We start from the raw sequence: 56,796 nt of genomic DNA on the forward strand, positions 1-56,796 counted from the left end.
GATGAACCGTGCGTACAGGAGATGGAGGATCGCGTGCTCCACACCGCCGATGTAGGCGTCCACGGGTGCCCAACGATCGGCCTGCTGCGGTGCGAAGGCCTGCGTGGCGTCGTTCGGCGACAGGAACCGTAGGAAGTACCACGAGCTGTCCACGAAGGTGTCCATCGTGTCGGGGTCGCGGCGCGCAGGACGGCCGGTTTCGGGATCGGTGGTGTGGATCCACTGCTCGGCACCGCCCAGCGGAGACGTGCCACGCGGCGCAAGGTCGAGCCCCTGCGCGTCGGGAAGTCGCAGCGGCAGCTCCGATTCGGGCACCGGCACGATGCGTCCGTCGTCGGTGTGGATCATGGGGATGGGCGTCCCCCAGAAACGCTGGCGCGAGATCAGCCAGTCCCGCAGCCGGTAGGACTTCGCCGCTCGTCCCGTTCCTGCGGCCTCGAGTTCCTCGATGATGCGTGCGATGGCGGTGCGCTTCGACAGACCATCCAGGCTCCCGGAATGGATCATCCGCCCCTCACCGGTGAGCGCGATACCCGTCTGTGCGGGGTCGATGTCGGCCAGGCTCGGCCCCGTGTCCTCCGGCATGATCGGCTCGCCGTCGTCATCGAGCTCGATGACGGGGATCGCCCCCGTGATGGGGGCGGTGGTGTCGACGACGACCTTGATCGGCAGGTCGAAGGCACGGGCGAAGTCGAGGTCGCGCTGGTCATGGGCGGGAACGGCCATCACCGCACCGTGTCCGTAGTCGGCCAGCACGTAATCGGCTGCCCAGATCGGCAGTCGCTCGCCGTTGATGGGGTTGACCGCATACCGCTCCAGGAAGACACCCGTCTTCGGACGCTCGGTGTTCTGACGATCGATCTCGCTCTCGCGAGCGACGGTGTCGACATAGTCCTGGAAGCGCATGCGCACCTCCGCGGATGCGCCCGCGGCGAGCTCGGCGGCGAGGTCGCTGTCGGGTGCCACGACCATGAAGGTCGCCCCGTGCAGCGTGTCAGGACGCGTCGAGAAGACGGTGACCTTCTCGGTGCGACCCTCGATCTCGAAGTCGATGTCGGCGCCGACGGACCGGCCGATCCAGTTCCGCTGCATGCGGATGACCTTCTGCGGCCAGAACCCCTCGAGCTGATTCAGATCATCGAGGAGTCGATCGGCGTAGGCGGTGATCTTGAAGTACCACTGCGTCAGCTTCTTCTTGATGACCTCTGCGCCGCAGCGCTCGCAGTGTCCGTCGACGACCTGCTCGTTGGCGAGGACGGTCTGATCGTTGGGGCACCAATTGACCGGGCTCTCCTTGCGGTAGGCCAGGTCGCGCTCGTACAGCCGCTGGAACAGCCACTGGTTCCAGTGGTAGTACTCGGGATCGCTGGTGTGCAGGATGCGACTCCAGTCGTAGGACGAGCCGTACTCGCGGAAGCTCTTCTTGTGCTGCGCGATGTTGGCGTAGGTCCACTCCCGGGGGTCGGCGCCCCGCTGGATGGCGGCGTTCTCAGCCGGAAGGCCGAAGGAGTCCCATCCGATCGGGTTCAGCACGTTGTATCCGCGGTGCCTCCAGAAGCGCGCGACGATGTCGACGTAGGCGTAGCTCTCGGCGTGTCCCATGTGCAGGTCGCCCGAGGGGTAGGGGAACATGCCGAGTACGTACTTGCGGGGCCGGGTGTCGCCCTCGTCGCCGGCGCGGAACGGATCTGCCGACTCCCATCGCTGCTGCCACTTCTGCTGGATGGCGTAGGGGTCGTATCCGCTGCCGTCGGTGGGCGCGGTGGTGTCGCTGGGGGAAGTCTGACTCACGGAGAGATGCCAATCGTGGTGCTCGAACGGGACATCGAGCGCGCGGAGCGCGAGATTCCCAGGGTAGCCGAGCCGCAGGGTCAGGCGGGGACGGGTGTCGTCACCAGCCCTCGGGCAGGGCGGCGCCGAGCGCTGAGAGCGGGCCGCGGGCTTTCAGCGCAACCTCGGCGACCTCCGCCGATGGCACCGACCTCCACGTGATGCCACCGCCGGCGCCGACGTACGCACCGCTGGGGTGCGCCACGATCGATCGGATGATCATCGCCAGGTCCAGTCCGCCGTCCTCGCCGATCCACCCGAGGCATCCGGAGAACACCCCGCGCGGCGCACCCTCCAGCCGATGCAGGATCGTCATCGCCGACAGCTTCGGCGCTCCCGTCATGCTTCCGGCCGGGAACGTCGCCGCGAGGAGGTCGGAGACCCGGATGCCGGGGCGAAGCGTCCCCGACACGGTGCTGACCAGCTGGTGGACCTGTCGATAGGAATGGACGGCGAACAACTCGTCGACGGCGATGGATCCCGGCTCGCACACCCGCGAGAGATCGTTGCGCATCAGATCGACGATCATGAGGTTCTCTGCGCGCTCCTTCTCGTCGCCGATGAGCTCGCCAGCCAGGATGGCGTCCTCCGCCGGATCGGGCGACCGACGCCGCGTGCCCTTGATGGGGCTCGTCCGCACCCGTGCCCCCTCGACGTCGAGGAAGCGTTCCGGGCTGGCGCTGAGGAGGGCGACGTCCCCCGAGCGGATGAGTGCACCGAACGGGGCCGGCGAGCCGGCGCGCAGCCGCAGATAGACCTCGAGCGGATCGACAGGCGGGCCGGCGACGGTGAATCGAGTGGTGAGACAGAGCTGGTAGGCGTCGCCTTCGCGGATGTGCGCGCGGCATCTCTCGATGAGCGCGGCGTACTCATCCGCCCCGTGGCGTGCCACGGCCGTCGCAGGCGTGGCGACGTCTCGCGGTCGGGCTTCCCCCGCGGGAAGGAGGGCGTCGGGCACGACACGGCGTTCGGCGATGTCTTCGTGGTGCACGAAGAACACCCGCTGCCGCGAGTGATCGAAGGCGTACCACTGCGACGCGCGGAGCCACAGCGATGACGGCGCGTCGGCGGCATCCGGGTGCACCGGCGCTCCCGCAGCGGCGGCGCCCACCTCGTAGCCGAACCACCCGACCCAGCCGCCCCGGAACCGGCCGGCCGGCCACCGCTGCGCAGACGTCGTGGCCGCGCCGATCGGCGCTGCGGTGACGACCTCGGAAGCGGCGGGGGTGCCGATCCCCACCCAGCTCCAACCGCCGGACTCGGTGGCCTCGCCATCGAGCCAGAAGCAGTGATCGTGGCGCCCTGCCCACCGGGCGAATGCCTGGCTCGGGTCGATCCACGCCTCGAGCTCGACGGCCACGGGGTGCACCGACATGTTCTCAGGCTAGAGGACACGCCGGACCCGTAGGCTCAAGGGGTGAACGAGATCCTCTCCGGGATCCTCGACGCCGTCCAGAGTGTGGACCCCGTCGTGCGGACGGTGCTGGCGGGGATCGCCATCATGCTCGAGACGAGCGTCCTCGTGGGTCTGGTCGTTCCGGGCGACACGATCGTCATCGTCGCAGCCACCGCTGTCTCGTCCCCCTGGGAGGGGGTGATCCTCGCGATCGTCGTCGTCCTCGGCGCCCTCGCCGGCGAGACGGTCGGGTTCTACCTCGGGCGCTTCCTCGGTCCCTGGATCCGGCGCTCCCGGCTGGGTCGGTGGATCGGTGAAGACAAGTGGGCGCGATCCGAGCGCTACCTGCAGCGACGCGGCGGGCCGGCGATCTTCCTCTCCCGCTTCCTCCCCGTCCTGCATTCCCTCGTCCCGCTGACAGTGGGGATGAGCGGGTTCGCCTACCGACGATTCCTCGCCTGGACGGCGCCAGCCTGCATCCTGTGGGCCGCCCTCTACGTCAGCGTGGCGTCAGCGGCGGCGGGCACCTATCGCGAGCTGGCCGATCGACTCCACTTCGCGGGGTACCTGTTCGTCGGGGCCATCGTCGTCTTCCTTCTGCTCGTCTTCGCCGCGAAGAAGATCATCGAACGTCTCGAGCGCCGCCACTTCGACCCCGATCCGGTGGCGGAGTCGACGGGTGAGGTCGACACCGTGAAAGACTGAGGTGATGTCTGAGACCACTCCGTCGCCCGGCGCGAAGGTGTTGTGGCTCGCTCGCCTGGAGTACCGCTTCCACGCGTGGCGGGAACGACGCGCCCGTCGCCGTGGTCAGCGACCCACCGTGGCGCCGTTCCCCGGCTACGGGGGTGTCGACTGGGTGCGTGTGCTCGGCCGCGTGCTGATCGTCCCTCCCGCTCGCACGACCGAATCCGGCGAGTACGCCGGGGTTCGGGGCTGGCGCAGCTTCGCCTCCGTTCCCGTGGGCTACGCGCAGGTGCGGGTGACGATCTCCGGCACCGAGCACGAGGTCGTCGCCGATCGTGGCGGCGTGATCGACACCGTCCTCCCCGCGGCTCTCGAACCCGGATGGCAGACGGTGACGATGTCTGTCGAGGGCGGGGAGCCGATCGAGACGCGCCTGTTCATCGTCGCCCCCGAGGTGCGTTTCGGCGTGATCTCCGATGTCGACGACACCGTCATGGTGACCGCGCTCCCCCGGCCGCTGCTGGCGGCGTGGAACTCCTTCGTGGTGGATGAGCACGCCCGTCAGCCTGTCCCCGGAATGGCGGTGCTCGCCGAGCGACTGGTGCGCGACAACCCCGGCTCCCCCTTCGTGTACCTGTCCACCGGCGCGTGGAACATCGCCCCGACCCTCATGCGCTTCCTCCGCCGGCATGTCTACCCCACGGGCGCGATCCTCCTGACCGACTGGGGCCCCACGCACGACCGCTGGTTCCGAAGCGGCAAGGATCACAAGCTCGAGAACCTCCGGCGCCTGGGCCGCGAGTTCCCCGACGTCAAGTGGCTCCTCATCGGCGACGACGGTCAGCACGACGATGAGATCTACACCACCTTCACCAGCGAGAACCCCGACAACGTGATCGCCGTCGCCATCCGACGCCTCTCCCCTGCCGAGGCGGTCCTGGCCGGTGGGCGCACCGCGGTGAACGACCACTCCGCGGCGGCTGTGCCCTGGGTCACCGGCCGAGACGGCGCGGAGCTGCTGGACAGGCTGCAGGCGGTCGGCGTGGTCGTCTCCTGACGGCGGCACACCGCGGGGGTCGGAGGCCGGTCGTAGGCTGATCGCATGTGCGGACGCTTCGTGGTGGCAAACGTCGGCTCCGAGCTCGTCGGCGTGCTGCGTGTGGACGTCGAGAGCGACGATCTGCCTGCGCCGTCGTACAACATCGCGCCGACCTCGACCGTGGCGATCGTCCTCGACTCCCCGAAGACCGAGCCCCCCACCCGTCGTCTCGAACCGGCGCGCTGGGGTCTCGTGCCGGGGTGGGCGAAGGACGTCAAGGTCGGCGCTCGCGCGTTCAACGCCCGTTCCGAGGAGCTCGAGGACAAGCCGATGTTCCGCCAGGCGCTCGCCAAGCGCCGAGCCGTCGTCCCGGCGACCGGCTACTACGAGTGGAAGCAGGTGGACGGCGCCAAGATCCCCCACTACATCCATCCCGCCGGCGGCGAGCCGCTCTTCTTCGGCGGGCTCTATGAGTGGTGGAAGGATCCGTCGAAGCAGGACGATGACCCGGCGCGCTGGTTGCTGAGCTTCACGATCCTGACGAGGGATTCGATCGGCAGACTCGGATCGATCCACGACCGAATGCCCCTCTTCATGGATCCCGACCACGCCGACGCGTGGCTGGACCCGACGACCGAGAACGTCCGCGACGTGTTGGACGCAGCGATCGATGCGGCTCCCGCGGTCGCCGAGACGCTCGATGACCACGTCGTCGACCGGGCGGTGGGCAACGTCCGGAACAATGGTCCTCATCTCATCGAACCCGCCGACGGCGCGGCACCGACCGACGATGCGTCTTGAACGCGCGGAGTGGACAGCGCGCGAGCGCATCCACCGGGAGAGGGCAGACAGCCTGACGGCCGATCACCGGGCGCGCGCGCGGCGTGGTGAGAAGCATCCCGTCGAAGACTTCCTGTTCACCTACTACTCGTACAAGCCGGCGCTGCTGTCGCGGTGGCACCCCGGTGCGGGTGTCGACCTCGTCGATGCCGCCGGCGAGGCGCGTGCGGGCTGGCGCTGGTACGAACCGGGAGCGCACGCGGCGACCCTGCGGGTGGACGACGTCGGGTTCCGACGGTCGCGGGCCGGGCTGCTTCGCGGGATCGAGGGCCTCCTGCGCGCCACGCAGGGGCGTGCGCCGGTGTTCGGCTGCTTCGGCCTGCACGAGTGGGCCATGCTCTACCGCTCGTCTGAGCGGCGCCATGCGCTTCCGCTGCGTCTGGGATCGCGGGGAACGGACGAGGTGGTCGAGTCGCACGAGCTGCGCTGCACCCACTTCGATGCCTTCCGCTTCTTCACGCCGGACGCGGTCCCTCGAAATCGCGATCGGCTCGAACGGGCGAGTCAGAGCGAGTTCGAGCAACCCGGATGCCTCCATGGCGGCATGGATCTGTACAAATGGGCGATGAAGGCCGGCCCCCTGGTGCCGGGCGAGCTGCTCCTGGACTGCTTCGCGCTCGCCCGCGACACCAGAGCCCTCGACATGGCCGCCTCGCCCTACGACCTGCGTGACTGGGGATACGAGGCGGTCGAGGTAGAGACGCCGTCAGGCAAGGCGGCGTATGTCGGCCGGCAGCGCGACCTCAGCGACAGAGCGCAACAGCTGAGGTCGCGGCTGCGAGACGCCCTGCGGGCGGGAGATCACGAGACCGGCTCGCACGACGGACATGGAGACATGCCCCTGCCCTCCGCGGCGAGCAGCAGTCGCGCTTCGGCCACGCGTGTCGCCGCCTCGCTGAGACGCGCCTCGGAGAGCTGACCGGACGCGACGGCGGCCACGATGCCGTTCACGACGGCGGGAGCGGTGTCCGCCGTGGAGGAGACCACCGTGAGCACCATGTCGTTGCCCGCGGCCAGGGCCGTGACGGCATTCGTGACGGGGTCGAGGTAGGCGGGCTCCCCCGCCGCCTGCAGCATGCCGAGATCATCCGTGATCGCGATGCCGTCGAAGCCCAGTTCCTCCCGGGCGATCCGGTGCCACTCCGCCGACAGCGACGCCGGCAGCGGGTCGACGGCGGTATAGGACAGGTGACCGAACATGAGGAACTGCGCGCCGGCGTCGATCCCCGCAGCGAACGGGCGAGCGTCAGAGGCGGCCCATTCCGTTTTGGACATATCCGTGCGCGGAATCGTCGCGTGCGAATCGCCGGGCGCTGCTCCGTGCCCGGGGAAATGCTTGATGGTCGACAGGGCGGCCCCCGCCTCCCCGGCGACCGCCGCTCCCACGCGCTCCGCCGCACCACCGGGATCCGTCCCGAGCGCCCGGCGGAAGATGAACTCGCCCGGTGCCGGCGAGACGTCAGCGACGATGCCGAAGTTCACGCCGATCCCCACCCGCTGCAGAAGGGCAGCGCGGGCGGCGAAGGCCGCCGCGGTGTCGGCGGCGGGGGCGTTCTTCAGCGTCAGTGCTGCGGGCAGACTGTCCCACGGCAGCCGCGACACATCCCCGCCCTCCTGATCCACGGCGATCAACGCCGGAAAAGCGGGGTCCGCCGTCAACGCGGCGGTCACCTGCGCGAGCGACGCCTCGTCTGCGGGGATGTTCGCCCCCATGAGGATGAACCCGCCGATGCCGGTCTGCTCCATATATGTCCCGAGTTCACCCGGGTCGGTTCCCGGCACGTGACCCATGACGACGCTCGCCGCCTTCTCAGGGAGGGTCATCGCCTCGACCCGATCCGTGGCGAGACGAGCGAGGGTGTCAGAGGGTGCCGGCTCGATCGACACGCCGGCGGCGCCCACGGACCCGGCGGTTGAATCGTCCTCGGTGTCATCGGCGCCGGCCGGCCCGCCCGCAGCGACGGTGAGTCCCACAGCCAGCGCGAGTGCGGGCAGCGCACGTTCCCCCCGCACTCTGCGCCGACCTGTCACGCGGTCCAGCCTACGGCGCGGTGCCGCGGCGCGGCGGTCAGCCCGCCGGCCCCAACGGCACCCGCAGCAGCACATCGTCCCCTTCCCGGGGATCACCTCGCCCGTCGGTGTTGTTCGTCAGCACCCACAGGCTCCCGTCTCCGGTCGCGACCGCGTCGCGCAGGCGTCCGTATCCGTCGAGCACCACGATCGGCTCTCCCTCGGCACCCGCTCCCGACACATCGATCGCCCAGAGACGTTCGCCGCGGAGTCCGGTCATGAAGACGGTCTCGCCGACCGCCGCGATCCCACTCGGACTCGCCTCCGCCGTCGCCCACACCGCAACCGGATCGATGAACCTCTCATCCCCGGCCCGCCCCTCGACCTCCGGCCACCCGTAGTTGCCGCCCGCCTCGATGCGATTGAGCTCGTCCCAGGTGTTCTGGCCGAATTCGCTCGCCCACATCGCACCGTCGCCCGACCAGGTGATCCCCTGCACGTTCCGGTGCCCGAGGGAGTACACCGCCGTGCCGAACGGGTTGCCTCCCGCCGGGTCCCCGTCGGCCGTCAGCCGGAGGATCTTGCCGCCCAGCTGCGCCGGATCCTGGGCGGCGCGGACGTTCTGTGCGTCACCGGTGGTGACGTACAGCAGCCCGTCGGGGCCGAAGGCGATGCGCCCGCCGTTGTGCGTGTTCGCTCTCGGAATACCCGCGAAGACCGTCTCCACCGAGCCGAGCCGCCAGCCGTCCGCGGTGAAGGTCAGCGGTGCCCGGACGACCCGGTTGTCATCCGCGGCGCCGTGATAGGCGTACAGCCAGTGTCGCTCGCCGTCGACGAGCACGGCCAGGCCGTGCAAGCCCGACTCGCCGCCGGACACCACGCCCTCGATCCGTCCGAGCTCACCCACGCGGCCGTCGGGGCTGACGACTCGGATGACGCCGCTGTCGCGCTCGGACACCGCCAACGCACCGTCGGGCAGCGCGGCCACGGCCCACGGCGCGGTCAGCCCGCTCGCGACCGTGACGACCCCCTCCGCGACCCGCCAGTGGCCGGTGAAGGCGGGCGGTGACGGAGAGGGATCCGTGCGCGGCGCGACAGGTTCCACGGTGCCCGGATCGCTCGTGGGGGCATTCGCCGGGCTCTGCGCGCACCCCGCGAGGCCCAGCACCAGAGTCAGAACGCCGACGACGCACACCCCTGACCAACGACGGGACGTGCGCCCCGCCCTCAGCGGAGGGCACCGGTCGATCGACGTCATCCGGCAGTCTCCGTCCTAGCCGCCGCCGATGCCGCCGGACCCTCCGTCGCGGCGCTGGTCGATCGGAGATGCGTTGATGACGCCCGGGTCAGCCCCTCCCGGCCGTGCACGACGGGTTTCGTAGGTCTCCGGCTCCGGCCGGAACGTGCGCACCAGTCGCTGCCAGAGAGATCGCTTCGCTGCCGTCATCATCACTCCGTCCGTCGCGACCCGGGAACTCCACCCACCTCGGAGTCTAAGCGGCTCCTGCGCGTCGTGGCCGGACCGCAGCAGAAGGTCACGGTACCGTCGAAGGGGCGAGAGGGGGCCGAATGGGCGAGCGGAGACAGCGCACGAAGCCGATGGTGCGGGTGCCACGGCATGGGTACGCGTTCGTGACGATCACGGCGCGCGATGCCAACGGATTCGTCCACCACTTCGACGAGATCGAGACACCGTTGGCCTCGCTCCGCGAGGCGGTCGCGGTCATGCAACTGCAATCGACGGCGACCGAGGCTGCTCACGACGCCGTGCGCGGCGCCTGATCGTTCAGCGCTCTCGCGGCGACGACCGCATCCACGGCGTCGACGAGGTCGGGATGGGAGAACTCGTATCCCGCGCCGGTGAGAACACCTGGCAACACCCACCGGCTCTTCAGGATCAGCTCCGGCTCGGTCCGCAACAGCCACATGGCGGGCTCCAGCATCCATCTCCACGATGCAAGCCCCAGCGGCATGCCGACGGCGCGACGGAGGGTGCGCATGAGTTCGGCGTTGTCGCTCGGGTGCGGACTGGACAGATTCACCGGACCCTCGAGGTCGTCGCGATCGATGAGGAATCGGATGGCACCGATGACGTCGTCGAGGTGGATCCAGCTGAACTTCTGTCGACCTCGCGTGCGGTACACCGGCGGCCCGACGTCAGGACCGGACGGGTCGGCGCCGATCCCGCGATACCGTCTGTGCGGGAACCAGGGCCCGTCGTGCTGGGGACCGCCGAGGCCGACGCGAGCGAGGGTGAGCAGCAGTCCCGTCGCGGGTCCGTCGCCGAGCACGATGGCCATCCGAAGCGCGATACGGCGGGTCGTGGGGAGATCGCCCGCGAAGAACTCCCGTTCCCAGTCCCGGGCGACGTCCACGGAGAACCCTTCGCCGAACCGGCCGTCCTCCTCGGTGTGGGGCCGATCCATCGCGTGGGCGTAGATCGTCGCGGTCGACGAGTTGAGCCAGACCCGCGGCGGGCGTGAGGCCGCCGCGATCGCGTCCCGCAGCGCCGCGGTCGTGTGTACACGGGACCGGAGGATCTCGTCGCGATTGGCATCGGTGTACCGGCAGTTGACGCTCTTCCCTGCCATGTTCACGACGACGTCGGCCCCGTCCACCGCGGCGGCGATGCGGGCCGGGTCGTGCCAGGAGACCGCTTCGCGTCGGCCGATGCGGACCACGTCGTAGCCGTCTGCCGCGAGAGCCTCGGACACGGCAGCACCGAGGAAGCCGCTCGCGCCGGCGACGACTGCCCGGGGCATCCGATCTCCCCTCGCGGTCATGATGACACCGTCCTACGACGAAGCCCCCGATCTCTCGGGGGCTTGTTCGGTGGACCTGAGGGGACTCGAACCCCTGACCCCCTGCATGCCATGCAGGTGCGCTACCAGCTGCGCCACAGGCCCGGATGTCGCCTCACGAGGCAACCCCACAAGATTACTACATCGTCAGGCGTGCCTCGAACCACTCGCGGCGTCCGTCTCCCCGGCGTGTGCGGGGAGCTCGATCGGGACGACCGGGCAGTCCTTCCACAGCCGCTCGAGCCCGTAGAAGACCCGCTCCTCTTCGTGGAAGACGTGGACCACGAGGTCTCCGAAGTCCAGCAGCACCCAGCGCGCCTCCTGGCGCCCTTCGCGGCGGAGCCGCTTGTGCCCCGCCTCGAGCAGCTTCTGCTCGACCTCGTCGGCGATGGCGGCGACATTGCGCTCGCTGCGTCCCGTTGCGAGGAGGAAGACGTCGACGAGAGGCAACGGCTCCGAGACGTCGAGGGCGACGAGATCTTCGGCCCCCTTCGCATCCGCGGCGGCGGCGGCGATCTGCAGCATCTCTCGAGACGATTCCGTAGCCGTCATGCGAAAACCCCGCTGACGAAGGCGAGGATGAGCACCGCCGCCAGCGCAAGCGCGAGGGCACCGGCGGTGATGGCCAGGGCGATCATCAGGCGACTGCCCTTCTCGGGTGCCGGCGGCTGGATGATCTCGCCCGGAAGCTTCACCGTGCTGATCGCGGCGCTGGCGGCGATCGGAGTCGGGGACGAATGCGCGGGGAGCTCGCCGTCCACGAGCACGGCGTCGACGTCTTTTCCGTCGGCGGCACCCGGCGCATGTCCGGTGGAGCCGAGCCCGTCGGGCAGATTCAGCATGCCCGTGATGATGACCTCGCCGGTGGCGTTCACCGGTGCCATGATCTGCGGAGACGGCGTCTGCGAGACGATCAGGGCGTGCGGCGTGCTCGACGTCGACGCCGGTGCCCGGGTGAGGAGCTGATCGAACGACGGCGGGAGATCGACCTGCACCGCCTCGGCTTCGAGGAGTTCGGCACCGAGCTTCGGGCTGACCGTGGCGCGCTCGGCGGCGGCGTCGCCGTCGCCGGAGTCCCGGGCGGAACGGTCGTCATGCGCCGCCGGCTCGGACACGTCGTCCTCGACCGTCGCACTCGCCTCGGACGTCGCAGCCGGGCGCGGCGGCGCCTCGAGCAGGTCGGGCGTGATCACGGGTACCGACGCCGTACGGATCCGCTCCTGCTGCCGCGCCTGTCGGCGCGTGAGAGGTGAGACGCCGAGATCGACGGCGGAGTCGGCGACGGGCCGGGCGCCGATCACGGCGGGTTCCGCGGCTCGCGCCAGGGGCGCGGCGGCGACGTCGGCCCTCTCAGGCGCAGTGTCGGTGGGCGCCGCGGTGTCTTGACGTGCCGCCTCGATCGCTTCCCGGCTGACGACCGGAGTCGCACCGGTGTTGCGGATCTCACGCAGTTGCTTGCGGGTCAGCGGGGGGTTCGCTGGGTTATCCGTCATTCCTTGCTCCGGTAGAGGTGATGCTTGGCAATGTATTGCACAACGCCGTCCGGCACGAGGTACCACACCGGGTGGCCTCGGCGAACGCGTTCTCGGCAATCGGTCGACGAGATGGCGAGCGCGGGGATCTGCAGCTGACTCACATCTTCGGTCGGCAAGCCCGCGGTGTCGAGGACGTGACCGGGACGAGAGACGGCGACGAAGTGGGCGAGATCCCACAGTTCATCATGGTCCCTCCAACTGAGAATTTGCGCTATGGCGTCGGCTCCGGTGATGAAGAACAGCTCGGCATCGGGCCGCTGGTGCTTGAGATCGCGGAGAGTATCGATCGTGTAGGTCGGACCGGAGCGGTTGATATCCACCCGACTCACGGTGAACCGGGGATTGGAGGCGGTGGCGATCACCGTCATCAGGTAGCGATGCTCGCTGTCGCTGACGCGGGTCTTCTGCCAGGGGTTCCCCGTGGGCACGAAGACGACCTCATCGAGATCGAACGACTGCGCCACTTCGCTGGCCGCGACGAGGTGGCCGTGGTGGATGGGATCGAACGTCCCACCCATCACCCCGATCCTCGGGGGACGCGCCGGGCTCATGCGCTCGGCCTAGTGGCCGTGCCCCGCCTTCACGATGTCGTTCGCGTGGGCCTGCGAGTAGGCCTCCGCCTTGTGCGCGTGCCGGTTGGCCACGTTGCGGTACGAGGCGGTGACGAGGGCGAGGGCGGCGAAGACGACGATGGCGACGATGCCGTACCACACGGTCTCCAGCGCCACGTTCCCGTGGGACTCGGCCTCTTCGGCGGCGAGGCTGACAAGCGTCGCGAAGGTCGTCATTCGGGCTCCGTTCGTTTTCCCGGGTGCAGGCGTTCCCAGTCTAGGCGGTCAGCCGCGCACCTGCCCGGCACCCCGCGCGATCCACTTCGCGCTGGTGAGCTCGGCCAGACCCATCGGACCGCGGGCATGGAGCTTCTGCGTGGAGATGCCGACCTCCGCCCCGAAGCCGAACTCGCCGCCGTCGGTGAAGCGCGTCGAGGCATTGACCATCACCACCGCGGAGTCGACCTCCGCGATGAATCGTTCGGCGCTTGCGTCATCCATCGTGATGATCGATTCGGTGTGCTGCGTGGAGTAGCGGCGGATGTGATCCAGCGCGTCGTCCAGATCGTCGACGACCCGCATCGCGACATCCAGGCTGAGGTATTCCGCCGCCCAGTCCTCGTCGGTCGCAGGAACACCCCGGCCCGCCAACTCCAGGACGGTCTCGTCCCCGTGGACGGTGACGCCCCGGGCGACGAGGGCATCGACCACGGCGGGCACCAGCCGTTCCGCGGCCGCGCGGTGGATCAGCACCGTCTCGACGGCGTTGCAGACACTGGGTCGCTGCACTTTGGCGTTGACGACGATGTCGCGCGCCCACTCGAGGGGGGCCGTCTCGTCCAGCACGATGTGGACGACCCCGGCGCCGGTCTCGATCACCGGGACGGTGGACTCGGTCACGACCGTGTGGATGAGATCTGCGTTCCCCCGCGGCACGAGGACGTCGATCATCCCCCGCGCCGTCATGAGCGCCCGAGCGCCGTCGCGTCCGAAGGGGTCGACCGTCTGGATCGCCTCGGGATCGATGCCGACGGCTGCGAGAGCACGCCGCATCGCCGAGACGATCGCGGCATTGCTCGACAGCGCCGCACTCCCTCCGCGGAGGACCACGGAGTTGCCGGAACGCAACGCCAAGGCGGTGATGTCGACGGTGACGTTCGGCCGGGCCTCGTAGATGGCTCCCACCACGCCGAAGGGCACAGACACCTTGGTCAATGCCACCCCATTGGCAAGCGTCCGTCGGTCGAGGATGCGCCCGACGGGGTCGGGAAGGACGCTGATCTCCCGCACTGCGTCGGCAAGGGCCGCCACACGCGCCTGATCCAGCGAGAGTCGGTCCTGCAGCGCCTCGGAAAGACCGGCCTCGCGTCCGCGCTGGAGATCCTCCGCATTCGCCGCGATGATCTCGTCGGCAGCGCGGGCGATCTCGTCGGCGATCGCCCGGAGGGCCTCCCGCTTCTGGGTATCGGTGAGCAGACCGATCGAACGGGCGGCATCCTTGGCCTTCCGCATCCGGGATGCGGCGCTGTCGTCGGAGACGGCGTCGTCGGCTGTGTCGGAAGCCGGTGAGGCGGAGAGCGTCGACATACCTCCAGGGTATCGAGCCGGCGCGTGCGCGTCGGTCACGCGGTGGTGCGGATGGCGCCCGTCGGCACAGGGGTCTGGACGGGACGGGGCACGAAGAAGGTGCCGACCTGCGCGCCGGCGAGGGCGGGCTCTACGAGATCGGCGCTGGTGACGAGCGTGGCGATTCCCGACGCCGCAGCGAGCTTGGCCGCAGAGGCCTTGGTCGCCGCTCCCCCGGTTCCGACGCTGTTCACCACGACGGAGCCGAACTCGTATCCCGACAGGTCATCACCCGGCGCGACATCGACGATGGGGCGCGCTCCTGGCTGGTCGGGCGGCCGGGTGTAGAGGGCGGCGATGTCGCTGAGCAGGATGAGCGCATCCGCGCCCACAAGCTGTGCGACCATCGCCGCGAGCCGGTCGTTGTCACCGAAGCGGATCTCGTGCGTGGCGACGGTGTCGTTCTCGTTCACGATCGGCAGGATCCGCAGCCCCAGCAGTCGTTCCATCGCGCGTCGGGCATTGGAGCGGTGGGTGACGTTCTCGAGGTCGCCGGCCGTGAGGAGCACCTGGCCGGCCACGATCCGGAAGGGCCGGAGAGCCTCCTGATACCGGTAGATGAGCACGTTCTGTCCGACGGCGGCAGCGGCCTGCTGCGTGGCGAGATCGCTCGGTCGCTCATCGAGGGCCAGAAACGGCATGCCAGTGGCGATCGCGCCGGAGGACACCAGCACCACCTCGATGCCGGTGGCATGCGCGCGCGCGAGCGCTTCCACCAGCGGCTGGATCTTCGCCGCGTTGTCTCCGCTGATCGAGGAGGAACCGACCTTCACCACGACACGCCGGGCACCGGGGATGCCGGCGCGGTCCATCAGCGTCACTCGGACTCCTCGGGAGCCTGCCGTTCTGCCCGGCGTTCGGCCTCGAGGTCTGCGCGCGCCTGCGCTTTCGCGTCCATCCGCTCGTGGTAGCGATCGCGGCGCTGCGACGTGGTGCGACGCGTGCTCTGGTCGAATCGCGGATCGGTGCCGCGCGGGGCCGCGATGAGCTCCGCCGCAGAGCTGAGCGACGGCTGCCAGTCGAACACCACGCTCTCTCCCTCACCGATGACCACCGTGGCGCCGGCTGTCGCGCCGACGCGGTACAGCTCGTCCTCGACCCCGAGCCGGTCGAGGCGATCCGCGAGGAAGCCGACGGCCTCCTCGTTCTGGAAGTCCGTCTGCTGCACCCATCGCACCGGCTTCTCACCGAGGATGCGGTAGACCGGTCCGTACGATCCGCCTTCGACCCGTACCGTGAAGTCGGCCTCCGCCCCCTTCGGACGGATGACGACGCGCTCGACCGGAGGCTGCGACGCCTGCGCCACGCGGTGCGCGGAGATGAGGTCGCCCAGGGCGAACGTCAGCGGGCGGAGTCCTTCGCGCGACACCGTGGAGATCTCGAAGACGCGGAATCCGCGCGCTTCGAGCTCGGGGCGCACGAGGTCGGCGAGATCCTTCGCCTCGGGCACATCGATCTTGTTCAGGGCGACGAGCTGTGGTCGTTCCAGGAGCGGAACCTGGTCGTCGGGCACCGGATAGGCCGCGAGCTCGGCGAGGATGACGTCGAGGTCGGTCAGCGGATCGCGCCCCGGATCCAGGGTGGCGCAGTCGAGGACGTGCACGAGAGCCGTGCACCGCTCGACGTGGCGGAGGAATTCCAGGCCCAGTCCCCGACCCTCACTGGCGCCCTCGATGAGACCGGGAACGTCGGCGACGGTGTAGCGGACGTCACCGGCCTGGACCACGCCCAGGTTCGGATGCAACGTGGTGAACGGGTACTCGGCGATCTTCGGACGGGCGGCCGAGATCGCCGCGATGAGGCTGGACTTGCCGGCTGAGGGGAAGCCGACCAGCGCGACGTCGGCGACGGTCTTCAGTTCGAGGACGACGTCGCCCTCCCACCCGGGTGTGCCGAGCAGGGCGAAGCCGGGCGCCTTTCGCTTCGGGGATGCGAGGGCGGCGTTGCCGAGTCCGCCGCGGCCGCCGGGGGCGACGACGAATCGCATGCCCGGCTCGATCATGTCGACGAGGGTCTCGCCGGACGGATCCTTGACCACCGTGCCGACCGGCACGGTGAGCTCGAGGGACTCGCCGGCAGCGCCGGAGCGGTGATCGCCCATCCCGAACCCGCCGTTGCCGGCACTGCGGTGAGGAGAGTGGTGGTACGACAGCAGAGTCGTGACCTGGGGGTCGGCCACCAGGACGATGTCGCCACCGTGACCACCGTTGCCGCCATCCGGTCCGGCGAGCGGCTTGAACTTCTCACGTCGCACGGAGACGCAGCCGTTGCCGCCCTTCCCGGCCCGCAGGTGCAGCGTCACCTGGTCGACGAAGGTGACCATCATGCTCCCTGCGGTCAGGCGACGAATCGCCGGTGGAGTGGGAAAGGGGGCGAGCATCCGCCCGCCCCCTCCCGGAGAACTGTTCGAGGGGCCGTTACTCGGCCGCGACGATGTTGACGACCTTACGGCCGCCCTTGGTGCCGAACTCGACAGCACCAGCCGACAGCGCGAAGAGCGTGTCGTCGCCACCGCGGCCGACATTGGCGCCGGGGTGGAAGTGGGTGCCGCGCTGGCGGACGATGATCTCGCCGGCCAGGACCTGCTGGCCGCCGAATCGCTTCACGCCCAGGCGCTGTGCGTTGGAGTCACGACCGTTCCGGGTGGAGCTTGCGCCCTTTTTGTGTGCCATCTCTACGTCTCCCTGGGCTTACTTGATGCCGGTGATCTTGACGCGCGTGAGGTCCTGACGGTGTCCTTGGCGCTTCTTGTAACCGGTCTTGTTCTTGAACTTCTGGATCACGATCTTGGGGCCGCGCTCCTCGCCGAGGACCTCGGCGGTCACGGTGACCTTCGCGAGCTTGTCGGCATCGGTCGTCACGGCGTCGCCGTCGACGAGCAGAACCGCGGGGAGCTCGAGCTTGTCGCCCACCTTCGCCTGCTGACGGTCGAGGACGACGATGGTGCCGACCTCCACCTTCTCCTGCCGGCCGCCGGCGCGCACAACTGCGTAAACCACTTCACACCTGTTTTTCTTCTGGGAGCGCACGCGCTCGGGATGTCACACAAGACGTGGTGCGGATTTCTCGACGCACCAAAGGAATACTTTACCGGATGCCGGGACCACAGGCAAAAGCCCGTGCCCGCGTGTCCGGAGCGGGCCATAAGATCAGCGGATGGCGATCCTGATCGATGAGCCCCGCTGGCCCGCCCACGGGCGGCTGTGGTCGCACCTGATCAGCGACTGCGACCTGGATGAACTCCACGCCTTCGCCGCCGCGGCAGGCATCCCTCGCCGGGGATTCGATCTGGACCACTACGACGTCCCTGAGGAGTCGTACGACCGCCTGGTCGGCGCCGGCGCCCGCCCGGTCGACGGCCACGAACTCGTCCGGGCGCTGCTGGCGTCAGGGCTGCGCGTCACCGCGCGCGAGCGTCGGAACCGCATCTCTCACTGAGGCGGGTCGACCGGCGCGTGGCTGATCGGCGTCCCGGTCAGTGCGGCGGTGGTGACCCGTCGGCGCGCGCGACCCTGGCCGGGGGCCTTCGGTTCGGGGAGAGCATCCAGAACGGAGTCGAGCAACAGCTCCGCTTCGGACTTCGGTCCCTTCCCCGCATCCGGGCGCTTCTTGCGAGGCTTCTTGGGACGCTCCCGGTCGGCCGCGCGCTCGACGCCGTCCTCCACGATGGCCTCGGCGACCGCCTCGACCACCGCGGGCGGGATCTCCGGGCGCTCGTCCTCCGCATGCGGCTGGATCGTCGACGCGGCGATCTGGGCGAGCGCCGACTTGACGCCCTCGGTGATCACATGCGTGCCCTGCGAACCGCCGTTGGAGGACGATCCGTTGCGCGGTCGACGACCGCTCGAGCTCGTGCCTGCCGCGCGATGCTTGGAGACCGGATCGTGGTGGACGATGATCCCGCGACCCGCGCACACCTCGCACGCCTCGCTGAAGGTCTCCAGCAGGCCGAGGCCGAGCTTCTTCCGCGTCATCTGGACGAGCCCGAGCGACGTCACCTCCGCCACCTGATGCTTCGTGCGGTCGCGGCTGAGGCATTCGACCATGCGTCGGAGGACGAGGTCGCGGTTGGATTCCAGCACCATGTCGATGAAGTCGACCACGATGATGCCGCCGATGTCGCGCAGGCGGAGCTGGCGGACGATCTCCTCGGCCGCTTCGAGGTTGTTCTTCGTCACGGTCTCCTCGAGGTTGCCCCCGGAACCGACGAACTTCCCGGTGTTGACGTCGATGACGGTCATCGCCTCGGTGCGGTCGATCACGAGCGATCCGCCGGAGGGCAGCCAGACCTTGCGGTCGAGGGCCTTCTCGATCTGCTCGGTGATGCGGAACTCGTCGAACGGGTCGGCATCGCCCTCGAAACGGGTCACCCGTTCGAGCAGATCGGGCGCGACGCTCTGCAGGTACGACGTGATCGTCTGGAACGCGTCGTCGCCCTGGATCAGCATCTTCGAGAAGTCCTCGTTGAAGACGTCGCGGACGATCTTCACGAGCAGGTCGGGCTCTGCGTGCAGCAGCGCCGGAGCCGGCATCGATTCGACCTGCCGGCTGATGTGCTCCCACTGGGTGGTGAGGCGCTGGACGTCATGCGTCAACTGGTCCTCGGTGGCGCCTTCGGCCGCGGTGCGGACGATCACACCCGACGACTCGGGGAGCACCTCCTTGAGGATGCGCTTGAGCCGGGCGCGCTCGGTGTCGGGGAGCTTCCTGGAGATCCCGTTCATCGCGCCACCGGGGACGTAGACCAGGTAGCGGCCGGGGAGGGAGATCTGGCTGGTGAGACGAGCACCCTTGTGCCCGACCGGATCCTTCGTGACCTGCACGAGCACCTTGTCGCCGGACTTCAGCGCCAGCTCGATCCGGCGCGGCTGGTTGCCGGTCTCGACCGCATCCCAGTCGACCTCGCCCGAGTAGAGCACGGCGTTACGACCGCGACCGATGTCGACGAAGGCCGCCTCCATGCTGGGCAGGACGTTCTGCACGCGGCCGAGGTACACGTTGCCGATGAGGGAGGCGTCCTGGTGGCGGGCCACATAGTGCTCGACGAGGACGTTGTCTTCGAGGACGGCGATCTGGATGCGCCCCGCCTTGGACCGGACGATCATGACCCGATCCACGGCCTCGCGACGCGCGAGGAACTCCGCCTCCGTCACGACGGCACGGCGTCGCCCGGCCTCGCGGCCGTCGCGGCGACGCTGCTTCTTCGCCTCCAGCCGGGTCGACCCCTTGATGCGCTGGGGCTCGGTCACGAGCTCGACGGCACGCTGGCGCGGCTGCTCGTCGCGGTCTCGACCCTGGTCGCCGTCGTCGTCGCGACCGTCGGATCCACCACGGCGGCGACGGCGCTTCGACGTCGTCGGCGCCGGCGTGCTCTGCTCGGAGCGAGGAGGGCGGGAGGGAAGTGCGGGAAGGGGTGGGAGATCCGGGGCGTAGAAATGCAGCGTGGTCGACACCGACGAAACGAACACCTCCGGCAGCAGTCCGAGACTCACGGCGGTGGGCGGCCCCTGGGGTGTCTCCTCGCCCTGAGGGTCGGAGGACGACGACTCGACGGTCTCCTCGGCTGCGGGGGCATCTTCGCCGTCGCCGGGCTCCGCGGCCTGCGTATCGACCGACTCGGGATCCGCGGACTCCGTCGGTGACGGCTCGACCGGTGCGTCGCCCTCGGGCGCCCTCTCGGCGGAGTCGGCCTCGGGCGCCGGTGCGCCGTCCTCGTAGACCGCGATCGACTCGATCAGGGCCGCGGTCTCGTCCTCGGCCGCATCCGGCGTCGGAGAGGACGGGCCCTCTGCGGAAGGTTCGACATGCTGTTCGTTCTCATCGGCCATCACTGGCTTACTCCTTGCGGGGCGACACCGCGCGTCGTCCGGCGAAATCTCGGGCGGCGCCGCACCTGCGGTGCCGCGAACTCACTGCGGTCTGCAGCCGGCCCGAGGCTCGGGCTGCGCGGGCGGTCATCGCCCGAAGTCTTCGCGATGCGGTGAGGCGGCGCGGCCGCCACGCATCAACGATCATTATCGCACACGGCGCAGATCGGGCAGGGGTGACCCGCCTCGGGGATTCGACGACGCCTCGTGGCACCTGCGGCACGCACTCAGGCTGCCGGTGTCAGAATCGACCAATGCCCGCTGCGTCTTCGCGTTCCCAACCCCGTGCTCTGGCGATCTGGCTCCTCATCGCCGGCGTCATCGGGTGGTGGGCGGCCTTCTCCCTGACGATGGAGCGGTTCCACCTGCTCGAGAACCCGGGATCCAGCGCCTCCTGCGACTTCAGTCCCCTGGTGCAGTGCGGCAAGAATCTCGAATCCGCCCAGGGTGCGGTGTTCGGTTTCCCCAATCCGATCCTGGGTCTCGCGGGCTGGATCGCGCCGATCGTCGTGGGGGCGGCGATCCTCTCGGGCGCTCGCTTCGCCCGTTGGTTCTGGCTTCTGTTCGAGCTCGGGATGACCCTCGCGTTCGCTTTCGTGGTGTGGCTGATCACCCAGAGCATCTTCGTGCTCGGCACTCTGTGCCCGTGGTGCATGGTGACGTGGGTCGTGGCGATCCCGTCGTTCTACGCCGTCACCCTGCACGTGATCCGAACCGGGATCCTTCCCGCTCCCAAGGCGATGCGTCGCGCGGCCGACCGGCTCATGGGCTGGGTTCCGCTTCTGGCGGTCCTCAGCTACGCGGTCGTGGCGATCCTCGCCCAGGTGCGACTGGACGTCCTCGGCTCGCTCTTCTGATCAGAACCAGATCGACAGTTCGCGCGCGGCGGACTCGGGGCTGTCCGAGCCGTGCACGAGGTTCTGCTGAACCTTCAGTCCCCAGTCGCGTCCGAAGTCGCCCCGGATGGTTCCCGGTGCTGCAGCCGTCGGGTCGGTCGCCCCGGCCAGGGAGCGGAAGCCCTCGATGACGCGGTTTCCGGCGACACGGATCGCCACCGACGGCCCCGACATCATGAACTCCAGAAGCGGCTCGTAGAAGGGCTTGCCCTCGTGCTCGGCGTAGTGCGCTTCGAGGCGCTCGCGGTCGGGTTCCACCAGACGGATGTCGACCAGGGCGTAGCCCTTCGCCTCGATGCGGGCGAGGATCGCCCCCGTCAGACCCCGCGCGACGCCATCGGGTTTCACCAGGACGAGGGTCTCTTGCGTAGCCATGTCAGTCAGTCTCCGTTTCGTTCCCGAATTCCGCCGCCCGTCGCGCATTGCGCGCATCGAGGGAGGCACCCTTGATGGTGGCATACCCCCACATCCCGCCGAAAATGAGCGCGACGAACAGCAGCGCCGGCACGAGGATCGCCCCGAGCGCGACGACGACCTGCAGCGCCCACCCGACGATGATCGCCCACCGATGTCGCAGCAGTCCCGCGGTGACGATCATGAGGAGCGCGACGACCGTGCCCGCGACGATCCCCCACCATGCCGGGATCGGCTCGGGAAGGGCCCGCAGTCCGTACACGACCAGCCCGCCCAGGAAGGCGATGAGCGACTCGAACCCGAGCACGATCGACCCCAGCGCCTCCTCGGCGCCCCGCTGCCGGCGGGGACGACGAGGGCGGTCCGAGGGGCCGGCGGCGGCCGCGGTCATGCCCGCCACCCGCCACGCCAATCCTCGTCCTCGGCGAGAAGGATCGCCTCGCCGGCGAGCACGACGGAGCCGGTGACGACGACCGCACGGCGGGGTGCTGCCGCGGCCCACTCCCTGGCGGCGTCGGCGGCGTCCTGCAGATCGCGGTGCACGGTGACACGTCGCCCGGAGGCTTCGACGAGGTCGGCCAGCCCGTCGGCGTCGCGGGCACGTTCGGAGTCGGGGACGGTGGCGAACACCGGTCCCTCCACCGTCGAGAGGGCGTCGAGGATCCCCGCGGCATCCTTGTCGTCGAGAACGCCGAGTACCAGACCCCATTCATCGAAGTCGAAGGATGCCGCGAGGGCGGCGACCAGCGCGCGGGCGCCGTGGGGGTTGTGGGCCGCGTCGACGACGACGGTGGGGTCCGCGCCGATCACCTGAACCCTTCCCGGTGACGTCGCCGCTCCCAGCCCCTCGGCGACGACGTCGGGATCGAGCCCGCGGTCTCCGGGCGCGAGGAGCGACTCGACCGCGGCGACGGCGAGGGTGGCGTTCTCGGCCTGATGCGCGCCGTAGAGCGGCAGGTAGAGGTCGGTGTACCGGGCATGCAGCCCCCGGATGGTCACGAGCTGTCCGCCGACCGCGAGCCGGGCGTCTTCCAGAGCGAAGTCCTCCTGCTCGACCGCGAGCGTCGCGCCCTGCCCCGCGGCGGCCTCCCGCAGGACGGCCGCCGCGGACGGCTGCTGTCGCGCGGACACCGCGGCGGCGCCCGGCTTGATGATGCCCGACTTCACCGTCGCGATCTCGGCGATGGTCTCGCCCAGGCGATCGGCGTGGTCGAGGTCGATGGGCGCGAAGACGGCGACGTCGCCGTCGGCGGTGTTCGTGGCATCCCACGACCCGCCCATCCCGACCTCGAGCACCAGGACGTCGATCGGCGCGTCGGCGAAGGCGACGAAGGCGAGCACCGTCAGCAGCTCGAAGAAGGTCAGCGCCGCGTCACCGGCCGCCGAGAGCTCGGCGTCGACGAGATCCACGATCGGTGCGATCTCGTCCCAGGCGTCGGCCACCGCGGCATCGGCGACGGGTTCACCGTCGATCATGATCCGTTCGGTGAATCGAGTCAGGTGCGGACTGGTGAACAGCCCGGTGCGCAGACCGTGCGCGCGCACCAGATTCTCGATGATGCGGCTGGTGGAGGTCTTGCCATTGGTGCCGGTGACGTGGATCACGCGGTAGGTGCGCTGCGGATCATCCAGCAGTTCGAGCACGCGTCTCGTTCGCTCCACCCGCGGCTGGACCCATCGCTCCCCCTGTCGGGTCAGGAGCGCCTCGTACACCCGGTCGGCGCGTTCGCGGTGACCCATCATGCCTCCCGGCGTGACACGGCGACCTCGAAGGCGCCGCGGTTGGCGAAGGTTCCCGCGTCGAATCGTGCCGTGTGTTCAGGCTCGGAATCCGCGGGTCTCGAGCCGCGCGGGCCGTACAGACCGTGCGCGATCGCGAGGGTCTCCGTGGCCACCCCCGCGGTCTCGAAGGCCGATTCGACGGCGACGCGGTCGTCGGCCTCATCGAAGCTCAGCCAGAGCTCGATGCGGTCGCTGACCTCGAACCCGGCCGCCTTGCGTGTGTCCTGCACCGCGCGGATGACGTCGCGTGCCAGGCCCTCGGCCTCCAGCTCGGGCGTCGTGGCGGTGTCCAGCAGCACGAAGCCGCCGCCGGTCAGCAGCGCGATCGCGGTGCCCTCTGCCGCTCCCCCCGCCTCTAGGGCCAGGTCGTATTCGCCGGGCTCGAGAGCGATGCCGTCGACGACGACGCCGCCGTCTCGCTCCTCCCAGACCCCGGCCTTGGCTCCGGCGATCACGTGCTGCACCTGCTTGCCCAGGCGCGGCCCGGCGGCCCGCGCGTTCACGGTGAGGCGCTTGCTGATGCCGTAGCGCTCGGCCACGGAGTCGTCGAGCTCCGCCGTGGCCACCGACTTCACATTCAGCTCGTCGCGCACGATGCCCTCGAACCGATGCAGGCCCACCGCGTCGCGCGTGACGACCGTCAGGCTCGGCAGCGGCAGACGCACCCGCAGTCCGTGCTTCTTGCGGAGGGCGTTGGCCACCGAGGAGACCTCTCGGACGGCGTCCATGGCATCCCGGATGTCGTCGGCGGCGGGGAACGCGTCGACGTCCGGCCAGTCCTCGAGGTGGACGCTCCGTCCCCCGGTGAGACCCTGCCACACCCGTTCGGAGACGAGCGGGATGAGCGGCGCCGCGACCCGGGTGAGTGTCTCGAGCACGGTGTAAAGGGTGTCGAACGCCTCGGTCGTGCGCGGGTCGTCCGCCGACACGCCGGCCCAGAAACGGTCGCGTGAGCGCCGGATGTACCAGTTGGTGAGCACCTCGGCGAAGTCGCGCAGTTTCGCTGCGGCCGAGGTCGAATCCAGGCCCTCGAGGTCGGCGGTCACCCCGCGGATGAGGTCGCCGGTGCGCGCGAGGATGTAGCGGTCGAGCACGTCCTGCGAATCGGTGCGCCAGGTCGCCTCGTAGCCGTCCGACGCATTGGCGTAGGTGGCGAAGAAGTACCAGGCGTTCCACAGCGGCAGAAGGAACTCGCGCACCCCGGCCCGGATCCCTTCCTCGGTGACGACGAGGTTCCCGCCGCGCAGCACCGGGCTGGCCATCAGGAACCAGCGCATCGCGTCGGACCCGTCCCGGTCGAAGACCTCGCGGACGTCGGGGTAGTTGCGCAGCGACTTCGACATCTTCTGGCCGTCGTTGCCGAGGACGATCCCGTGCGCCGAGACGGCCTTGAAGGCCGGTCGGCCGAACAGTGCGGAGGAGAGCACGTGCATGACGTAGAACCAGCCGCGGGTCTGCCCGATGTACTCCACGATGAAGTCGGCCGGCGCGTGGGCGTCGAACCACTCCTGGTTCTCGAACGGATAGTGCACCTGTGCGAACGGCATGGAGCCGGAGTCGAACCAGACGTCCAGCACGTCTTCGATTCGACGCATGGTGCTGCGCCCGGTCGGGTCATCCGGATTCGGACGGGTCAGTTCGTCGATGTACGGCCGGTGGAGGTCGACCTCTCCCGCGGGATTTCGCGGCAGCCGGCCGAAGTCGCGCTCGAGGTCGGCGAGCGACCCGTACACGTCGACGCGCGGGTGGTCGGGGTCGTCGCTCTTCCACACCGGGATGGGCGAACCCCAGAACCGGTTACGGCTGATCGACCAGTCGCGTGCACCCTCGAGCCATTTGCCGAACTGACCGTGCTTGACGTTGTCGGGAACCCACGTGATCTGCTCGTTGCCGTCGAGCAGCTGCTCCTTGATCGCGGTCACGCGCACGAACCAGCTCGACACGGCCTTGTAGATCAGCGGGTTCCGGCATCGCCAGCAGTGAGGATACGAGTGCTCGTAGCTGGCCTCACGGAGGAGTCGTCCCGCGTCGCGCAGGAGGCGGATGAGCGGACGGTTGGCCTCCATCCACAGCTGCCCGGCGACATCCGTCACGTGCGGCAGGAAGCGACCGCCGTCGTCGAGGGAAAGAATGGTCGGGATGCCGACGACATCGGCGACCCGCTGGTCATCCTCACCGTACGCAGGGGCCTGGTGCACGATGCCGGTGCCGTCGCTGGTCGTGACGTAGTCGTCGACGAGGATCTGCCAGGCGTTGTGCGTCCCCCAGATCTCCGCATCGGCGTAGTAATCGAAGAGCCGGTCGTAGGCCACACCCTCGAGCTCGGCTCCCGTGACGCGGGCATCGATCGCCGCGCGAGCCTCATCGGCCGTCTCGTATCCCAGGTCCTTGGCGTAGCCGGCGAGGAGATCCTCGGCGAGGAGGTAGCGGTGCGCGCTCGACTCGATCGCGTCGTCGGGCGTGCCGTCGGGAGAGGTGTGCACGTCCGCGGCGCCCCGCGGCCCCGCCGGCAGAACGACATAGCGGATGTCCGGGCCCACGGCCAGTGCCAGGTTCGTCGGCAGCGTCCACGGCGTCGTCGTCCACGCCAGGGCGCGGACGGCGGTCAGTCCGAGTGCTTCGGCCTTCGCTCCGACGAGGGGGAAGGTCACCGTGACGGAGGGGTCCTGTCGCATCTGGTAGACGTCGTCGTCCATCCGCAGCTCGTGGCTCGACAGCGGCGTCTCATCGCGCCAGCAGTACGGGAGCACCCGGTAGCCCTCGTACGCCAGTCCCTTGTCGTGGAGCGTGTGGAAAGCCCACAGCACCGACTCCATGTAGGTCGTGTCGAGGGTCTTGTACCCGCGTTCGAAGTCCACCCACCGGGCCTGCCGGGTGACGTAGTCCTGCCACTCCCGGGTGTAGGCGAGGACGGATTCCCGGGCGCGATCATTGAAGACGTCGATACCCATCGCCTCGATGTCGGTCTTCTCGGTGATGCCGAGCTGCTTCATCGCCTCGAGTTCCGCCGGCAGGCCGTGGGTGTCCCAGCCGAAGACGCGGTCGACCTTCTTGCCTCGCATGGTCTGGAAACGCGGGAAGAGGTCTTTGGCGTACCCGGTCAGGAGGTGACCGTAGTGCGGCAGACCGTTGGCGAACGGCGGGCCGTCGTAGAACACCCATTCCTCGGCTCCGTCGCGGTGGGCCACGGACGCACGGAAGGTGTCGTCCTCGCTCCAGAACGCGAGCACCTCGTTCTCGATCTCGGGGAATCGCGGGCTCGGAACGACCGCCGCGGGGCCGAAGGAGGCGCCGGAGGAAGAGGGCTTCGGATAGGTCATGTCGTCTCGCAGTCGTCGGTCGTGCCGGACGCCGGGACGACTCGTCGCGAGCCGCGGTACCACCCTGCTTGCGGGTCTCCCCGCCTCTCTCACAGCGGCTGTGACGGGCCTGACCCGCTCGGTTCTACTGGTCCCGTGGGGGATGTTCTTCCGAGTGCTCCCCGGTGATGGCCGGATCGGTGCGTGTGGATCGATCATATCGTTCCCGCTCGGTGCACGCGGCGGGGAATGCCCGGACGATGCACCGGGTTTCTGGACTCGTGCCAGAATCGTCCCCCGTGCCTTCCGTCTCACCTCGGTCCTCCGTTCCCTCCGGATCCTCCCCCGCCCTCGACCGCACCCCCACCCGCCGCGTGGCGTGGGCGTCAATGGTCGGGACCTCGCTCGAGTCGTTCGACTTCTACCTCTTCGCCTATTTCTCGGCGTTCTTCGTCGGACCGCTCTTCTTCGAGCCCCTCGGCCCGGTCGGCGGCACCGCGCTGTCGTTCCTCACCATCGCGGTGGCCTTCGTCGTCCGCCCGGTCGGCGCGCTGATCTTCGGCTACCTCGGCGATCGCCTCGGGCGACGCACGACACTGCTGTGGACGGTCGGCATCATGGGTGTCGCGACCGGGCTCATCGGGCTCCTGCCCACATACGCTCAGGCCGGATGGCTCGGAGCGGTGCTTCTGGTCACGCTCCGCATCGCGCAGGGACTGTCGCTCGGCGGCGAGTGGGGCGGGTCGATCCTCATCGCCACCGAACACTCCTCGCCGGTCAAGCGCGCCTTCTACGCCGCGATCCCGCAGCTGGGCTCACCCGTGGGCTCCATCCTCTCGGCGACGGTGTTCATCGTGCTCACCATCGTCCTTCCCGCCGAGGAGCTCGCGGCGTGGGGCTGGCGCATCCCCTTCCTCCTCGCCCTGCCGCTGCTGCTCGTGTCGCTGTACCTGCGCTGGTCGATCACCGAGACCCCGGTCTTCGAGGGTCTCGTCGCCGAAGGCCGCCGCGACCGCACGCCGGTGCTGTCGATGCTGCGGCAGCGCCCAGGAGCTCTCGTGGTCGCCATCGGCGCCGCGCTCCTCGGCATCGGGTCCTACTCGCTGATGAACACCTACACGATCAGCTACGGCACGTCTCAGCTGGGGTTCAGCTACCAGGACCTCCTCGTCGCAACCACCGTCGGCGGTCTGCTGCAGCTGATCACCATCCCGCTCTTCGGCATGTGGGCCGCCCGTGTCGGATCGGCGCGCGTCGTCGCCGCCGGAGCGCTCGGCACGCTGCTCATCACCTTCCCGATGTACTTCCTCCTGCAGTTCTCGACGTTCCCGATCCTCGTGGCGACGATGATCATCGGCGGCATCCTTCCGACCATGTCGTGGGCGGCCCTCGGCGGCCTCATGAACGATCTGTTCCCCGATCGGTTCCGCTACTCGGCGCTGTCGTTCGCGTACGCCCTCGCCGCGACCATCAGCGGCTTCATCCCTTCGCTCACCTTCGAGTTCGGCTTGGCGACGGGGAACGCCTGGTGGCACCCCGGTGTCATCCTCGCCGTGATGTCCGCGGTGACCCTTGTCTCGGCCGTGACCGCCCACGCGGTGATCCGTCGTCGACCCGACGCCGAGATCGAGAAGACCCCCGAGCTCGTCGCGTCCGCGTCCTAGCGTCGCCGAGAGGCCGTGGGTCCGCCCGATAGAATCGGGCGGACCCACATTCAGGCACGCTCACACAGTGCCGCACATAGCGCCGAGGAGACACCATGGCCACGATCCCCGACAAGCCCGCACTCGAGGGGCTGGAGAAGACCTGGGACGAACGGTGGACCGCGGCGGGCACCTACGCCTTCGACCGGCTCCGCGCTGCCGAGGTGGGGCGCGAGGGCATCTACAGCGTCGACACCCCTCCGCCGACCGCCTCGGGGAGTCTGCACATCGGCCACGTCTTCAGCTACACCCACACCGATGTGAAGGTCCGCTTCGAGCGGATGCGCGGCAAGGTCGTCTTCTACCCGATGGGGTGGGACGACAACGGCCTGCCCACCGAGCGACGGGTGCAGAACTACTACGGGGTGCGGTGCGATCCGAGTCTGGCCTACGACCCCGACTTCTCGCCGCCGTACGAGGGTGGCGACAACAAGTCCTCTCGGGCCGCCGATCAGATCCCGATCAGCCGGCGCAACTTCATCGAGCTCTGCGAGAAGCTCACCGTCGAAGATGAGAAGCACTTCGAGGCGCTGTGGCGGAACCTCGGTCTGAGCGTCGACTGGACTCAGACCTACCGCACGATCTCCGACGAGACGATGCGCACCAGTCAGCTCGCGTTCCTCCGCAACATCGAGCGCGGTGAGGCCTACCAGGCCCTGGCCCCGACCCTGTGGGACATCGACTTCCGCTCGGCGATCGCGCAGGCCGAGCTCGAGGATCGGGAGCAGCCGGCCGCCTACCACCGGGTCGCCTTCCACCGCACCGACGGCAGCGGTGACATCCACATCGAGACCACCCGCCCCGAACTTCTCCCCGCCTGCGTCGCACTCGTGGCACATCCCGACGACGAGCGCTACCGCGACGTCTTCGGCACGACCGTGCGGACACCCCTGTTCGATGTCGAGGTGCCGGTGCTCGCGCACCCGCTCGCCCAGCCCGACAAGGGGTCGGGTATCGCGATGATCTGCACGTTCGGCGATGTGACCGACATCATCTGGTGGCGCGAGCTCGACCTCCCCAACCGCACGATCCTCGGTCAGGACGGCCGGGTGATCGCCGACGCACCCGATGCGATCACGTCGGACGCCGGTGTCTCGGCGTACGCCGAGCTCGCCGGGAAGACCGTCTTCAGCGCCAAGAAGCGCATCGTCGAGCTCCTTCGGGACTCCGGTGAGCTCATCGGCGAACCGCGGCCGTTCACGCATCCGGTGAAGTTCTACGAGAAGGGCGACCGCCCGCTCGAGATCGTCTCGACGCGCCAGTGGTACATCCGCAATGGCGCCCGCGACGCGGCGCTTCGAGACCGGCTGATCTCGCTCGGACGGGAGCTGAGCTGGCACCCCGACTTCATGCGCGTGCGGTACGAGAACTGGACCAACGGGCTCACGGGAGACTGGCTCGTCTCGCGTCAGCGGTTCTTCGGCGTTCCGATCCCGGTCTGGTACGGGCTGGATGCCGACGGCAACCGTGACTACGACCGGGTCATCGTTCCCGGAGTCGCCCAGCTGCCGGTAGACCCCACGATCGACGTCCCCGAGGGATTCACCGCCGATCAGCGCGGCGTGCCCGGCGGCTTCGAGGGCGAGCAGGACATCTTCGACACCTGGGCCACCTCCTCCCTCACCCCTCAGCTTGCGGGCGGCTGGGAGCGGGATCCCGAGCTGTGGGATCTCGTCACGCCGTTCGATCTGCGCCCCCAGGGTCAGGACATCATCCGCACGTGGCTGTTCTCCACCATGCTGCGCAGCGCCTTGGAAGACGGTCGGTCGCCCTGGCGGACGGCGGCGATCTCCGGCTTCATCGTCGACCCGGACCGCAAGAAGATGTCCAAGTCCAAGGGCAACGTCGTCACTCCGGCCGACATCCTCGCCCAGCACGGATCGGACGCGGTCCGCTACTGGGCGGCGTCCAGCCGGCTGGGAACGGATGCCGCGTTCGACCCGCAGAACCCCACACAGATCAAGATCGGCAGGCGGCTGGCGATCAAGATCCTGAACGCGGCGAAGTTCGTGCTGTCGTTCCCCGTGCCCGAGGCCGCCGAGATCACCCACCCCCTCGATGCCAGCATGCTGGCGACCCTCGACCGCGTCGTCGACGAGGCGACGGCGGCGTGGGAGGCGTACGACCACGCGCGGGCGCTGGAGATCACCGAGTCGTTCTTCTGGACGTTCTGCGACGACTACCTGGAGTTGGTCAAGGAACGTGCGTACGACCGGTCCACCGCGGGTGGTGCGTCTGCGGCCCTGGCGCTGCGCCAGGCACTGAGCGCCCTGCTGCGACTCTTCGCGCCGGTGCTCTCCTTCGCCACGGAGGAGGCATGGTCGTGGTTCAACGACGGTTCTGTCCACCTGGCCGACTGGCCGCGATCGCAGGCGGTCGACGGCGATCCGCGTGTGCTGACGGCCGTGGGAAGCGCCCTCATCGGCATCCGTCGCGCCAAGACCGAAGCGAAGGTCTCGCAGAAGACGCCGGTGGCCGAGCTGACGATCCAGGCGCCGTCTGAGATCTCCGAGCGCCTCCGCCTCGCCGAGGACGACCTGAAGGCAGTCGGCCGGGTCGCCCAGATCCAATACGCCGACGGCACCGAGACGGTCGTCACCGACATCCGCTTCGCCGAGGAGGCCTGACATGCAGCTGGGAACGCGATGGACGTCGGGGGACGAACCGCCGGCGTCGGTACCGCCCGCGGTCGCCGCGGCCGTTCGTGCCGTCGACGCCGCCTTCGGCTCAGCCGGTCCGCGCCCGCGATGGACGCTGACGTGGCTGGAGGGCCGGCCGATCGCCGAACTCGACAGCGGCGTGATCGTCGAGCTCGACGCGGACGGTACCGCGGTGGTGCGTCATGACGACGAGGACGAGTTCGGCTGAGTCGCCTGCGCGTCCGTCGACGCGCTCACCGGCAGAGGACCGGTCTGCCTGCTGGCTGCGAGGATGAGGCGGGACGCCACCGCGGTGGCCGCCAGTGTCACTCCCGCGGCGATGATGTACGGCAGGCGCAGGTCTACGCGTGCGGCAAGTCCACCGGCGAGGGTCGCGATCGGGAAGAGTCCCCACGTGAGGCTGCGGATGACGCCGAGGACGCGTCCGAAGATGTCGCCGGGCACGATCAGCTGTCGGAGGGCGCCCCAGGGAACGTTCCAGGTGGACACGGCGAAGGCCATGAGAGCGTAGAACGCCACCGCGAGAACGACCCCCGGGGCCGCCGCGACGAGCGCCAGGCTCACCGCGGCGAGCAGGTTGGCACCGAGCATCACGGCGCCGCGGCCGAACCTGTCCACCAGCAGTGGCGCGACGAGGGAACCCGCCAGGGCGCCGACTCCGACACCAGCGGTCACGAAACCGATCGCAGCCGGGGGGACGCCCTGAGTGTCGAGGAAATACAGGATGGTCGCCGCCTGTGCGAAGGAGAAGGCCGAACCCACCACGGAGGTGAAGATCACCAGGGCGCGGAGGTAGCGATGCCGCCACAGGTAGGCCAGGGCCGTGCGCGTGGAGATCGGCGAGGCGGGTCGGGTGTCCTCCGGGTCTCGGCGAGGTCGCGCGGCCGCGGCGGGCAGGAGCAGGGCGAGGACGATCGGCACCAGGTAGCCGAGGGCGCCGAGCCAGAGAGGCAGAGCCAAGGACACGGCGAAGAGCAGGCCCGCGACCGGTTGCGCCAGAAAGCTGTCGATCGTGATCTGCGCCGCCTGGATTCGGCCGTTCGCGCGATCCAGGCCGCCGCGCGCCACGAGCGCGGGGACGACCGCGTTCGTGGCGTTGTCGAACAGGGTCTCCCCCAGTCCGAAGACCAGCACGCCCGCGAACAGCGCCCAGATGGTCAGCTCACCGGTGACCGTGAGGACGGCCAGAGCGATCGCGGCGCTCCCGCGAAGGGTGTTCGCGCCTGCCATGATGACCCGCCGGTCGAAGCGGTCCACCAGCATGCCGGCCGGGAGCCCGAACACCAGCCAGGGCAGGAACGCCAGAGCGCCCACGGCGGCGATCGCGAGCGGGTCGGTCGTCAGCGTCGTCGCGATGAGCGGCACCGCAGTGCGGCCCAGTCCATCGGCAAGGTTGCTGAAGGCCGCCGCGGTCCACAGTCGACCGAAGTCTCGGCCGAGGGGCGGGCGTCGTGGGCGGACCGTTCCGAGCTCGGGGACGACCTCGGGCCTCGTATCGGTCACCGGTTCAGCCCGGGAAGAGGCCGATCACGCCGTGCGCGACCGCCCGATGACGGCGCTCGACGGCGTCGGCGAGCACGGCGGCGCTTCGCCGGCCGACCGGACCGGTACGACGTTCCACGCGACGCGCCACCACTCCCCGGGCGGCATCGGCGGCGACCAGGATCAGGCGCTCGACGCCGGTGGTCGCAGGTAGTGGGCTGAAGAGAGTGGTCATGAGGCACCTCCGATGTCGGGAAGCGGAAAGACGTCGGCGCGGATCGTGACGGGTCGCACGTCCTCGCCTTCCTGCTGGCGGTAGCGGTCGACGGTCTCGTCGATGATCGCCATGATGCGATGGGTGAGCTCGGCGCTCTGGGCGGGAGTCAGACGCGCGGTCGCTGTCGAGATGAGACTCGCGTCCTTCCACACGTCGTCCTCCAGCCCGATGGCGTGGTCGTGGAAGTCCAGGAGAGCCTGCTGACGCAGACGGAAGAACTCGCTGGTGACGAGCTGCGTGACCGCTCGCGCAGCCGGCGTCTTCGCTGTGCCCGCGGCGCTCATGGTCACGCCCCCGACTGGACGCTCCCACCAGCGTTCGCGGCCCGTCCCCTGTCCGGGGCGCTCGCGGATGAGATCCTGCTTCGCCAGCGCGCGCAGATGATAGCTCGTCGAACCCGTCGACTCGCCCAATCGCTCCGCGAGCGAGCTGGCGGTCTGCGGACCGTACTGACTGAGGATGTCGTAGATCTTCACCCGGAGCGGGTGCGCCAGGGCGCGGAGCGCCTGCGCGTCGAGAACCCGATCGTTCGCGTGGCGGGACTCGACCCGCGCCGCCGCATCCGATTCGTGCTCGTCCGGAGTGTTCATGAGGCAACAGTAGCTCTGCAAAGAAACGTTTGCAAGATGTATTTTGCAAACACTCGGTTGCACCCCTCGCGTGCTCACCTAGGGTGGAGAGATGACCGACGCCAACCCGCTGCTCGCACCCTCATCCCTGCCCTACGGATTGCCGGACTACCGCCGCATCGCGGCCGCCGATTACCTCCCCGCGTTCCGCGCCGCGTTCGCAGCGCACCGAGAAGAGGTCGCGCGCATCGCTGCGGATCCCTCCGAGGCCACGTTCGCGAACACCTTCGTCGCACTGGAGGAATCGGGTCATCTTCTCGGCGACATCGCCCGCACGTTCTACACCGTCTCCTCCGCCGACGCCACCGATGACATCCAGGCGGTCGAGCAGGAGCTCGCTCCCCTCATGGCGGCGCATCAGGACGCCATCCAGCTCGACCCCGCCCTCTACGCGCGCGTGCGCCACGTGTACGACCGTCGCCAGAACGAAGACCTGACACCCGAAGACCTGTATCTGGTCGAACGGCGCTATCGCGAGATGACCCACGCAGGTGCGGCGCTGGAAGACGAGGCGAAAGAGCGACTGACCCAGCTCAATCAGCGACTGTCGACTCTCACGACGACCTTCGAGAAGAACCTGCTGGCGGACACGAACGACCTCGCGGTGGTGTTCGACGACGAGTCGGAGCTCGATGGCCTCACGGAGGGGGAACTCTCCGCGGCCGCCCGGGCCGCCGCAGACCGGGGTATGGAGGGGAAGTACGTCGTGACCCTCACCCTGTTCACGGGCCACCCCTATCTCTCGACCCTGACCGATCGCGAGAGTCGGCGTCGCATCATGGCCGCGTCGCAGGCACGAGGCTCCCGCGGGAATGCCAACGACAATCAGGAAGTGCTGCGCGAGATCGTGCGCTTGCGCGCCGAGCGCGCCAAGCTCCTCGGGTACGACTCCCACGCGGCATACGTCACAGCGGACGAGACCGCCGGGTCCCCCGAGGCCGTGCGCGAGCTGCTGTTCCGGTTGGCCGGACCGGCCGCCCGCAACGCTCGACGGGAGCAGGACGCCCTCCAGAAGATCATCGACGCGTCCGGCGAATCGTTTCCGCTGGCCGCGCACGATTGGGCCTTCTACACCGAACGCGTGCGCGAAGCGGAGTACGACCTCGACCGGGCGGCGCTTCGACCCTGGTTCGAGGCCGAGCGGGTTCTGCAGGACGGCGTGTTCCGGGCCGCCACCGACCTCTTCGGCGTGAGCTTCACCGAGCGACCCGACCTTCCCGCCTACCACCCCGAGGCGAGGGTGTTCGAGGTCCACGACGCCGACGGCACCCCCGTCGGGCTCTACATCCTCGATCTCTACACCCGCGACACCAAGCGAGGCGGCGCGTGGATGAACTCGATCGTGGTGCAGTCGCGCCTGCGAGGCACGGCGGCCGTGGTGGTGAACAACCTCAACGTTCCCCAACCCTCCCCCGGGCAGCCGACGCTTCTCACGCTTGACGAGGTCACCACGCTCTTCCACGAGTTCGGCCACGCCCTGCACGGCCTTTTCGCGACGGTGACCTACCCGTCCTTCGGAGGCACGAACGTCTTCCGCGACTTCGTCGAGTTTCCGAGCCAGGTCAACGAGATGTGGATCTACTGGCCCGAGATCCTCAGCTCGTACGCCCGTCACGTCGACACCGACGAGCCGCTGCCCGCAGACGTCGTCGAGAGAATGCACGCATCAGAGGCGTTCAACCAGGGCTTCTCGACCAGCGAATACCTGGCGGCGTCCTGGATCGACCAGGCTTGGCACCGGCTCGGAGCCGATGCCGCGGCCGAGGACCTCGACGTGGCGGATTTCGAAGCAGGAGCGCTGGCGGAGATCGGCCTGGACGATCCCGCGGTCCCGACCCGCTACTCCTCGACCTACTTCGCTCACGTCTTCTCCGGCGGCTACAGCGCCGGGTACTACTCCTACATCTGGAGCGAGGTGCTCGACGCCGACACGGTGGAGTGGTTCCGAGAGAACGGCGGGCTCACCCGCGCTAACGGCGATCGCTTCCGGCAGCGGCTGCTCGGGGTGGGCGGTTCGAAGGATCCGCTCGAGGCCTATCGGGATTTCCGCGGCCGGGATGCCGACATCGCGCCTCTGCTGCGACGCCGCGGCCTCGCCGCGTGAGTTCAGCGCACGTGTGAGCTGAGTGCGGTGTCCGCGCGGTCAGTCCGCCGACACCGCCTCAGCCGCGGCGGCCGCCGGCCGTCCCAGCACCTGGTCCATGAGGTCACGGGTGCGCGCGAAGGTGCGGACGGCGACATTGGCGAGGCCGGTGACCGTGGTGCCGGATGCGGCGTGGCGTCTGCTCACCGCCGTGACGCCGTGGTCGCCTCCGGCCATGACGAGATCGTCGCCGTCGATCCACACGCCACGACCGTAGCCGAGCCCGTCGCCGGTGTCGGCGGTCGTCGGCGTGATGAGAAGATCCACACCAGTTCGGCTCAGGATGCGCCCGGCGAACAGCGCCTCCCAGAAGCGGTGGAGGTCGGCGACCGTCGAAAAGGCGCCACCGTCTCCCGACCCCACGACGGGGAGCGCGAACACGTTCGTCCGTCCGTCGTCACGGTACCCGGTGGCTGTGCCCGGCGGCAGGTGATCGGACCGAGGGAACCCTGAATCCGTCATGCCCGCAGCCTGGAAGACGCGAGTCTCGACGAGCTCGGCGAACGAGCTACCGGAGGCGCGTTCGGCCAGGACGGCAAGCAGGACGTAGCCGCTGTTGCAGTAGGAGAACCGCTCCCCCGCGGGGAATTTGGTGGGGTGCCCGTCGAGGAGGGGAAGGTAGGCCGGCGTCGAGTCGAGCTGCTGGACGGGAATCGGAAGCGGCGCCAGGGCGTCGACCTCTTCGTCGAGGTAGTCGCCTATCCCGGACGTGTGGGTCAAGAGGTGATCGATCGTGACGTCGGGCGCGACCAGCGGGAGGTCGCCTCCGAGGATGTCGCGTGCCCGCGTCCCCCGGGACAGCGAACCGTCGTCGACCAACGCGAGGACGGTGGCCGCGGTGAACATCTTCGTGCCGCTTGCCAGCCCGAATCGGGTGGCGACGGTGTTCGGCGTCTCCGAGGTGCGGTCGGCGAGTCCCTCTGCCCACTCACCCAGCACCGCATCTCCACGTCGGAGACTGAGGACACCGCTGTAGTCGGCCAGCGACGGGGCGGGAAGACTCATCGCACGCGGCAGGTCAGGCGCTCTTGCGCTTCTCTCGCAGAACGAAGGTCGGGGCGGCGCGCTCCTCGACCGCGGCGCGGGTGACGATGACCTTATCGACGTCTTCGCTCGACGGGATCTCGAACATGATCGGTCCGAGGACGTCTTCGAGGATGGCGCGGAGCCCGCGGGCGCCGGTCTTCCGCTCGACAGCGAGGTCGGCGATCGCCTCGAGGGCCTCGGTGTCGAACTCCAACGACACTCCGTCAAGCTCGAACATGCGCTGGTACTGCTTGACGAGGGCGTTCTTCGGCTCGGTGAGGATCTCCATCAGCGCCTCCTGATCGAGCGGGTTGACCGATGCCACGACCGGGAGGCGACCGATGAACTCCGGAATCAGCCCGAACTTGTGAAGGTCTTCGGGCCGAACCTCGCTGAACAGATTCAGATCCTGGCCTTTGCTGTGCAGCGGCGCTCCGAATCCGACGCCGTGTTTGCCGACCCGGGAGGAGATGATGTCCTCGAGCCCGGCGAAGGCCCCCGCGACGATGAAGAGCACGTTCGTCGTGTCGATCTGGATGAACTCCTGGTGGGGGTGCTTACGGCCCCCCTGCGGAGGAACGGAGGCCACGGTGCCCTCGAGGATCTTCAGCAGCGCCTGCTGCACTCCCTCGCCGGAGACGTCGCGGGTGATCGAGGGGTTCTCCGCCTTGCGGGCGATCTTGTCGACCTCGTCGATGTAGATGATGCCTGTCTCTGCGCGCTTGGTGTCGAAGTCGGCCGCCTGCAGGAGCTTGAGCAGGATGTTCTCGACGTCTTCGCCGACATAACCGGCCTCGGTGAGCGCAGTGGCGTCGGCCACCGCGAAGGGCACGTTGAGGCGCTTGGCGAGGGTCTGCGCGAGATACGTCTTTCCGCAGCCGGTCGGACCGAGCAGCAGGATGTTGCTCTTGGCGATCTCGACCTCGTCGGCGCGTTGCTCGGCGGGCTGCAGGGTGCCCTGGGCGCGTACGCGCTTGTAGTGGTTGTACACCGCGACCGACAGCGCGCGCTTGGCGTCGTCTTGACCGACGACGTACTCCTCGAGGAAGGAGAAGATCTCCCGAGGCTTGGGGAGGTCGAACTCGGAGACGACACCGGTCGAGGACTCGGCCATCCGCTCTTCGATGATCTCGTTGCACAGCTCGACGCACTCGTCGCAGATGTACACACCGGGGCCGGCGATCAGCTGTTGCACCTGCTTCTGGCTCTTTCCGCAGAAAGAGCACTTGAACAGGTCGGCGCTTTCACCGATGCGTGCCATTGCGGCTCCTCTTCGTCGCCCCGGGGATGCCTCCCCCGTCGTCACCGTCGAGCCTAACCTCTGCCGGGGACATGCGCGGGGATTGAGTCGGCGTGAACGCGGTGACGCCCCCGTCGCCGGAGCGCGAGGGCGTCACCGTTCGGGTCTGTCAGCGGGTCAGCGCCGGGGCCCCGGCCGTCCGCTTCCGCGTGGTGAGGACCTGATCGACGAGGCCGTACGTCACCGCGTCCTCGGCCGAGAGGATCTTGTCGCGGTCGATGTCCTTGTTCACCTCGTCGACGGACTTGTTCGAGTGGGCTGCGAGGGTCTGCTCGAGCCAGGTGCGCATCCGCATGATCTCCGCGGCCTGGATCTCGATGTCCGAGGCCTGGCCGTGACCGGCCTCACCCATCGCAGGCTGGTGGATCAGGATGCGGGCGTTGGGCAACGCCAGACGCTTGCCCGGTGCCCCCGCTGCGAGCAGGACCGCCGCGGCCGACGCCGCCTGACCCAGAACGACGGTCTGGATCTGCGGCGAGACGTACTGCATCGTGTCGTAGATCGCGGTCATGGCCGTGAACGAGCCGCCGGGCGAGTTGATGTACATCACGATGTCTCGGTCGGGATCCTGGCTCTCCAGCACGAGGAGCTGGGCCATGACGTCATCGGCGGACGCGTCGTCGACCTGGACGCCGAGGAAGATCACGCGATCCTCGAAGAGCTTGTTGTACGGGTCCTGTCGCTTGTAGCCGTACGCCGTGCGCTCCTCGAACTGAGGCAGGACGTAGCGGTTGCCGGGCATCTGAAGGCCCTGCGGCGCCGACGGGGCGCCTCCGAAGGTGGGGGTCTGCATTCCTACTTCTCTCTCTTTCGCCGTCGAGCTCAGCTGTCGGTGGCGGTTCCGCCGCCACCGATGACGTCGGTCGCGGACTCGCGGATGTGGTCGACGAAGCCGTACTCGAGCGCCTCTTCGGCGCCGAACCACCGGTCCCGGTCACCGTCGGCATTGATCTGCTCGACCGTCTTGCCCGTCTGCTTGGCCGTGATCTCGGCGAGGCGCTTCTTCATGTCGAGGATGAGCTGCGCCTGCGTCTGGATGTCGCTCGCGGTGCCGCCGAAGCCGCCGTGGGGCTGGTGGAGGAGGACGCGGGCATTGGGCGTGATGTAGCGCTTGCCCTTGGTGCCCGCCGTGAGCAGCAGCTGGCCCATCGAGGCAGCCATCCCGATGCCGACGGTGACGATGTCGTTCGGCACGAACTGCATGGTGTCGTAGATCGCCATTCCGGCCGTGATCGAGCCGCCGGGCGAGTTGATGTAGAGGTAGATGTCCTTCTCGGAGTCCTCCGCGGCGAGAAGCAGGATCTTGGCGCAGATCTCGTTGGCGTTCTCGTCACGCACCTCCGACCCCAGCCAGATGATGCGGTCCTTGAGCAGCCTGTCGAAGACGCTCGTCGCGACAAGTGGTTCGGCCATGTGTACTCCTGTTTCCGTGGTCGTGTCCTCGAATCTACCGGCGCGTGAATCGCGCCCCGCCCGTGTTCGCCGTCGGCAGATCGAGCGCGTCGCGCCTGCGCCGAGCCGGCGTCGCCGGACAGACGAGTGAGGGACGGATGCCGCGGCATCCGTCCCTCACTCCTGTCGGCGTGTGCGCTTACTCGGCGGCGTCGGCCTTCTTCGCGCGGCTCTTGCGAGCGGGCTTCTTGGGGGCCTCGGCCTCCTCGGCGGCGATGACCTCATCGGCCTCGGCGGCGGCGTCAGCGATGTCCTCGGCCTCTTCGACCACCTCGTCCTCGGCGGTCTCCTCGTCCTCGAGCGCGACGAAGCCGGTCAGGTCGACCGTCTTGCCGTTGGTGTCGACGACGGTGACCTTGCCGAGAGCGACCGCGAGGGCCTTGTTGCGGGCGACCTCGCCGACCATGGCCGGGAGCTGGTTGCCCTGCTGCAGTGCGTTGATGAAGTCCTGCGGCGACATGCCGTACTGCGCCGACGACTGGATCAGGTACTGGGTGAGCTCGTCCTGCGAGACCTGCACCTCGTACTTCTCCACGATGGCATCCAGCAGCATCTGGGTGCGGAACTGCTTCTCGCTGGCCTCGGTGACCTCGGCACGGTGGACATCGTCCTCGAGACGACCCTCGCCCTCGAGGTGGTTGTGCACCTCGTCCTCGATGAGCTGCTGCGGCACGGGGATCTCGGCGCCGGCCAGGAGCGTCTCGATGAGCTTGTCGCGGGCCGCAGACCCCTGGGTGAAGACCGACTGCTCGCCGGCACGCTCGCGAAGGCTGTCGCGCAGTTCGGCGATCGTGTCGAACTCCGACGCCATCTGCGCGAAGTCGTCGTCCGCCTCGGGAAGCTCCCGCTCCTTGACCGCCTTGACGGTCACGGCGACCTCGGCCTCCTGGCCGGCGTTGTCGCCGCCGATCAGCGTGGAGCGGAAGGTCGTCTCCTCGCCTGCGGTCAGCGAGTCCACGGCCTCGTCGATGCCTTCGAGCAGCTCGCCCGAGCCGACCTCGTACGACACGCCATCTGCACGATCGACCTCGTTGCCGTCGATCGTGGCGACGAGGTCGAGCTCGACGAAGTCGCCGGTGGCGGCCGGGCGGTCCACGGTCACCAGGGTGCCGAAGCGCGAGCGCAGCTTGTCGAGCTCGGCGTCCACAGCCGACTCGTCGACCTCGACGGCGTCGACCTCGATGGTCGTGCCCTCGAAGTCAGGAAGGTCGAACTCGGGCCGGACATCGACCTCGACGTCGACCAGCAGGTCGCCGCTGAAGTCCTTGGCGTCGGGCCACTCCACGACGTCGGCGCTCGGGCGACCCATGACGCGGATCTCGCTGGCGGTGACAGCCTCGCGATAGAACGCATCGAGCCCTTCGCTGACGGCGTGCTCGAGCACCGCGGTGCGCCCGACGCGCTGGTCGATGATCGGTGCGGGCACCTTCCCCTTGCGGAAGCCGGGGATCTGCACGTCCTGGGCGATGTGCTCGTAGGCGTGCGTGATGCTGGGCTTCAGCTCTTCGGGGCTGACCGCGATACGGAGCTTCACGCGAGTCGGGCTCAGCTTCTCGACGGTGGTGGTGACCATGCCTTGTGTCTCTCCTCGTCTGCCACCGCACGCGGACGCGTGGGCGTAGGTCTTCGTGATGGGGGGCCGATGGTCGGGGCGACAGGATTTGAACCTGCGGCCTCCCGCTCCCAAAGCGGGCGCTCTACCAAGCTGAGCTACGCCCCGGGCGGGTGCGCACGCACGCGTGCGCCGATCGGGCCTGTTGCAGTCTAGCCGACACTCCCGGAAGCCTCATCGACAGGACCCACCTCGCGCGTCCCCTAGACTGGAGGAACCGCGGATCTCTCCGCCGCGGGGATGTAGCTCAATGGTAGAGCCTCAGTCTTCCAAACTGATGGTGCGGGTTCGATTCCCGTCATCCCCTCCATGGCCCTCAGAGGCCGCTCTCGCCGATCGATTCGGCCGCCCGGTGCGTCTCCAGGTGCTGCAGGTAGATCGCCGCGTTCCGCCGGATGGCCTCGCGCTCCTCCTCCGTGAGGGGCCTGCGCACCTGGGCGGGCACGCCCGCCACGAGCGACCCGGGCGGCACCACCGTGCCCTGCAGCACGACGGCCCCGGCCGCGACGAGGCATCCTGCGCCGATCTCCGCGCCCGAGAGCACCACGCTCCCCATCCCGATGAGCGAGCCGTCGCCGATCGAGCATCCGTGCACGACCGCGTTGTGACCGACCGACACGTTCGCCCCCAGCACCACCGCGTGGTCGGCGTCGACGTGCACCGAGACGTTGTCCTGCAGATTGCTGCCCGGGCCGATGGTGATCGGAGCGCTGTCCCCGCGCACCACCGCGTTGTACCAGACGCTCGCGCCCTCCCCCAGCGTCACGGCGCCGATCACCCGCGCGCCCGCGGCGACGAACGCCGAATCAGGCAGCGACGGGCGCCGGTCGCCGAGGGAGAGGACGGATGCCGCGGGGTCGATGCTCATGCCAGGGAGCCTAGACGTCCTCGGGTCCGGGGTCAGCGAGCGGCGAGGGCGTCGCGAATGGCCGCTTCGTACCAGGGTTCGAGGGTGTCGGCGAAGGTGACCGTCAGGTGGTCCTGGTCGCGGTAGACGTTGGCTCCGCCCACCACGGGGCGACACACCTCGTCGTCGCAGAAGACATCGGTGAAGTCCAGCAGGGTGACCCCGGCCATCCCCTCCGCCGCCTCGCGCAGCGGGTCGTCCGCAACGAGCACGTCGGCGCGCGGCCCGTCGCACTCGGAGGCGTCACGCGTGCGCAGGCATTTGTTCGGATCGGTCTCCCACACCGGGTTGTCCACCACCGTCACCACCGGTGTGCCGCGATCGATCACCTCGCTCCACGCCTCGCGGTAGCCCGCGACCGCGGCGTCGCGGGACGAATCGAACCCGTCCGAGGCGTACGGGGTCGTCGCGAGGGCGGAGGTGAAGACGACATCGATCTCCCGGTCGGCGAGGGCGGAGGTGACGCCCTCGCGCCAGTCGGTGCACGCCGCACCGAAAGCGCCAGGCGTCGACAGGGGTGTGGTGTTCCAGGGGCACGCCCCCTTGAAGAAGGTCGTCAGGTGCCAGCCGTTGCGCTGCGCCATCCGCTCGAACGTGGGCAGGAGCTGGAAGGCGTGGCTATCGCCGATGAGGGCCACGCGCGGGGCGTCGTCGGCGTCGGAGCCGAACTCGCAGGACACCGGGCGGGAATCGTTCAGCTGCACGAAGCATTGATCGTCGGATGGTCGATCGGCCCCCGCGAAGCCCGGCGCCGGCAGGATCGTGTCGGGCGTCGCGGAGTCATCGCACGTCGGATCGAGGATCGATGCCGCACCGAAGCACTCCGGCGGGTTCTCACGCAGTTCCGCGAGGGCCCGCACACCGGCGTTGTAGGCGGGTGCGTTCACGGCCCAGGCGGCGCCCGCGGTGCTCGCCACCAGGAGCATCGCCGCCAGCGACGCCCAGAGGGTGACCCGCGGCGGGCGTGAGGTCAGCACCTTCCAGCTGCGGAAGGGATCCTCGACGAAGGTCTTCGTCAGCCACGCGAGGACGAAGCAGAGCGCGAGCAGGGCGACGCGATGGTAGATCGTCAGTCCCCAGAACGGCACCGACGGCGCGATGATGATGAGCGGCCAGTGCCAGAGGTACAGCGAGTAGGAGATCCCCCCGATGAACTGCGCGGGACGCACCGAGAGCACACGGGTCGGGTACCACCAGCGGTCGGTGTTCGACGCCGCGATGATCAGGCCCGCGCCGAGCGTGGGCACAAGGGCGGCGTACCCGGGGAAGGGGGTCTGTCCGTCGTAGGCGAAGGTCGCCCAGAGGAGGGCGGCGATCCCCACCCAGCCCGCCACGAAGCTCGCCCCCGCGGAGCGCAGCCGCAGCAGCGGGACGAGCGCGATGAGGGCACCGACACCGAACTGCCACATCCGACCGAAGGTCACGAAGTAGGCCGGCGCGGGGTCGGTGATGGTGAAGACGACGCAGAAGACGAAGGATGCCGCCGAGACGACCGCCAGCACCGCGATGACGCTCCGGCGCACCGTGCCGCGCGCCCACTTCACCGCCGCCCACGCAGCGAGGAGCATCAGCAGCGGCCAGATGACGTAGAACTGCTCCTCGAGCGAGAGCGACCAGTAGTGCTGGACGGTGGTGGGGTCGCCGCCGTTGTTGAGATAGTCCGCAGACGTGATCGCGAGGTACCAGTTCTCGACGTAGAAGGTCGATGCGAGGATCTCGCGCACCTCGTTCGGCAATGCCGAGGTCGGGGTGAGGTACGGGGTCATCGCGACCAGCGCGCAGAAGAGCAGCACGAGCAGGGATGCGGGAAGAAGTCGCCGAGCGCGTCTCGCCCAGAACTGGCCTAGACGTACGGTGCCGGTGGCGGTGAGTTCCCGCATCAGGTGCGAGGTGATGAGGAAGCCCGAGATGACGAAGAAGATGTCCACGCCGATATAGCCGCCGGGGAAGCGCCCCGGCCAGAAGTGGTAGAGCACCACGCACAGCACGGCGATGGCGCGGAGCCCCTGCACGTGAGGAAGGAAGCGGGCAGGTTCGGCGTGCTCGGGTGAGCCCTGTGTGCGACGGCTGCGTCGCCCTTCGGCGTCGCCGGGCAGGCGCGGCTCGAGGGCGGGATCAGCGGATGGCACGGTAAGACGGTAACCCCTGACGGCAGCCGGCTTGCTCAGCGACCTGCCAGTGTGACGGGTTAGCGGAGCCTTCTCTTGCTTGCGGAATAGGGGGCGCGCACTAGCGTTGGGTTCACTGGACCGCCGCGTGGCGGTTCGAAGGGAGCCGACAGAATGACCGACATTCAGACCACCCCCGCCACCGCCGCCGATCCCACGGTCGCCGCCGGCTCGGCGCAGTTCCTCACCCCGGTCGTGCTGGGACTGCAGGCTCTGGCCGTGAACGGCAAGCAGGCGCACTGGAACGTGCGGGGGGCGAACTTCATCGCCATTCACGAACTCCTCGATCAGATCGTCGACCACGCCCGGCAGGCAGCTGACGACGCTGCGGAGCGGATCGTCGCGCTCGGGCTTCCGATCGACGCCCGCACGTCGACCATCGCTCAGAAGGTCGCGCCCACCGCGGTTCCCGCCGGGTTCACCCCGTGGCAGGAGATCGTCCGCGACATGATCGCCGACATGGACGCCGTGATCGTCGATGTCAAGACCGCGATCGAGGGGCTCGACGAGGTCGATCTCACCAGTCAGGACGTGGCACTGGCCATCATGCAGACGCTCGAGAAGGACCGCTGGTTCCTCTTCGCACACCTCGCCGAGTGACCTCGCTCGCATGACGACGAAGGGCCCCGAATCCTCTCCGGAGGAATCGGGGCCCTTCGTCGACACCGGCGGTGCGCCCGCCTGCGCGCTCAGGTCAGATGGGTCAGCCGACCCGCGAGAAGCGTCGCTGCGACCGTCATCTCGCGCAGCTCGCTCTCCGTCGCGGCGAGCGGGTCGCTGTCGCACAGCACCAGATCACCCGGGGAGCCGGGGCGGATCGTCGCCGGATCGGTCGAACCACCCCTCGTGGACGCCGCCAACGCCGTGTGCGGGTCCAGGGCCTGCTCGGGCCGCCAGGCCGGGCGACCTCCTCGGGTACGGTGCACCGCGGCAGCCAGCGCGGCCCACGGATCCAGGGGTGAGACCGGGGCGTCCGATCCGAACAGCAGGGTGGCGCCGGCGTCGGCGAGGGCGCGAAGCGGATAGGGAGTGGCGGTCTGCGCCGCCCAGATCTCGTCGGTGAGGTCCCGGTCGTCGACCGCGTGCTCGGGCTGCACACTCGCACCGACGCCGAGCCGCGCGAACCTCGGGATGTCCGATGCGCCCACGAGCTGCGCATGCTCGATGGTGCCGGTCGCTCCGCTGAGCGCGAAGGCGTCCAGGGCGTGGGAGTTGGCGACATCCCCGATCGCATGGATGGCACACGACAGGCCCGCCGCGGTCGCCCGGGTCATCATCTCGACCAGCGCGGCCGGTGCGACGGTGAGCATCCCGCGATCGTCGGAAGAGCCGGCGTACGGGTGCGAGCACGCGGCGGTGCGAGTCCCGAGCGAGCCGTCGGTGATGACTTTGACAGGCCCGACGTGGACGAGGTCGGATCCTCCGCGGACGGGATCACCCGTGCGAAGGCCTGCGGCGATCGCGCGATCGAGGTGTTCGGGGTAGATGCCGAACGACACCCGCAGCGTGTCGAATCCGCCCGCCACACGCCGAACCCACGCATCCTCGTTCCAGGCCATGTCGAGATCCACCAGGCCGACGACGCCTCGACCGGCCGCGCGGCGTGCCATCGCCGCGACGAGGGCGTCGGCGTGCGCGGCAGGGACGGCGTTCAGCCGGCGCGACACCTCGAACGCGGGGGCCTCCCGCAGGATGCCGCTGTCGTCGGCCGACAACGCCTCCCGGCGCAGCGCGGCGGAGTTGAGCCACACGCTGTGGACGTCGGCGTTGATCAGGTAGGTGGGGACGTCTCCGGTGTGCTCGTCCAGCAGCGCCACACTCGGCGAGTCCGCCCACAGCGCGTCGCGGAAGCCGACCCCGACCCGTCGGCCGTCGGCGAGGACCGGCGACCCCGCCACGCGGCGTGCGGCCTCCACCGCGGTGGTCGCATCGACGACCGAGACCCGTTCTGAGGCGAGGGCCCACTGCGTGACGTGCACGTGATGATCCCAGAGCCCCGGGAGGAGGAATCGTCCGTCGGCCTCGAGCACCGACCCCGCCGGACGGATGACGCCCGTCGGTGCGATGTCGACGATCGCGCCGTCCGAGAGGAAGACATCGACGCGGTCGTCAGCATCGGCGACCGGCAGAAGCTCGCGGCCAGGACCGCGGACCCGGGCGCCTCGGATGACGGCGACCTGCTCGCCGACGTTCACGCGATCCCTCCGGCATCGGCTCGCGCCTGCAGCGCGCGCTCCATCTCTGCGGCGAGGGCGGGATTGTGGTGCGGGCCCTCGTGGACGAGGCCGTCGATCACGGCGCGGACGACCTCGGCCGGCTTGTTCTGGCTGAGCTTGCGCTTGGCCACGATGCGGGTGGGTGTCAGCCGGAACCCCACGGTGCCGCGCTCGAGCCGTTCGACGAAGGCGGCGTCGTTCGGCCGCTCCCACAGGAGTCGGGGCGCGGGCATTCCGCCCTCGAAGCGGGCGACGAGCCGGTCGAGGACCCGGAGGTTCTCACAGGCATCGAGGATCTCGGGGACACCCGTGAGGTGGACGGAGGAGAAGTTCCACGTGGGAACCGATGGCGTGTCGCCGTACCACCCTGGCGAGACGTACCCGTGAGGCCCCTGGATCACGACGAGCAGCTCGCGCGTGCCCAGACCGTGGATGAGGTCATCCGGCTTGCCCACATGACCGACGATGGTGAGGTCGTCACGGTCGTCGTCGAGCAGCACGACGTAGTGCGAGGCGACCAGCCCCTCGTCGCCGGCGCTCACGATCGTCGCCCACGGATTGAGGTCGACCAGGCGACGCAGCTCTGCGACATCCGTCATCGCGAAGCTCGGATTCTGACGCATGGTCCCAGCCTAGGACGAGCGCGCGGATCGCCCCGTCGTGCCCGATCGTCGGGTGACGACGCCGGTCACGCCTGACAGGACGGGCACCAGTAGAGCTTGCGCGAGGCCGCCTCCTCCACCACGACGGAGGTGCCGCAGACTCGACAGGGCAGTCCCGCTCGCCCGTAGACCCAGTGCCGGTGCTCGCGGCGGGCCATCGCACTGCGCCGCTCCTTCGCGGTGAGCCCATCGCGCGTCATCATCTGGCCCGTCTCGACGCCGATGACCAGGAGCCGCGACCAGTCGCGCCAGATCTCGCGCACCGTCTCCTCGGGAACCTCTCGGCCCGGCGTGTGGGGGTTGAGCCTCGCCCGGAACAACAGCTCCGCGCGGTAGACGTTGCCGATCCCGCTGACCACGCTCTGATCCATCAGCAGGAGTCCGATGGGCGTCACGGTGCGCCGCACGCGCGCGACGAACCGCTCCTCCCCCTCGCGCGCGTCGTCGACGAGCGGATCGGGCCCGAGCTTCGCCAGGGACTGCTCCACCTCATCGGGCGTCTGGATGACGCACGCGGTCGGTCCCCGCAGATCCGCGCAGGTGAGGTCGGTGAGCAACCGCAACCGCACCTGGCCGCGCACCGGGGGCGGCCACTCCTCGGAATCGGCTTCCCCCGGGAGACCCGTGGTCTGCTCCGACATCCGCACGCGGCCGCGCGCGCGGCGAGGGGCGCCGATCGAGGTCAGGGAGTTCTCCCCGGCCGCATCAAGGATCGCCTCCGGCGGCGTCCCGCGCTGATTGGTCTGGCCCATCCGACCGTTCGACGCGGCGATCGTCGGATCGGAGACGATCTCGCCGGCGAAGTCCCATGCGCCGTACAGACCGAGGTGCACGCGCAGCCACAGGTCGCCGTCGAAGGCGACGAACATCTGCTTCCCGACCGCCCGGGATTCACGCGCTTCGCGCCCGTCGATGAGTGCCGCGCCCTCGGCGAAGCGTCCCTGAGGACTCGATGCCGTCACCGTTCGCCCGACGAAGTTCTGCGCGATCTGTCGGGCGATGCGGTGGACGGAATGGCCCTCGGGCACCGGTGTCAGCCGGCCTCGGGATCGAAAGAGCTGGTCTCGTCGGCCAGGACATCGGCCTGTGCAGCACCGGTCGCGGTTCCGGTCGCTCGTGGGTCGGGGGCGAGGCTCCCGTCTGCCTCGAAGGCCGCGATCTGCGCGATGCGACGCTCATGCCGCTCCTCACGCGAGAACGGCGTCGCGATGAAGCGGTCGATGAACGCCGATGCCTCGTCGAAGGTGTGCTGGCGGGCACCGATCGCGATCACGTTGGCGTCGTTGTGCTCGCGCGCGAGTTCAGCTGTCGCGATGCTCCACACCAGCGCGGCGCGGATGCCCGCGACCTTGTTCGCGGCGATCTGCTCGCCGTTGCCCGATCCTCCGAAGACCACGCCGAGCGACTCCAGACCCGCGGCCTGGTCTCGCACGACGGCCTGCGCCGCCCGTATGCAGAAGGCCGGATAGTCATCGAGCGCGTCGTACTCGATCGGACCGTGATCGATGACCTGATGCCCCTGCGCGGCGAGATGGTGCTGCAGCTGCGTGGAGAACTCGAGACCGGCGTGGTCGGTGGCGATGTGGATGCGCATGGCCTTCATCCTAGGGAGGCGGAAACGGGCGGATCGGACGGAACGGCGCCGCTCCTCGCGGCGCCTGCGACCTACGGCGCGATGCCCGACGCCGCCGGCTTGAAGCCCGCCCGCACGTTCTCGCAGCAACCCGGTCGACACACATCGAACCACGGCCCCAGATCGGTACGATGCGGCCGATCCGCTGCGGGGGTGCCCTTCAGCCGCTCCTCGATGAGGTCGACCAGCCCACGCACATAAGCCGGATCGATCCCCGGCGTCTGCGTCCGCACGGCACGCAGACCCGCCTCCTCCGCAGCCTCCATCGCCTCGGTGTCGAGATCCCACATGACCTCCATGTGGTCGCTGACGAACCCGAGCGGAACGATCACCACCGCCTGCGCTCCGACCTCGGGAAGCCCTTCGATGACGTCGACGACGTCCGGCTCCAGCCAGGGCTGGGTCGGCGGGCCCGATCGGGACTGGTAGACGAGCTGCCACGGCACGCCGGCGGCCGCCGGGATCTCCGCGGCGATGTCGGCCATCACGACCTCGGCGACCGCGAGGTGCTGCGCTTCGTAGGCACCCCCCGGACCGAAGTCGCGGTCCCGGGGGCCGGACCGCTCGGCATCGGCGGTGGGGATGCTGTGCGTGGAGAACAGCACGTGGATCCGCGACGGGTCGATTCCGTCATCGAGCAGGCCCGAGATCGCGCCATGCACTCCGTCGACGAACGGCCGGACGAATCCGGGGTGGTCGAAGAACTGGCGCACCTTGTCGATGGTCACGGTGTCGCCCAGGCCCGTCTCGTTCAGAGCCCGTGCGAAGTCCTCGCGGTACTGCCGGCAGCTCGAGAACGAGCTGTACGCGCTCGTGGCGAGTCCCAGAAGGGTCGTGTGTCCGGCGTCAGCGGCCTGACGCACGGCCTCGTCGAGGTACGGCGCCCAGTTCCGGTTGCCCCAGTACACGGGCAGGTCGATCCCGCGGGAGGCGAGCTCCGTTTCGAGAGCGGCCTTCAACGCGCGATTCTGCGCATTGATGGGGCTGACGCCACCGAAGTGACGGTAATGGTGGGCGACCTCCTCGAGGCGCTCGTCGGGGATCCCCCGTCCGCGGGTGACATTGCGGAGGAAGGGGATGACATCGTCCTGTCCCTCGGGGCCGCCGAAGCCGGCGAGGAGCACGGCGTCGTAGGCGACGGGGGTCTCGACGTGCGGCGCTCCCGAAGCGGCGGCCGGGGAGGCGAACAGAACCGTGGGGGTGTCGGAGCTGGTGTCCTGGGGGGCGAGTTCGGTCACCCTGCCATCCTCGCATCGCGCGACGGCACTGGCGCCGGGCGTAGGCTGGTGCAGTTGTCAGCGGTGCCGGTGCCACAGGGCCGCGCCGCTCCGTCTACCCCCAGACCCCGGGAGAACAGCCGTGCCAGGAGAGAACCTCACCCGCCTCGAGGCCCAGGAGCGTCGAGCCGTCGTCGACACCGACTCCTACCAGGTCGATCTCGATCTCACTCGGGGTGCGGAGATCTTCGGTTCGCGAACGGTCGTCCGCTTCCGGGGGCAGCCGGGAAGTTCGACCTTCATCGACCTGATCGCCCGCGATGTCCGCGAGATCACGCTGAACGGCCGGTCGATCGATCCCGCCACGGCCTTCGCCGATTCCCGCATCGCGCTCGACGGTCTCGCCGAGGACAACGAGCTGGTCATCGACGCCGACTGCGTCTACACCAACACCGGTGAGGGGCTTCACCGCTTCGTCGATCCCGTCGACGGCGAGGTCTACCTCTATTCGCAATTCGAGGTTCCCGACTCCCGGCGCATGTTCGCCGTCTTCGAGCAGCCCGACCTGAAAGCGACCTTCCGCTTCACCGTGACGGCTCCCGAGGCCTGGGAAGTCGTCTCCAACTCCCCGACGCCCGAGCCGGCCCGGCACGGCGACGGGACGGCGACCTGGGATTTCGAGCCGACGCCCCGCATCTCCTCGTACATCACCGCCCTCATCGCCGGGCCCTACGAGAAGACCTTCTCCGAGCTGACCAGCGCCTCGGGTCGGGTCATCCCCCTCGGCGTCTACGCTCGCAAAAGCCTGTGGAACCACCTCGACGCCGACTACGTCTTCGACAAGACGCGTCAGGGCTTCGCCTACTTCGAGGAAAAGTTCGACTACCCCTACCCGTTCGCCAAGTACGACCAGCTGTTCGTTCCGGAGTTCAACGCCGGCGCCATGGAGAACGCGGGAGCGGTGACCTTCACCGAGACCTACGTGTTCCGCAGCAAGGTGACCGACGCCGTCCGGGAGCGTCGCGTGGTCACCATCCTCCATGAGCTCGCCCACATGTGGTTCGGCGACCTCGTCACGATGAAGTGGTGGAACGACCTCTGGCTGAACGAATCGTTCGCCGAGTGGGCCTCCACCATCGCCACCGCCGAGGCGACCGAATGGACAGAGGCGTGGACGACCTTCAACGCCATGGAGAAGACCTGGGCGTACCGCCAGGATCAGCTCCCGTCCACCCACCCGGTCGTCGCCGAGATCAACGACCTCGAGGACGTCCAGGTCAACTTCGACGGCATCACCTACGCCAAGGGGGGCTCGGTTCTCAAGCAGCTCGCTGCGTGGGTCGGGATCGAGGCGTTCTTCGCCGGGGTCGCGGCCTACTTCATGAAGCACGAGTGGTCCAACACCGAGCTGTCGGACCTGCTGACCGAGCTCGAGGCCACGAGCGGTCGCGAGCTCACCACCTGGTCGAAGAAGTGGCTCGAGACGGCCGGGGTGAACACCCTCTCCCCCGTCATCGACGAATCCCCCGACGGGACGATCCGTCGATTCGCGATCATCCAGACAGCTCCGGCGGACTACCCCACGATCCGCCCCCACCGTCTCGGCGTCGGCTTCTACACCCTCCAGGACGGCGCTCTGGTGCGCACCCACGCGGTGGAGCTGGACGTCGACGGCGACCGCACCGAGGTGCCGGAACTGGCGGGCCTCGTCCGCCCCGACCTGGTGCTGCTCAACGACGGAGACCTCGCCTACGCCAAGATCCGCCTGGACGAGCGTTCCCTTCAGACCGCCATCGACCACCTCGCGGGGATCGCCGACCCGCTCGCCCGATCGCTGGTGTGGGGCGCCGCATGGGATCAGACGCGCGATGCCGAGGCTTCGGCCACCGACTACGTCGATCTGGTGCTGCGCAACATCGCCTCCGAGACCGAATCGACAACGGTGCGCACGACCCTGGCACAGCTGCTCCTGGCCTCCAGCTCGTACGTCACCCCCGAGAAGCGGGATGACACCCGCCGTCGCGTCGCCGGACACCTGTGGGCTCTCGCGCAGAACGCCCCGGCCGGCAGCGACAGCCAGCTGCAGTTCGTCACCGCCTTCGCGGCGGCGGCCTGCACTCAGGAGCAGTGGGCGGCGGTGAAGAGCCTCCGCGACGGCGACGTGGTCCTCGACGGTCTGCAGATCGACACCGACCTCTCGTGGCAGCTGCTGGTCTCCCTCGCCGCCGGCGGGATCGCCTCGATCGGCGACATCGAGACCGCTCTGGCCGCGGACAACACCGCCAAGGGTGGTGAGTTCGCCGCCCAGGCCCGCGCCGCGCTGCCCTTCCCCGAGGCCAAACGCGCCGCATGGGCGTCGCTGGTCGACCGTGACGACCTTCCCAACACCGTGGTCCGATCCGCTTCCCTCGGATTCGTCAACCCCGCCGGCCGCGACCTGCTCGCCGACTACGTGCAGCCGTATTTCGACATGCTGCTGCCGGTCTGGGAGTCGCGCACCTACAAGATCGCGGAGTACCTCATCGCGGGGCTCTATCCCGCCCCGCTGGCGAACACGGCGCTCCGCGACGCCACCCGCGCGTGGCTCGCGGAGCACGCGGACGCACCGGCCGCCCTTCGCCGACTGGTGCAGGAGAACCTCGCCGGCGTCGAGCGCGCGTTGGCAGTGCAGGAGCGCGACGCGCAGTAAGCAGCATCCCTTCCGCTCGCGGCCCTCAGGAGATCCTGGGGGCCGCGTCGTTAGGATCTGAGACCGATGACTGTCATCTCCGTCTCCGCGTCCGCAGCGCCCGCCGAGGAGCCTCCCGCCCTCCCCGCACCCTGGGATGTCGTCCTGCCCGTCCTGCAAGAGATCGGGTGGCGAGCGTTGCAGGTCGCGATCATCGTCGTGGCCGCCCTGCTCATCGCCATCATCCTCCGGGCCGTCATCCGCAGGGTCGTCGATCGCATCGTCTCCGGTGCGAAGAACCGTGCCCGCGTCGACGACACGCAGGCGCTGGAGCGCTCCCCCGTCGCACAGGTGCGCGTCGTCCAGCGGACCCGCACGCTCGGCTCGATCCTGCAGAACATCGTCGGGGTCACGATCATCGTCGTGGCGCTGCTCCTCATCGTCTCGGTGATCAACCCGAACATCCTGGGGTCGCTCACCCTCCTGACAGCGGCCGTCGGCGCCGGCCTCGGCTTCGGCGCCCAGAACATCGTCAAGGACGTTCTCAACGGCATCTTCATCGTCGCCGAGGACCAGGTGGGGATCGGCGACGTCGTCGATCTGGGGCTCGCCACCGGCATCGTGGAGTACGTCAGCGTCCGGGTCACCCACGTCCGTGACGTCAACGGCACCCTCTGGTACGTCCGCAACGGCGAGATCACCCGCATCGGCAACCTGTCGCAGGGATGGTCTCGGGTCATCGTCGACGTCGGAGTTCCCGCCGACTCCGACATCGACGAGGTCGAACATGCACTGCAGGATGCCGCGACGGGACTTGCGAAGGATCCCAAGTGGCGCTCCCGGATCGTCGACCGGCCCGAGGTCTGGGGATTGGAGGCGGTCACCGGCGAGACACTGGTGCTCCGGGTGGTGATCCGCACGCGGGCCCACTCGAAGGACGATGTCGCCCGGGAGCTGCGTGTCCGTGTGAAGCGGGCGACCGATGACCTGGGGCTGAGCGCCACCGTCACCTCGGTGCGGCTCGAGGGCCATGACGGCGCCCACCGAGTGCGCGGCGCGAACCCGCCCAAGACGAAGCCGACCCCTGTGCCGATCGCCGCGGAGCGACCGGTCTGGCGCCCGAAGCTGCGCCCCCGACGCTCGCGCGAAACCCCGCCGCCGCCGGGCACGGCACCCCCCGGGACCACCACCCCGCCCGATGCGGACGCGTAGATTGGAGGCTGGCGCCGCGGAGGTGCCGCCTTCGGAAGGAGCCCCGAGCCGGTGAGTGACGCCGAGACATCGCCACGGTCGTTCTACGACGAGGTGGGCGGCCACGACACCTTCGTCCGACTCGTGGACGTCTTCTATCGGGAGGTGGCCGCCGATCAGGTCCTGCGCCCGATGTACCCGGAGGAGGACCTCGGACCGGCCAAGGATCGCCTGACGCTGTTCCTCGAGCAGTACTGGGGCGGCCCGACGACCTACAGTCTCCAGCGGGGCCACCCGCGGTTGAGGATGCGCCACGCCCCGTTCCACGTCAATCCCGACGCGCGGGACCGGTGGCTGCGCCACATGCGGACCGCCGTCGACGAACTCCGGCTGCCTCCTCTGCAGGAGGAGACGCTGTGGGATTACCTGCACCGGGCGGCCTTCGCGATGGTGAACACCTTCGAGCCGACGAAGGGGTCGTGATGGCGTCGACGGAGGTCCTGCAGGCCGATGTCCTCGTGATCGGGTGGGGCCTGGCAGGTCTCGTCGCGACCGCCGAGGCGGTGAGCGCGGGAAAGCGCGTGATCCTGCTGGATCAGGAGCCGCGCAGCAACCTCGGCGGTCAGGCCTGGTGGTCTTTCGGCGGCCTCTTCCTGGTGGACTCCCCCGAGCAGCGGCGAATGGGCGTACGGGATTCCCTGGCCCTCGCCGAGCAGGACTGGTGGGGAACGGCCGGCTTCGACAGGCCCGAGGACCTCTGGCCCCGCCGGTGGGCCGAGGCCTACCTCGACTTCGCCGCGGGCGAGAAGCGGGCGTGGTTGCGCGGCAAAGGGATGTCGTTCTTCCCGGTCGTCGGCTGGGCCGAACGCGGAGGCTACGGCGCGACCGGCCCCGGCAACTCCGTCCCGCGATTCCACATCACCTGGGGCACGGGCCCCGGCGTCGTGGCGCCCTTCCTCCGAGACGTCGAACGCGCGGAGGCGGAGGGACGCGTGACGATCCTGCCCCGCCACCGGGTCACGGGGCTCCTCCCCCGCGACGGAGCGATCGGCGGTGCAGAGGGCCAGATCCTCGCACCCTCCGGCTCCGCTCGCGGGCGTCCGAGTTCTCGCGAGGTGGTGGCCGACTTCCAGATCACGGCCGGAGCCACCATCGTCGCGTCGGGAGGGATCGGCGGCAACCACGATCTCGTCCGTCAGGCGTGGCCGGACCGACTGGGCACACCGCCCGAGCGGATGCTCGCGGGGGTCCCCGCCTACGTCGACGGGTCGATGATGCAGACGGCGGCAGCCTCGGGTGCGCGGGTGATCAACAGCGATCGGATGTGGCACTACGTCGAGGGGCTGCACAACGTCGACCCGGTCTGGCCCGCCCACGGAATCCGCATCCTGCCTGGTCCTTCCTCGCTGTGGCTGGATGCCCGAGGAACCCGCCTCCCCGTGCCGCTGTACCCCGGATTCGACACCCTCGGCACTCTCGCCCACCTGCGCCGGACCGGATTCGATCACTCCTGGTTCGTGCTCTCCTCCCGCATCGTGGAGAAGGAGTTCACGCTGTCGGGCAGCGAGCAGAATCCCGACCTGACCGGCAAAGATCTGCCCCTGCTCATCCGTTCCCGTCTCGGCAAGGGCGCCGCCGGGCCGGTGCAGGCGTTCCTCGACCACGGTGAGGACTTCGTGGTGCGCGACACCCTCGACGATCTGATCGCCGGCATGCAGGCCCTCCCGGGCGGCGACGTCCTGGACGGCGCGCAGGTGCGGCGCGAGGTGGAAGCCCGCGACCGCGAGGTCGAGAACCCCTTCACCAAGGATGCACAGATCGCGATGCTGCGCTCCGCGCGTGCATTCCGAGGTGACCGGCTGATCCGCACCGCCGCGCCGCACCGACTGCTGGACCCCAAGGCGGGCCCCCTCATCGCGGTGCGCCTCGGCGTCGTCACCAGGAAGACCCTCGGCGGTATCGAGACCGATCTCGACGGCCGTGCCCTGGGCGAAGGAGGCTCGGCTGTGCCGGGGCTGTTCGCCGCGGGTGAGGCGAGCGGATTCGGTGGCGGCGGCGTCCACGGATACCGGGCGCTGGAGGGGACGTTCCTCGGCGGATGCCTGTTCAGCGGCCGCGCGGCGGGACGGGGTGCCGCCGCAGCAGTGTGACCCGCGGCGGTCTGCGCTGGCTGTTCAGCGGTCCGTGCGACCGGTCGTGCGGACCGCGGTGAGTCCCTCGCGGGGCGGGCGACGGACCAGCACGTGCCCGCGCCGAAGACTCAGCCGCGTCCACGACGGTGCGGTGAAGACGCGTACCGTCTCCTCGCCACCGATGAAGCCCAGCCCGAATGCGGCGAAGGCGACGCCGAGCGGCAGATCGGCGAGTTCCTCCGCGGGTGCTCCCCAGACATCCGATCTGATCACGCGCACCACGTCCTCGCCCGCGTCGGCAGGGAGCTTGTTCGCCACGGCCGCCATCCCCCACTGCGCGCGTGATGCGAGATCGGATGCCGCGATGTCTCCACCGGGCACCCACCCACCCTGTGGCGGCGAGATACCCGCCCATGCCGGGGCGAGGGCCGTCGCCGGCAGAGCGAGGGCTCGGTCCTCGGCCGCGTCCACAGCGAGTGACGTCGCGTCCACGACGAAGTCGCACTCCAGTTCGGGGTCGGCGCGGATCGCCCGCATTCCGAGGATGGTGGGCGTGCTGTCGAAGAGCCCTCGCGGCGCCAGCACGGCCGCCCACATCGTCAGGGTTCCCGCGGAGGACCGCAGGCGCACCGCGCCGTCGCCGAGTCGGGCGGCGCGACCGGCGAAGGTGAGGGCATCGGCGACGGCGTCGTGATCGGCGAGAAGAAGGCGCTCGGACATCCGACCTAAACTACCAACGATCGGGCGCCGCGCCCGGACAGGAGGAACAGGCGCGTGACCGAGCCCGAACACCCGGCGCACCCGGATCCGGGACACGGCGGATCCGACGTCGACCCCGTCGCGTCCATGCTCGCCGTTCTCGATCTCGAGGACTCCTCAGCTCGGACCACGGAAGACATCTTCACCGGGGTGTCGCAGCGGATGCCGCTCGGCCGCGTCTACGGCGGTCAGGTGCTGGCGCAGTCGCTCGTCGCCGCCGAGCGCACCATCCCCGAAGGCCGGACGGTCCATTCGATGCACGGCTACTTCCTCCGTCCCGGCGACGCAGGTCAGGGGATCACCTTCTCGGTGGACCGCATCCACGACGGCAGATCCTTCTCCACGCGACGCACACAGGCCTTCCAGTCGGGAGTGCCGATCTTCTC

The 56,796-nt window shown here is 69.2% G+C and carries 52 protein-coding genes and 3 tRNA genes (2 of these 55 cut by a window edge); 18 read left to right on the top strand and 37 right to left on the bottom strand.

What is annotated here, in order from left to right; translation table 11 throughout:
* Positions 1–1,791, bottom strand: the 5' portion of a protein-coding gene (leuS, locus tag DT073_RS10405) for a leucine--tRNA ligase (RefSeq protein ID WP_124293326.1). It extends 801 nt beyond the left edge of the window; 1,791 of the gene's 2,592 nt are visible here — the first part of the coding sequence; the start codon lies at positions 1,789–1,791; the stop codon falls past the left edge of the window.
* 100 nt (positions 1,792–1,891) lie between these two features.
* Positions 1,892–3,205 (bottom strand): aminodeoxychorismate synthase component I, encoded by a 1,314-nt coding sequence (gene pabB, locus DT073_RS10410; protein WP_124293327.1) that lies wholly within the window; start codon positions 3,203–3,205, stop codon positions 1,892–1,894.
* A gap of 42 nt (positions 3,206–3,247) precedes the next feature.
* On the opposite strand from pabB, the gene DT073_RS10415 reads away from it, so the two are divergent.
* Genes DT073_RS10415 through DT073_RS10430 form a run of 4 tightly spaced genes read left to right on the top strand, consistent with a single transcriptional unit; the run spans position 3,248 to position 6,711 of the window.
* Positions 3,248–3,931, top strand: a complete 684-nt coding sequence (locus DT073_RS10415; protein WP_124293328.1) for a DedA family protein — start codon at positions 3,248–3,250, stop codon at positions 3,929–3,931.
* 4 nt (positions 3,932–3,935) lie between these two features.
* Positions 3,936–4,970 (top strand): App1 family protein phosphatidate phosphatase, encoded by a 1,035-nt coding sequence (locus tag DT073_RS10420; RefSeq protein ID WP_124293329.1) that lies wholly within the window; start codon positions 3,936–3,938, stop codon positions 4,968–4,970.
* Between the two features lie 45 nt (positions 4,971–5,015).
* Positions 5,016–5,753: an SOS response-associated peptidase gene (locus tag DT073_RS10425; RefSeq protein ID WP_124293330.1), complete on the top strand. Its 738-nt coding sequence runs from the start codon at positions 5,016–5,018 to the stop codon at positions 5,751–5,753.
* Positions 5,743–6,711, top strand: a complete 969-nt coding sequence (locus tag DT073_RS10430) for a 3-methyladenine DNA glycosylase (RefSeq protein ID WP_240638576.1) — start codon at positions 5,743–5,745, stop codon at positions 6,709–6,711. Before DT073_RS10425 ends, DT073_RS10430 begins: the two co-directional genes overlap by 11 nt.
* Here the strand turns inward: DT073_RS10430 and DT073_RS10435 are convergent.
* The gene (locus DT073_RS10435) at positions 6,594–7,823 is read right to left on the bottom strand and encodes a glycoside hydrolase family 3 N-terminal domain-containing protein (protein WP_240638577.1); all 1,230 of its coding nucleotides are present in this window, start codon (positions 7,821–7,823) and stop codon (positions 6,594–6,596) included. The two genes, DT073_RS10430 and DT073_RS10435, sit on opposite strands and share 118 nt — an antisense overlap.
* 37 nt (positions 7,824–7,860) lie before the next feature.
* Positions 7,861–9,060, bottom strand: a complete 1,200-nt coding sequence (locus DT073_RS10440; RefSeq protein WP_124293331.1) for a PQQ-dependent sugar dehydrogenase — start codon at positions 9,058–9,060, stop codon at positions 7,861–7,863.
* Positions 9,061–9,371: 311 nt separating this feature from the next.
* On the opposite strand from DT073_RS10440, the gene DT073_RS10445 reads away from it, so the two are divergent.
* Entirely contained in the window at positions 9,372–9,584 is a 213-nt protein-coding gene (locus DT073_RS10445; RefSeq protein WP_124293332.1) for a hypothetical protein, read from the top strand.
* Here the strand turns inward: DT073_RS10445 and DT073_RS10450 are convergent.
* The 11 genes from DT073_RS10450 to rplU form a co-directional block, all read right to left on the bottom strand.
* The gene (locus DT073_RS10450) at positions 9,560–10,585 is read right to left on the bottom strand and encodes an epimerase (protein WP_124293333.1); all 1,026 of its coding nucleotides are present in this window, start codon (positions 10,583–10,585) and stop codon (positions 9,560–9,562) included. The two genes, DT073_RS10445 and DT073_RS10450, sit on opposite strands and share 25 nt — an antisense overlap.
* A 50-nt stretch (positions 10,586–10,635) precedes the next feature.
* Positions 10,636–10,708: transfer RNA gene (locus DT073_RS10455), tRNA-Ala, on the bottom strand.
* Between the two features lie 42 nt (positions 10,709–10,750).
* Positions 10,751–11,155: a ribosome silencing factor gene (gene rsfS / locus DT073_RS10460; RefSeq protein WP_124293334.1), complete on the bottom strand. Its 405-nt coding sequence runs from the start codon at positions 11,153–11,155 to the stop codon at positions 10,751–10,753.
* Positions 11,152–12,096 carry a hypothetical protein gene (locus DT073_RS10465; protein ID WP_124293335.1) on the bottom strand — a complete coding sequence of 315 codons (945 nt, stop codon included), beginning with the start codon at positions 12,094–12,096 and terminating at the stop codon, positions 11,152–11,154. Before DT073_RS10465 ends, rsfS begins: the two co-directional genes overlap by 4 nt.
* Positions 12,093–12,689, bottom strand: coding sequence for a nicotinate-nucleotide adenylyltransferase (gene nadD, locus DT073_RS10470; protein WP_124293336.1), 597 nt, complete (start codon positions 12,687–12,689; stop codon positions 12,093–12,095). The genes DT073_RS10465 and nadD overlap by 4 nt, the downstream gene beginning before the upstream one ends.
* A 9-nt stretch (positions 12,690–12,698) precedes the next feature.
* A complete protein-coding gene (locus DT073_RS10475; protein WP_124293337.1) occupies positions 12,699–12,926 on the bottom strand; it encodes a hypothetical protein in 228 nt (75 codons plus the stop codon).
* A 48-nt stretch (positions 12,927–12,974) separates the two neighbouring features.
* Positions 12,975–14,276, bottom strand: coding sequence for a glutamate-5-semialdehyde dehydrogenase (locus tag DT073_RS10480; RefSeq protein WP_124293338.1), 1,302 nt, complete (start codon positions 14,274–14,276; stop codon positions 12,975–12,977).
* A gap of 35 nt (positions 14,277–14,311) precedes the next feature.
* Complete coding sequence (proB, locus tag DT073_RS10485; RefSeq protein WP_205783120.1) at positions 14,312–15,127, bottom strand: glutamate 5-kinase; 816 nt, start codon at positions 15,125–15,127, stop codon at positions 14,312–14,314.
* A gap of 5 nt (positions 15,128–15,132) precedes the next feature.
* Complete coding sequence (gene obgE / locus DT073_RS10490) at positions 15,133–16,638, bottom strand: GTPase ObgE (protein WP_124293340.1); 1,506 nt, start codon at positions 16,636–16,638, stop codon at positions 15,133–15,135.
* A gap of 94 nt (positions 16,639–16,732) precedes the next feature.
* Positions 16,733–16,987, bottom strand: coding sequence for a 50S ribosomal protein L27 (gene rpmA / locus DT073_RS10495; protein ID WP_124293341.1), 255 nt, complete (start codon positions 16,985–16,987; stop codon positions 16,733–16,735).
* Between the two features lie 18 nt (positions 16,988–17,005).
* The gene (gene rplU / locus DT073_RS10500; RefSeq protein ID WP_164478179.1) at positions 17,006–17,314 is read right to left on the bottom strand and encodes a 50S ribosomal protein L21; all 309 of its coding nucleotides are present in this window, start codon (positions 17,312–17,314) and stop codon (positions 17,006–17,008) included.
* A gap of 157 nt (positions 17,315–17,471) precedes the next feature.
* Between rplU and DT073_RS10505 the strand changes: the two genes are divergently transcribed.
* A complete protein-coding gene (locus tag DT073_RS10505; protein ID WP_124293342.1) occupies positions 17,472–17,753 on the top strand; it encodes a DUF4031 domain-containing protein in 282 nt (93 codons plus the stop codon).
* Here DT073_RS10505 and DT073_RS10510 read toward each other — a convergent pair.
* Positions 17,747–20,143: an Rne/Rng family ribonuclease gene (locus DT073_RS10510; RefSeq protein ID WP_124293343.1), complete on the bottom strand. Its 2,397-nt coding sequence runs from the start codon at positions 20,141–20,143 to the stop codon at positions 17,747–17,749. The two genes, DT073_RS10505 and DT073_RS10510, sit on opposite strands and share 7 nt — an antisense overlap.
* A gap of 293 nt (positions 20,144–20,436) precedes the next feature.
* Between DT073_RS10510 and DT073_RS10515 the strand changes: the two genes are divergently transcribed.
* Complete coding sequence (locus DT073_RS10515) at positions 20,437–21,039, top strand: vitamin K epoxide reductase family protein (protein ID WP_124293344.1); 603 nt, start codon at positions 20,437–20,439, stop codon at positions 21,037–21,039.
* Here DT073_RS10515 and ndk read toward each other — a convergent pair whose 3' ends face one another.
* The 4 genes from ndk to ileS are packed head-to-tail and all read right to left on the bottom strand — an operon-like array spanning position 21,040 to position 26,594.
* The gene (ndk, locus tag DT073_RS10520) at positions 21,040–21,453 is read right to left on the bottom strand and encodes a nucleoside-diphosphate kinase (protein ID WP_124293345.1); all 414 of its coding nucleotides are present in this window, start codon (positions 21,451–21,453) and stop codon (positions 21,040–21,042) included.
* Position 21,454: 1 nt separating this feature from the next.
* Positions 21,455–21,883, bottom strand: a complete 429-nt coding sequence (locus tag DT073_RS10525; protein ID WP_124293346.1) for a DUF4233 domain-containing protein — start codon at positions 21,881–21,883, stop codon at positions 21,455–21,457.
* Complete coding sequence (locus DT073_RS10530) at positions 21,880–23,232, bottom strand: bifunctional folylpolyglutamate synthase/dihydrofolate synthase (RefSeq protein WP_124293347.1); 1,353 nt, start codon at positions 23,230–23,232, stop codon at positions 21,880–21,882. The genes DT073_RS10525 and DT073_RS10530 overlap by 4 nt, the downstream gene beginning before the upstream one ends.
* The gene (ileS, locus tag DT073_RS10535) at positions 23,232–26,594 is read right to left on the bottom strand and encodes an isoleucine--tRNA ligase (protein WP_124293348.1); all 3,363 of its coding nucleotides are present in this window, start codon (positions 26,592–26,594) and stop codon (positions 23,232–23,234) included. Before ileS ends, DT073_RS10530 begins: the two co-directional genes overlap by 1 nt.
* Positions 26,595–26,872: 278 nt before the next feature.
* Here ileS and DT073_RS10540 point away from each other — a divergent pair, with 278 nt between their 5' ends.
* The 3 genes from DT073_RS10540 (at position 26,873) to DT073_RS10550 (ending at position 31,144) form a co-directional block, all read left to right on the top strand.
* Positions 26,873–28,237, top strand: a complete 1,365-nt coding sequence (locus tag DT073_RS10540) for an MFS transporter (RefSeq protein WP_240638578.1) — start codon at positions 26,873–26,875, stop codon at positions 28,235–28,237.
* 95 nt (positions 28,238–28,332) lie between these two features.
* Positions 28,333–30,903 carry a valine--tRNA ligase gene (gene valS, locus DT073_RS10545; protein WP_124293350.1) on the top strand — a complete coding sequence of 857 codons (2,571 nt, stop codon included), beginning with the start codon at positions 28,333–28,335 and terminating at the stop codon, positions 30,901–30,903.
* Between the two features lies 1 nt (position 30,904).
* The gene (locus tag DT073_RS10550; protein WP_124293351.1) at positions 30,905–31,144 is read left to right on the top strand and encodes a hypothetical protein; all 240 of its coding nucleotides are present in this window, start codon (positions 30,905–30,907) and stop codon (positions 31,142–31,144) included.
* Here the strand turns inward: DT073_RS10550 and DT073_RS10555 are convergent.
* Genes DT073_RS10555 through DT073_RS10565 form a run of 3 tightly spaced genes read right to left on the bottom strand, consistent with a single transcriptional unit; the run spans position 31,117 to position 33,285 of the window.
* Positions 31,117–32,439 carry an MFS transporter gene (locus DT073_RS10555; RefSeq protein ID WP_124293352.1) on the bottom strand — a complete coding sequence of 441 codons (1,323 nt, stop codon included), beginning with the start codon at positions 32,437–32,439 and terminating at the stop codon, positions 31,117–31,119. The genes DT073_RS10550 and DT073_RS10555 overlap by 28 nt on opposite strands.
* Before the next feature lie 4 nt (positions 32,440–32,443).
* On the bottom strand, positions 32,444–32,653 hold the full coding sequence (locus tag DT073_RS10560) for a hypothetical protein (protein ID WP_124293353.1): 210 nt from the start codon (positions 32,651–32,653) through the stop codon (positions 32,444–32,446).
* Positions 32,650–33,285: an ArsR/SmtB family transcription factor gene (locus DT073_RS10565; protein ID WP_124293354.1), complete on the bottom strand. Its 636-nt coding sequence runs from the start codon at positions 33,283–33,285 to the stop codon at positions 32,650–32,652. The genes DT073_RS10560 and DT073_RS10565 overlap by 4 nt, the downstream gene beginning before the upstream one ends.
* A gap of 91 nt (positions 33,286–33,376) precedes the next feature.
* Here DT073_RS10565 and DT073_RS10570 point away from each other — a divergent pair, with 91 nt between their 5' ends.
* Positions 33,377–35,428, top strand: a complete 2,052-nt coding sequence (locus DT073_RS10570; RefSeq protein WP_124293355.1) for a M3 family metallopeptidase — start codon at positions 33,377–33,379, stop codon at positions 35,426–35,428.
* A gap of 39 nt (positions 35,429–35,467) precedes the next feature.
* Here DT073_RS10570 and DT073_RS10575 read toward each other — a convergent pair whose 3' ends face one another.
* The 6 genes from DT073_RS10575 to DT073_RS10600 all read right to left on the bottom strand — a co-directional run bounded on the left by DT073_RS10575 (position 35,468) and on the right by DT073_RS10600 (position 40,965).
* Positions 35,468–36,472: a serine hydrolase domain-containing protein gene (locus tag DT073_RS10575; protein WP_124293356.1), complete on the bottom strand. Its 1,005-nt coding sequence runs from the start codon at positions 36,470–36,472 to the stop codon at positions 35,468–35,470.
* 13 nt (positions 36,473–36,485) lie between these two features.
* Positions 36,486–37,754 (bottom strand): ATP-dependent Clp protease ATP-binding subunit ClpX, encoded by a 1,269-nt coding sequence (clpX, locus tag DT073_RS10580; protein WP_124293357.1) that lies wholly within the window; start codon positions 37,752–37,754, stop codon positions 36,486–36,488.
* Positions 37,755–37,902: 148 nt separating this feature from the next.
* Positions 37,903–38,586 (bottom strand): ATP-dependent Clp protease proteolytic subunit, encoded by a 684-nt coding sequence (locus DT073_RS10585; RefSeq protein ID WP_124293358.1) that lies wholly within the window; start codon positions 38,584–38,586, stop codon positions 37,903–37,905.
* 29 nt (positions 38,587–38,615) lie between these two features.
* Positions 38,616–39,206, bottom strand: a complete 591-nt coding sequence (locus DT073_RS10590) for an ATP-dependent Clp protease proteolytic subunit (RefSeq protein ID WP_124293359.1) — start codon at positions 39,204–39,206, stop codon at positions 38,616–38,618.
* 178 nt (positions 39,207–39,384) lie between these two features.
* Positions 39,385–40,818 (bottom strand): trigger factor, encoded by a 1,434-nt coding sequence (tig, locus tag DT073_RS10595; protein ID WP_124293360.1) that lies wholly within the window; start codon positions 40,816–40,818, stop codon positions 39,385–39,387.
* Between the two features lie 70 nt (positions 40,819–40,888).
* Positions 40,889–40,965: transfer RNA gene (locus DT073_RS10600), tRNA-Pro, on the bottom strand.
* 128 nt (positions 40,966–41,093) lie between these two features.
* Between DT073_RS10600 and DT073_RS10605 the strand changes: the two genes are divergently transcribed.
* Positions 41,094–41,167: transfer RNA gene (locus DT073_RS10605), tRNA-Gly, on the top strand.
* A gap of 6 nt (positions 41,168–41,173) precedes the next feature.
* Here DT073_RS10605 and DT073_RS10610 read toward each other — a convergent pair.
* A complete protein-coding gene (locus DT073_RS10610; RefSeq protein WP_124293361.1) occupies positions 41,174–41,725 on the bottom strand; it encodes a gamma carbonic anhydrase family protein in 552 nt (183 codons plus the stop codon).
* A gap of 32 nt (positions 41,726–41,757) precedes the next feature.
* Positions 41,758–43,893, bottom strand: a complete 2,136-nt coding sequence (locus DT073_RS10615; protein ID WP_124293362.1) for an acyltransferase family protein — start codon at positions 43,891–43,893, stop codon at positions 41,758–41,760.
* Between the two features lie 153 nt (positions 43,894–44,046).
* Here DT073_RS10615 and DT073_RS10620 point away from each other — a divergent pair, with 153 nt between their 5' ends.
* On the top strand, positions 44,047–44,532 hold the full coding sequence (locus DT073_RS10620; protein WP_124293363.1) for a Dps family protein: 486 nt from the start codon (positions 44,047–44,049) through the stop codon (positions 44,530–44,532).
* An 89-nt stretch (positions 44,533–44,621) separates the two neighbouring features.
* On the opposite strand, the gene DT073_RS10625 is transcribed toward DT073_RS10620, so the two are convergent.
* From DT073_RS10625 to DT073_RS10645, 5 genes are all read right to left on the bottom strand, one after another.
* On the bottom strand, positions 44,622–46,127 hold the full coding sequence (locus DT073_RS10625; RefSeq protein ID WP_124293364.1) for an amidohydrolase: 1,506 nt from the start codon (positions 46,125–46,127) through the stop codon (positions 44,622–44,624).
* Positions 46,124–46,771 carry an FMN-binding negative transcriptional regulator gene (locus DT073_RS10630; RefSeq protein WP_124293365.1) on the bottom strand — a complete coding sequence of 216 codons (648 nt, stop codon included), beginning with the start codon at positions 46,769–46,771 and terminating at the stop codon, positions 46,124–46,126. The genes DT073_RS10625 and DT073_RS10630 overlap by 4 nt, the downstream gene beginning before the upstream one ends.
* A 65-nt stretch (positions 46,772–46,836) precedes the next feature.
* Positions 46,837–47,838, bottom strand: a complete 1,002-nt coding sequence (locus tag DT073_RS10635) for an Fpg/Nei family DNA glycosylase (protein WP_124293366.1) — start codon at positions 47,836–47,838, stop codon at positions 46,837–46,839.
* A gap of 5 nt (positions 47,839–47,843) precedes the next feature.
* Positions 47,844–48,404, bottom strand: coding sequence for a ribose-5-phosphate isomerase (locus tag DT073_RS10640; protein ID WP_124293367.1), 561 nt, complete (start codon positions 48,402–48,404; stop codon positions 47,844–47,846).
* 71 nt (positions 48,405–48,475) lie between these two features.
* Positions 48,476–49,681, bottom strand: a complete 1,206-nt coding sequence (locus DT073_RS10645; RefSeq protein WP_205782926.1) for a ferrochelatase — start codon at positions 49,679–49,681, stop codon at positions 48,476–48,478.
* A 121-nt stretch (positions 49,682–49,802) separates the two neighbouring features.
* Here DT073_RS10645 and pepN point away from each other — a divergent pair, with 121 nt between their 5' ends.
* From pepN to DT073_RS10665, 4 genes are all read left to right on the top strand, one after another.
* Complete coding sequence (pepN, locus tag DT073_RS10650) at positions 49,803–52,349, top strand: aminopeptidase N (RefSeq protein WP_124293369.1); 2,547 nt, start codon at positions 49,803–49,805, stop codon at positions 52,347–52,349.
* 66 nt (positions 52,350–52,415) lie between these two features.
* Entirely contained in the window at positions 52,416–53,540 is a 1,125-nt protein-coding gene (locus DT073_RS10655) for a mechanosensitive ion channel family protein (RefSeq protein ID WP_124293370.1), read from the top strand.
* Positions 53,541–53,591: 51 nt separating this feature from the next.
* A complete protein-coding gene (locus DT073_RS10660) occupies positions 53,592–54,002 on the top strand; it encodes a globin (protein ID WP_124293371.1) in 411 nt (136 codons plus the stop codon).
* The gene (locus DT073_RS10665; protein WP_124293372.1) at positions 54,002–55,669 is read left to right on the top strand and encodes an FAD-binding dehydrogenase; all 1,668 of its coding nucleotides are present in this window, start codon (positions 54,002–54,004) and stop codon (positions 55,667–55,669) included. Before DT073_RS10660 ends, DT073_RS10665 begins: the two co-directional genes overlap by 1 nt.
* A gap of 24 nt (positions 55,670–55,693) precedes the next feature.
* Here the strand turns inward: DT073_RS10665 and DT073_RS10670 are convergent, their stop codons facing one another.
* Positions 55,694–56,371, bottom strand: a complete 678-nt coding sequence (locus DT073_RS10670; RefSeq protein ID WP_124293373.1) for a DUF8185 domain-containing protein — start codon at positions 56,369–56,371, stop codon at positions 55,694–55,696.
* 126 nt (positions 56,372–56,497) lie between these two features.
* On the opposite strand from DT073_RS10670, the gene DT073_RS10675 reads away from it, so the two are divergent.
* Positions 56,498–56,796: the 5' portion of an acyl-CoA thioesterase gene (locus DT073_RS10675; RefSeq protein ID WP_124294470.1), read on the top strand. Its footprint extends 553 nt past the window's final position; 299 of the gene's 852 nt are visible here — the first part of the coding sequence; it begins with the start codon at positions 56,498–56,500; the stop codon falls past the right edge of the window.

Origin of the sequence: Microbacterium sp. ABRD28, from assembly GCF_003850245.1 — a bacterium.
Classification (GTDB): Bacteria; Actinomycetota; Actinomycetes; order Actinomycetales; family Microbacteriaceae; genus Microbacterium.

Bases quoted from the DNA above. Each gene is read 5' to 3' on its own strand.
- pabB (WP_124293327.1), bottom strand. From the start codon at position 3,205: ATGTCGGTGCACCCCGTGGCCGTCGAGCTCGAGGCGTGGATCGACCCG.
- DT073_RS10420 (WP_124293329.1), top strand. From the start codon at position 3,936: ATGTCTGAGACCACTCCGTCGCCCGGCGCGAAGGTGTTGTGGCTCGCT.
- DT073_RS10425 (WP_124293330.1), top strand. From the start codon at position 5,016: ATGTGCGGACGCTTCGTGGTGGCAAACGTCGGCTCCGAGCTCGTCGGC.
- DT073_RS10430 (WP_240638576.1), top strand. From the start codon at position 5,743: ATGCGTCTTGAACGCGCGGAGTGGACAGCGCGCGAGCGCATCCACCGG.
- DT073_RS10440 (WP_124293331.1), bottom strand. From the start codon at position 9,060: ATGACGTCGATCGACCGGTGCCCTCCGCTGAGGGCGGGGCGCACGTCC.
- DT073_RS10445 (WP_124293332.1), top strand. From the start codon at position 9,372: ATGGGCGAGCGGAGACAGCGCACGAAGCCGATGGTGCGGGTGCCACGG.
- DT073_RS10450 (WP_124293333.1), bottom strand. From the start codon at position 10,585: ATGACCGCGAGGGGAGATCGGATGCCCCGGGCAGTCGTCGCCGGCGCG.
- rsfS (WP_124293334.1), bottom strand. From the start codon at position 11,155: ATGACGGCTACGGAATCGTCTCGAGAGATGCTGCAGATCGCCGCCGCC.
- DT073_RS10465 (WP_124293335.1), bottom strand. From the start codon at position 12,096: ATGACGGATAACCCAGCGAACCCCCCGCTGACCCGCAAGCAACTGCGT.
- nadD (WP_124293336.1), bottom strand. From the start codon at position 12,689: ATGAGCCCGGCGCGTCCCCCGAGGATCGGGGTGATGGGTGGGACGTTC.
- DT073_RS10475 (WP_124293337.1), bottom strand. From the start codon at position 12,926: ATGACGACCTTCGCGACGCTTGTCAGCCTCGCCGCCGAAGAGGCCGAG.
- DT073_RS10480 (WP_124293338.1), bottom strand. From the start codon at position 14,276: ATGTCGACGCTCTCCGCCTCACCGGCTTCCGACACAGCCGACGACGCC.
- proB (WP_205783120.1), bottom strand. From the start codon at position 15,127: ATGGACCGCGCCGGCATCCCCGGTGCCCGGCGTGTCGTGGTGAAGGTC.
- obgE (WP_124293340.1), bottom strand. From the start codon at position 16,638: ATGGTCACCTTCGTCGACCAGGTGACGCTGCACCTGCGGGCCGGGAAG.
- rpmA (WP_124293341.1), bottom strand. From the start codon at position 16,987: ATGGCACACAAAAAGGGCGCAAGCTCCACCCGGAACGGTCGTGACTCC.
- DT073_RS10505 (WP_124293342.1), top strand. From the start codon at position 17,472: ATGGCGATCCTGATCGATGAGCCCCGCTGGCCCGCCCACGGGCGGCTG.
- DT073_RS10510 (WP_124293343.1), bottom strand. From the start codon at position 20,143: ATGGCCGATGAGAACGAACAGCATGTCGAACCTTCCGCAGAGGGCCCG.
- DT073_RS10515 (WP_124293344.1), top strand. From the start codon at position 20,437: ATGCCCGCTGCGTCTTCGCGTTCCCAACCCCGTGCTCTGGCGATCTGG.
- ndk (WP_124293345.1), bottom strand. From the start codon at position 21,453: ATGGCTACGCAAGAGACCCTCGTCCTGGTGAAACCCGATGGCGTCGCG.
- DT073_RS10525 (WP_124293346.1), bottom strand. From the start codon at position 21,883: ATGACCGCGGCCGCCGCCGGCCCCTCGGACCGCCCTCGTCGTCCCCGC.
- DT073_RS10530 (WP_124293347.1), bottom strand. From the start codon at position 23,232: ATGGGTCACCGCGAACGCGCCGACCGGGTGTACGAGGCGCTCCTGACC.
- ileS (WP_124293348.1), bottom strand. From the start codon at position 26,594: ATGACCTATCCGAAGCCCTCTTCCTCCGGCGCCTCCTTCGGCCCCGCG.
- valS (WP_124293350.1), top strand. From the start codon at position 28,333: ATGGCCACGATCCCCGACAAGCCCGCACTCGAGGGGCTGGAGAAGACC.
- DT073_RS10550 (WP_124293351.1), top strand. From the start codon at position 30,905: ATGCAGCTGGGAACGCGATGGACGTCGGGGGACGAACCGCCGGCGTCG.
- DT073_RS10560 (WP_124293353.1), bottom strand. From the start codon at position 32,653: ATGACCACTCTCTTCAGCCCACTACCTGCGACCACCGGCGTCGAGCGC.
- DT073_RS10565 (WP_124293354.1), bottom strand. From the start codon at position 33,285: ATGAACACTCCGGACGAGCACGAATCGGATGCGGCGGCGCGGGTCGAG.
- DT073_RS10570 (WP_124293355.1), top strand. From the start codon at position 33,377: ATGACCGACGCCAACCCGCTGCTCGCACCCTCATCCCTGCCCTACGGA.
- DT073_RS10575 (WP_124293356.1), bottom strand. From the start codon at position 36,472: ATGAGTCTTCCCGCCCCGTCGCTGGCCGACTACAGCGGTGTCCTCAGT.
- clpX (WP_124293357.1), bottom strand. From the start codon at position 37,754: ATGGCACGCATCGGTGAAAGCGCCGACCTGTTCAAGTGCTCTTTCTGC.
- DT073_RS10585 (WP_124293358.1), bottom strand. From the start codon at position 38,586: ATGCAGACCCCCACCTTCGGAGGCGCCCCGTCGGCGCCGCAGGGCCTT.
- DT073_RS10590 (WP_124293359.1), bottom strand. From the start codon at position 39,206: ATGGCCGAACCACTTGTCGCGACGAGCGTCTTCGACAGGCTGCTCAAG.
- tig (WP_124293360.1), bottom strand. From the start codon at position 40,818: ATGGTCACCACCACCGTCGAGAAGCTGAGCCCGACTCGCGTGAAGCTC.
- DT073_RS10610 (WP_124293361.1), bottom strand. From the start codon at position 41,725: ATGAGCATCGACCCCGCGGCATCCGTCCTCTCCCTCGGCGACCGGCGC.
- DT073_RS10620 (WP_124293363.1), top strand. From the start codon at position 44,047: ATGACCGACATTCAGACCACCCCCGCCACCGCCGCCGATCCCACGGTC.
- DT073_RS10630 (WP_124293365.1), bottom strand. From the start codon at position 46,771: ATGCGTCAGAATCCGAGCTTCGCGATGACGGATGTCGCAGAGCTGCGT.
- DT073_RS10640 (WP_124293367.1), bottom strand. From the start codon at position 48,404: ATGCGCATCCACATCGCCACCGACCACGCCGGTCTCGAGTTCTCCACG.
- DT073_RS10655 (WP_124293370.1), top strand. From the start codon at position 52,416: ATGACTGTCATCTCCGTCTCCGCGTCCGCAGCGCCCGCCGAGGAGCCT.
- DT073_RS10665 (WP_124293372.1), top strand. From the start codon at position 54,002: ATGGCGTCGACGGAGGTCCTGCAGGCCGATGTCCTCGTGATCGGGTGG.
- DT073_RS10670 (WP_124293373.1), bottom strand. From the start codon at position 56,371: ATGTCCGAGCGCCTTCTTCTCGCCGATCACGACGCCGTCGCCGATGCC.